Source organism: Methylobacterium gnaphalii, from assembly GCF_007992215.1.
In the GTDB taxonomy this organism is placed as follows: domain Bacteria; phylum Pseudomonadota; class Alphaproteobacteria; order Rhizobiales; family Beijerinckiaceae; genus Methylobacterium; species Methylobacterium gnaphalii.
Map to the genome: position 1 here is coordinate 54570 of NZ_BJZV01000015.1, position 54311 is coordinate 108880.

Here is a 54311-nt window from a genome sequence, read left to right on the forward strand (position 1 = left end):
GGTGCTGATCGCCGCGCCGGGCCATCCGCTGGCCGGCAAGACGGGCCTGACCCGCGACGACATCGCCGACCAGTCGTTCCTCGTCCGCGAGGAGGGCTCGGGCACGCGCGCCGTCTTCGAGGAGTTCATGAACGGCGTGATGATCCGCCGGGCACGGCTCGGGATCGATGCCGGGTCGAACGAGACCCTGAAACAGGCAGTGATGGCCGGGCTCGGCATCGCGCTGCTCTCCTCGCATACGGTTGCCGCCGAACTCGCCAGCGGGCGGCTGGCGCTTCTCGACGTGCAGGGGCTGCCGATCCGGCGCGACTGGTACGTCGTGCGCCGCGCCGACAAGGTCCTCGGGCCGGCCTCCGACTCGTTCTGGCAGTATCTGGTCCAGCAGGGTGCCGGATTCCTGCCCGGGCTCGACGTGACCGCCGCGCGCACCTTGCCTGAGCAGGTCGAGTCATGAGTGCGGCGGGCGTCGTCATCGTCGGCGCCGGCCAGGCCGGCCTGCAGACCGCCGTGAGCCTGCGCGAGGCGGGCTTTGCCGATCCGGTCACGGTGCTCGGCGACGAGGAGGCGCTGCCCTATCAGCGCCCTCCCCTCTCGAAGGCCTATCTCGCCGGCAAGACCGACGCGGAGGGCCTGCTGCTGCGGCCGGCCTCGTATTTTGCCGAGCACCGCATCGTGCATCAGCGGGCGCGAGCCACGCACATCGACCGGGCTGCCAGGACGCTCGGTCTCGATGACGGCACAGCCCTGCCCTACGATCACCTCGTAATCGCGACGGGATCGCGCAACCGTGCCCTGCCGGTGCCCGGTGCCGAGCTCCCCGGCGTGTACCAGCTACGCTCGCTCGCCGACGCCGACCGGCTGCGGGAGGCAATCGAAGCCGCCACCAGGGTCGTGGTGGTGGGCGCGGGCTTTATCGGGCTTGAATTCGCCGCGGTCTGCGCCGGACGCGGTCTCGCCGTCACGGTGATCGAAGCGGCCGAGCGCGTGATGGCTCGCGCGGTCTCGATCGAGACCTCCGACGCGTTCCGGGTCGCACACGAGGCGATGGGCGTGACGTTCCGTCTCCAGGCCGGTGTGGTTGCGATCGAGAGCCATGACGGCCAGGCCGCTGCGGTCGTTCTGGCCGATGGCGAGAGCATCCCGGCCGACCTCGTCCTCGTCGGTGTGGGCGTCGTGCCCAACCAGGAACTCGCCGAGCGGGCCGGGCTGGCGGTTCGGGACGGCATCGAGACCGACGCCTTCCTCGCAACCGGTGATCCGGCCATCTCGGCTATCGGGGACTGCGCCCGCTTCCCGACCCGGTTCGGGGCCGGGATGACGCGCGGCGACCGGGTGCGGATCGAATCCGTGCAGAACGCGATCGATCAGGGTCGCTGCCTCGCCGCTCGGCTGGCCGGACGGCCGAATGCCTACGACGCGGTGCCGTGGTTCTGGAGCGACCAGGGCCGGCACAAGCTGCAGATCGCTGGCCTTGCAGAGACGGGCGACGGCAGCGTCGTGCGCGGCAGCGGCGATGCCTTCTCGGTCTTCCGCTACCGGGATGGACGGCTCTGCGCCGTCGAGGCGATCAACCGGCCGGCCGAGCACATGGCGGCGCGCCGTATCCTCGCGCTGGGCCGTGAGCTCACACCCGAGCAGGCGGCCGAGCCGGCCTTCGACCTCAAGGCTCTGGCGACTGCCGGCTGAATCGCGTCAGCGGTCGTTCTCGGTGGTCAGGCTGTCGAGCCGCGTGCCCTCGTCGGCGCCACTCTGACCGAGCCGCACGCCGGCCGATCCGTCATTGGTGAAGATCACGCCGGCCCGCACGAGCGCGCTGCGCAGCGCCTCGATCTGCCCGGAGGGCGTATCGCCCATCCCCTTCTCGAAACTGCGCACCAGTGCCTCGTCGAGCCCAACCTTGGCCGCGAGATCGCCCGTCGACCAGTTGATCATCGCGCGGGCGGCACGGCATTGCGCCGGCGTCATCGTGCTGGGCAAGCGGCCACTTGCCTCCCCCTCATCCGATCCGGACACACGCGCCCTCCCTGTCGATCCCTGCATTGTCCCCACGCCGGCAACCGGCCCGAGAGCCTCGACAACACGACGAGGCCCAAGATCGTTGCAAAGGCGCGGCCGCCCACGGGAAACCGGTGCCCTCGACCATATTTGCGCTCGATTCCTATTGGATGCGCGATCCGCTACGTGCCTCGGAAAGGTACGAGATCAACTTTCCATCGACGCCGCAGCGCTGCGAACCAAGGGGGCTTTACCATGAAGAAGATTCTAGCCGTCGCGCTGACGGGCGCAATCCTGGCTGCCGCGCCAGCCTACGCGCAGATGGGCGGTGGCGGCGTGCGCAATCTCGGCCAGGGCCAGCAGCCGGAGAAGAAGCCGCAATACGTCCCCGGCGCCAAACCGCAGGAGAAGATGTTCCCGCTCGGCACGACCTGGACCGCCGTGAGCCTGAACGGCAAGGCGTTCGGCGGGAACGACCGGCCGAGCTTTATCATCGACACCCAGTACCGCGCCCGTGGCTATGGCGGCTGCAACACCTTCGCAGCGACGGCCTTTCCGCTGAAGGATCAGCACTTGGCTGTCGGGCCACTCGCGATCACCAAGAAGTCCTGTGACAAGGCACTGGCCGCCAGCGAGACCGCCTTTCTCACGGCTCTGCGCACCTCGGGTGCCTGGGACATCGTGGGCTCCCAACTCGTGATCAAGAGCCAGAACGGCGAACTGCGGTTCGACCGCTCGCTCTGACGGGCGGCTACGAACGCGGCGTTCATCCTTTCTTGACGACGATCCGCGGCAGTCGCCGCGGATTCACCCCTTGCTCAACCTGATCCGGGCATCCTGCCCCTCGATACCTCGCTCAGCGTTCGAGGGTCGCAGGGAGTTCAGGACGGATGAAGCTCGTGCTGGCCGATCGGCAATTCCGGCCTCGCTCCAAGGCGCGTACGATCACCACTCGCTACACAGCGATGGCGAGCTACGACCACAACGCCACTCTGCTGGCCTTCGGCACGCTCGTCTGTGCCGGTCTCCTGCTCTCGTTCTGCGCGGTCGGTCTGTGCGGGTGATGCATCCGGGCGTGCCTCCACCTATTCGGACGCCCTAGGTACCTGTGAAATCTACGCAGCCGTAGAATAAATTTCCCGCCCGACACTAAAAATCAGCGAGATTCCTCTCCGCTACTGCGGATCCTGAGACGATCAAGAAAAGAATTGCTGCATCAAGGCTTAGGTCGATTGCTCCGGCCGACGCGACGCGATATCCGATCGCTCCGAGAAGCCCGGTCGACCAGCTGTCGACTCATCGTCATCCGGCCGGCGCTTCCATCGCAATTGCCTTGGATGACCAGGAGACCCCGTGATGGCCGACGACACCACCGCATCCGCGCGTAAGGCGGGCCACGGCCGCATCTACGGCTCGATCACCGAGACCATCGGCAACACGCCGCTCGTCCGCCTCAACCGGCTGCCGAAGGAGCACGGCATCGACGCCGAGATCCTGCTGAAGCTCGAATTCTTCAACCCGATCGCCAGCGTGAAAGATCGTATCGGCGTCAATATGATCGACGCTCTCGAGGCGTCCGGCCGGCTGAAGCCCGGCGGCACGCTGATCGAGCCGACCTCCGGCAATACCGGCATCGCGCTGGCCTTCGTAGCAGCCGCTCGCGGCTATCGGCTGATCCTGGTCATGCCCGAGACCATGTCGATCGAGCGCCGCAAGATGCTTGCCTTCCTTGGCGCCCAACTCGAGTTGACCCCTGGAGCGCAGGGCATGAAGGGCGCCATCGCCCGGGCCGAGGAACTCCTGAAGGAGATCGACGGCGCGGTGATCCCGCAGCAATTCTCGAACCCGGCCAATCCCGAGATTCACCGCAAGACCACGGCGGAAGAGATCTGGAACGACACAAACGGCCAGCTCGATGCCTTCGTCGCGGGCGTCGGCACCGGCGGCACCGTCACGGGCGTCGGCCAGGTGCTGAAGCCGCGCCTGCCGAACCTCAAGGTGTTCGCGGTCGAGCCGACCGACTCGCCTGTGATCGGCGGCGGCCAGCCCGGCCCGCACAAGATCCAGGGCATCGGCGCCGGCTTCATTCCGGACAACCTCGACCGCTCGATCCTCGACGGCGTGCTCACGGTCACGAACCAGCAGGCGATCGACACCGCCCGCCAGCTCGCGAAGCTGGAAGGCATTCCCGGCGGCATCTCGACGGGCGGTAACGTCGCGGCGGCACTGGAGGTGGCATCGCGCTCCGAGTTCAAGGGCAAGCGGATCGTCACCGTCGCCTGCTCCTTCTCCGAGCGCTACATCTCGTCGGTCCTGTTCGAAGGCATCGGCTAGCCTCCGCGAGACAGGCCAGTCCGACGCAAAGCATGCGCCGGACTGGCGCGCCGCTTGACCGACGCGTCAGGCAACATCTGCCATCGCCGTCTGTTGTCCTACCGACAGCAGTGAGGACGATGATGAGCGAACACGACCGCAGCCGGCCGTCGATCAAGACGTTCGATGGCCAGGCCGACCGGAACGGCCAGAACCTCGGGGCTGAGTCTCCCCTCGACGTCGGCATCCCCTCGCGGACCCAGGCAGACCTGAAGAGCGAGCCGAATGGCGAGGCGGAAGCTGCCCGCATCGCGTCTGGACAGCCGCGTCAGGATGCCAGTGATCAGACGGCGGCCGAGACCCCTTCCGAGAATCTGCGCCGCATCAGCGATCCCTCGACGGCCTCGGCCGCCGGCGAAGGGTCGGGCCTGAAGTCCAGGGAGGGGCAGGAAGCGATCAACCGCGCCACCGCTGCCCTCGGCGAGGAGGGACAGTGATGGCCGAGCGCACCACGCCCACCGAAACAGTTACCCGCAAGCCCGACGATGATGTCGGCAAGCCGGGATCGAATGCCGCCAATGGTGGTCGCCAGACGCCGCAGCAGGCCGCGATCACAGGCATCGGCGGAGAAGGCCGCTCCGATGCGAGTCGCAGCCAGGACATGGGTCGCGGGGGCTCCGAGGCTCCCGCACCGGTCGGCGGATCGTCCGGTGGTCACTCGGATCAAAGGTCGGCCGACGGCTCCGGGAAAGTCGCGGCCGGGCACTACAAGGTCGAGAAGGAGCGCGAATGACGGGCTCACCGCGAAAAGACGGCAATGGCGATCAGTCTCGCGAGCCCAAGCCGGACGACCGCAAGAACGTGAGCCCCGACGCGGTCAAGGATCCGAACGAGAAGACCGAGGGGCATCCGGGTCTGCCGGCAGGCTCCAAGGGTGGCGATGACGCCGATCCGGGCGCGGGTTAGGCGGCTTCCGCCACCACGCGGTTCCGGCCATCGGCCTTGGCACGGTAGAGGGCGTCGTCCGAGCGCTTGAGCATGTCCGACGCGCTGGTGTCGCCCGCGTGCCGGATTGCGACGCCCACCGACACGGTGACGGCGATCGCCCTCGCCCCGCGCTGGATCGGGAACGGAGCCGCTTCCACGCGCTGGCGGATGCGCTCGCCCGCGGCCTGCGCATCGGCGAGCGTCGCGCCCGGCATGACGATCACGACTTCCTCGCCGCCGAAGCGGGCGACGATGTCGATGCCGCGCGTATGCTGGCGGACGCGGTCGGCAAAGGCCTTCAGGACTTCGTCGCCGGCCTCGTGGCCATAGGTGTCGTTGATCGACTTGAAGCGGTCGATGTCGAGGATGAGGCAGGCGAGGCCGTGCTCTTCATCCGTCGCCGCTCCGAAGAGCGGACCGAGTTGCCGGTCGAGGTAGCGCCGGTTGTGAAGACCGGTCAGCTCGTCGGTCACCGCCAGCTCGATCGAGGCCTGCACGGCGCCGCGCAGGGTGTGCGAGAAGCGACCGCGGCGGACCTGTGTCCGCACCCGCGCGATCAGCTCGTTCCGGTCGACAGGCCGGAGCAGGTAGTCGTGCACCCCGAAATCGAGCCCGCGGGTGAGCCGCGCCATGCCATGCGTCTCGCCGATCATGATCAGCGCCATGTCACGCGTGCGATCGAGGGAGCGCAGCTGACTGCACAGGCGCAGACCGTCGACGCCGTCGAGATCGATGCTGATCAGCGCCACGTCGAAGCCACCCTCGGTAGCGGTCATCAGCGCGCGTTGCGGATCGCTCTCGATGGTCACGGTGTGGTGTTGCGAAAGAGCGGTGGCCATGCGGTCGGCCGCGCTCGGGCGGTCCTCGACGAGCAGGATGCGGGCCCCCTGACCGGTGTCAGCGGCCGCGAGCGTAAAGGGATCGCCGATGCCGAGGGCGCACGAGGCCATCGCGCGGCTGCGGAGCTCGTCCTGCACCGCCTTGAGCCGCAGCAGGCTGCGCACTCGCGTGAACAGGGCAGTGTCATCGATGGGTTTGGTGAGGAAGTCGTCGGCTCCGGCATCGAGGCCGCGCAGGCGATCGGACGGCTCGTCGAGTGCCGTGACGATCACGACGGGAAGGTGCGCCGTCGCCGGGTTGGTCTTGAGCCGCCGGCAGACCTCGAACCCGTCCATGCCCGGCATCATCACGTCGAGCAGCACGATGTCGCACAAGCCCTTCTCGCAGATCGCGAGGGCTTGGGGTCCGTTCATCGCCGCGACCACGTCGAAATACTCCATCGAGAGCTTCGTCTCGAGGAGCTTCAGGTTTGGCAGCAGGTCATCGACGATCAGGACACGGGCGGACATTCGGTCTCCTACAGCCTCCTTTCCGACAGGCCCCGACAGGGTCAGTCGCCCTCGCCGAGATATTTGCGTACGGTGGCAATGAACTTCGCCACCGAGATCGGCTTCGACAGGTAGGCCTCGCAGCCGCCCTCCCGGATGCGCTCCTCGTCACCCTTCATGGCGAAGGCCGTGATGGCGATCACGGGGATGTGGCGAAGTTCCTCGTCGTCCTTCAGCCATTTGGTCACTTCAAGCCCCGAGACTTCAGGGAGCTGAATGTCCATCAGGATCAGGTCAGGCACGTGTTTGCGGGCGAGTTCGATCGCCTCGATGCCGTTCGAGGTTTTCAGGGTTGCGTAACCATGAGCTTCCAGAAGATCGTTGAAGAGCTTCATGTTCAGCTCGTTGTCTTCAACGATGAGAACCGTTTTCGTCATGGCCCCTAAATCTCCGGGCTCCCGCGAGCTCGCCATCGTCGCCTTATGTTCTTTTTCCTCTTAAGTGATACTCCTTGATGAAACGCAAACTTGATCATGTAGATCAGGGGTCCGAGGCGCTTGCGCTCGACGTCCTGGTCTGGCTCGCTGGCGACGAGGAGCGCCTGTTCCCGTTTCTGCAGGCGAGTGGGCTGAACCCGGGAACGGTGCGCGAGAGCGCGGGCGATCCGGCCTTTCTCGGTGCCGTGCTCGATCACGTCATGGGCGACGAGGCCAGCCTGATCGCTTGTGCCGACGCGATCGGTGTGAAGCCCGAGAAGATCGCGACGGCCTGGCGGCGGATGCAGCCGCCGGATTTCGATCACGACCTCTGAGCCATCGGCCTTATTTGGCGAGTTCGCGCAGTCCGAGGCGGATCAAGACCTTCGCCTCGGCGCCCTCGGGAGCGCCCTTCAACACGGTGGCGATGGCCGCCGAGGCCTGGACCTGCGGATAGCCGAGATTGACCAGTGCCGAGATCGCGTCCGCGACGGGCGGAGGCGCGGTCCGATCCTCGACCGCGCCGGTCAGCGCGATCAGGGCGGGATCGGCTGGGGAGAAGGCCGGCGCCTTGTCCTTCAGTTCGGCCGCGAGCCGGGCCGCGAGCCGCGGTCCGACGCCGGGTGCGCGGGCGATGGCGCCCTTGTCGCCGGTCGCAAGTGCCGTGGCGAGGGCACCCGGCTCCAGCACCGACAGGACCGCGAGGGCGACCTTCGAGCCGACGCCCTGCACCGTCTGCAGCAGGCGGAACCACTCGCGCTCGGCATCCGAGCGGAAGCCGTAGAGGCGGATCATGTCCTCGCGCACATGCGTGTCGATGGCGAGCTCGGCTGCTTCGCCGGGCTTCGGCAGGCGCTGCAGCGTGCGCGCCGAACAATGCACGACGTAGCCGACGCCCTGCACGTCGAGGATGACGAAATCCTCACCGTAGGAATCCACGATGCCCTTGAGCTTGCCGATCATCACGATTCCCTACGGTGGGCGAGCCGGGCCTTGGTTCCAGCGCCCGCCTGCCATATCCGATAGCTCGACCGCCCCCACAAGGTGAGCGCAGAAGACCACCGATGAAGCCGTTAGCCGCCCTCGCTCTCTTGGCGCTGATCGTCGCCCTGCCCTTAGACGCGTGGGCGCAGGCCGAGGCCGCGGGACCGAGCACCGATCCGACGCAGGTCAGGCCCGGCCGGTACCGGCTCGACCCCGCGCATGGCAAGATCACGTGGTCGCTCAACCATCTTGGCTACTCGACCTATTACGGCCAGATCACCGACGTCGCGGCCGAGGCCACCCTCGACCCGCGCGAGCCCGCCAAGAGCCGGCTGTCGGTCACCATCAACACGGCAAGCGTCAACGGCCTCAACGAGCGGCTCAACGAGCACCTGAGGTCGCCGGACTTCTTCGACGTCGAGAAATTTCCCCAGGCCAGCTACGTCAGCACCTCCATCGAGCGCACGAGTCCCACCACGGCCCGCGTCAACGGTGAGCTGACGATCAAGGGCATCACGCGAGTGGTGTCGTTCGATGCAACCTTCAACCAGGCCGGCATCAATCCGGTGGACAAGGCCTACACCGTCGGCTTCGACGGCCGCGCCGTGATCCGCCGCTCCGATTTCGGCATCAGCGCCTTCCTCCCGGTCCTCGGAGACGAGGTGCAGCTGCGGCTCGAGGGCGAGTTCAAGGCAGCTCCGTAACGCTGCGTTTGCCGAGGGCAGGCGTTCACGGTATGTGCCAAGGGGCAGGCGGCCAAGCACCGGCCGCGCCGGAGGCATCATGACGTCGGACGTGAGGATCCTCGGCATCGACCCGGGCCTGCGCCGCACGGGTTGGGGACTGATCGTCGCGAGAGGTACCCGGCTCACCTATCTCGCCTGCGGCGTCGTCACCTCTGACGGCGACCTGCCGCTGGCGCTGCGTCTGCGCGAGCTTCACGAGGGCATCACCCGCGTCGTCGGCGAGCACGCACCCGACGAGGTCGCGGTGGAAGAGACCTTCGTCAACAAGGATGCGCAGGCGACGCTCAAGCTCGGCCATGCCCGCGCCATTGCCCTGCTGGTTCCGGCCCTGGCGGGGCTGCCCGTCTCCGAATACGCGGCCAACCTCGTGAAGAAGACGGTCTGCGGATCGGGCCATGCCGAGAAGGTCCAGATTCAGGCCATGGTGCGCTTCCTGCTGCCGAAGGCAGAGTTCAAGGTAGCCGACGCCGCCGACGCACTCGCCATCGCCATTACCCATGCAAACCACCGCGGCGCCCACTCGCTCAGGCGCCTGCACACCCTCGACCAGCTGCAGAGCCTGGGCGCGGCCCGGATCGCTGCGGCGCTCGCACGCCAGAGTTAGCGCCGCGGCAGGCAAGGATCGGAGCGCCGTCCGAGGATATTGGCCGGAGGCGAATCGGTATCCGCAAGATGCATCGTCAATGGTCGGAATAAATTTTGGGACCAATCCGGATCTCGGTCGTTGTCTGACCAGAAAGCCGCCTGCGCTCTGCTGCGCGGCGGCGTGATCAACAGATCCGGAGCCAATTGAATGAAGCGTATTCTTCTCATCGCCGCCCTCGCCGCTGCCCCGCTCGCCATGGCCGGCTCGGCCAGCGCCCAGGGCACAATCCGCGGCGCTGAGCGCGGCGTCGAAGACGGCAGCCGTGCCGCAGGGCCGGTCGGCGGGGTCGTGGGCGGCGCGGTTGGTGCCGCAACGGGTACGGTCGGCGGCGTCCTCGGCGTGGACCCCGATGCCCGCGAGTCGCGCATGGAGCGCCGCGACCGCCGCATGATGCGCGGTGAGCGCCCGGTGCGCCGTGAGCGCGACCTGGACGATTGATACAGCCATGTGACCCGCGCCAGCTCGGCAGCGTGTCGCGTCATCGGCCCCGTCACCCCCTGGTGGCGGGGCTTTTTGCTGGACCGTTAGCGGTCGCCGATCCGTAGCAGGACCTTGCCGCGCGCCGCGCGTTTCTGAAGGATGCCGAGAGCCTCCGCGTAATCCGTGAGCGGCAGGACGCCATGGACCTTGGCCGTCAGGCGTCCCTCCGCCGCCCAGGCCAGCAATTGCTCCTGATTGGCGCGGTGCGCCGCCGGCTCGCGCTCGACGAACGCGCCCCAATGCACGCCCTGCACGTCGACGCCCTTCAGCATGACGATGTTGAGCGGAAATCTCGGGATCTCGCCGGCCGCGAAGCCGATCACGAGGTAGCGACCCCGCCAGCCGAGCGAACGCAACGCCGGTTCGGCGTGCTCGCCCCCAACCGCATCGTAGATCACGTCGACGCCGCACTCCCCGGTCAGTCGGCGCAGGGCCTCGCGGATGTTGTCGGCGGTATAGTCGACGAGATCGTCCGCGCCGTGCTCGCGCGCCGTCTCCAACTTCTCCGCCGAGGAGGCGCAGGCGATGACGCGTGCGCCCAGAATCCTGCCGATCTCGACCGCCGCGAGTCCAACCCCGCCGGATGCGCCGAGCACTGCGAGCGTCTCGCCCGGCTGAATCCGGGCCCGGTCGCGCAGCGCATGCAGCGTGGTGCCGTAGGTGATCGTCAGCCCGGCCGCGATCTCGTCGGAGAGATCCTCTGGCACCCGCGTCAGGTGCCGTGTCCCGATCGCGATCCTCTCGCGGCACATGCCGTGGGTGGCGTGGACGATGACGCGGTCGCCGATGGAGAACCCTTCTGTGTCCTCGCCCAGCGCCTCCACGATCCCGCAGGCCTCGCCGCCGGGCGAGAATGGCAGGTCGGGTTTCACTTGGTAGCGGCCGGCGATGATCAGCGTGTCCGCGAAGTTGAGCGCCGCGACCGTTATCCGCACCACGGCCTCGCCAGGCCCCGCCACCGGGTCGGGCAGATCCGCAATCGACAGATCCTCCGGCCCGCCGAGCCGGGTGCACAACAGAGCCTTCATGCGGCGTCCTCCCTCGCGGATCGGCATAAGCCGAAGCGCGAGGGGAAAGCGAGGGCTCGCGTCAGCCGCGCTCGTAGGTCCCAGTGAGCAGGCCCTTGGCGAGCACATGGCCCTTCATGGCGTCGATGATGTCGCCGCGCCCTGGCGAGGGCGGCAGATGCAGCGCCGCGTCGAGCGCATAGACCTCGAACAGGTAGCGGTGCGGCCCGTGCCCACGTGGCGGGTCGGGCGGCAGCCACGCATTGCGTTGGAACGAGTTGCGGCCAAGGTCGTGCCGTCCGCCCTCCGAGCCGCTGCCGGCGAAATCCCCCTCCGGCAGCGCCGCGTCTCCCGCTCCTTCATTCCAGGTAATGAGGTGAACAAGCGGCCGCGGCACCGGCGCGTCCGGGTCTTCGACGACGAGCACGACACTGCCGGTGCCCGCCGGCAAATTGCTCCACGACAGGGGCGGCGAAAGGCCTCCGCCGTCATCGGTGTAGCGCGCAGGAATGGCCCCGCCATCCGAGAAGGCCTCGCTCGCGACGGCGATGGTGGCCGGCACATCTGCGAAGACCGAGTGGTAGAGCGACTTCTCGAGCCCCGCCCTGACGCTCGACAGGGCCTCGCCCAGCGCGTGGGGCATCTTCTCCAGCATGGCGTCTCCTCGGCGCCGTAGGCGGACTGCGCCTACGCTCCAAGGAAGAAACGGGCCAAACGTCCGGCGGGTCCCGGTCAGTCCTTCCGCGCGGCCACCATGTAGTTCACCGCCGTGTCGCGGCTCTTGCGCCAGGTGTTGTTGAGCGGATCGAACACCACACCGGCCGTATCGAAGACCGACAGGCCGCCAGCCTCCAGATCCGCGGTCAGCTCGTCGGGCTTCACGAACTTTTCCCAGTCATGCGTGCCCTTGGGTAGCCAGTTCAGCACGTATTCCGCGCCGACGATGGCCAACGCGAAGGAGCGCATCGTCCGGTTGAGCGTCGCGGCAAAGAGCAATCCGCCGGGCTTCACCGCAGCACAGCAGGTTGCGAGGAAAGCCGAGCGGTCGACGACGTGCTCGACCACCTCCATGGCGAGCACGATGTCGAAGCGCTCGCCCCGCTCGACCACGCTCTCGATGGTCTCGGCCCGGTAATCGGCCGTCACGCCCTCGGCCTCGGCATGGGCGCGCGCCACGGCAATGTTCTTCTCGGCCGGATCGAGACCGGTGACGCCGGCGCCGAGCCGGGCCAGCGGCTCGGACAGCACCCCGCCGCCGCAACCGACGTCGACGAGGCTCAGGCCCTCCAGCGCGAAGGGCCGGTTCGGATCGCGGCCGAAATGGCGGCAAGCCTCATCGCGAATATAAGCGAGGCGCACCGGGTTGAAGCGATGCAGAACGCGCATCGGCCCATTCGCATCCCACCACGTCGCGGCCTGCGCATCGAAGCGCGCGACCTCTTCCCGATCGACCGACGCCGCCATCACTCGAACACTCCGCAAACCCTCAGCCGACGAACAGCCATTGCGGCCATCGCATTGACACCTTCGAGAGGCCCTTGTACCCGCCGAGCGCCTCCCCGGTACAGCGGCCGTGATCCTTTCGCGGCATCGCGAACGGCTTCGGGCTCCCCGAATACGATGGCACGGCAGAGAAGGGACGGCGCGGACGCGATATGCCCCGATTGGTGATGAAGTTCGGCGGCACATCGGTCGCCAATGTCGACCGGATCCGCAACGTGGCCGCCCACGTGGCCCGCGAGGTCGCGGCCGGCTACGAGGTCGCGGTGGTGGTCTCGGCAATGTCCGGCAAGACCAACGAGCTGGTCGCGTGGGTCAAGGATGCCAACGACCTCTACGACGAGACCGAGTACGACGCCGTCGTCGCCTCGGGCGAGCTCGTCACGGCTGGCTTGCTGGCCATTGCCCTGCAAAAGAACGGCATCAAGGCTCGCTCCTGGCAGGGCTGGCAGATCCCGATCGAGACCTCGGACGCGCATGGCTCCGCCCGCATCGAGGCGATCGACCCCAAGAATCTCAATGCCGGCTTCGCGCGCGGCGAGGTCGCGGTGATCGCAGGCTTCCAGGGCGTTCATACCAAAACCGGCCGCGTCGCGACGCTCGGCCGCGGCGGCTCCGATACCAGCGCGGTGGCGGTTGCCGCCGCGATCGGCGCCGAGCGCTGTGACATTTATACGGACGTGGACGGCGTCTACACCACCGATCCCCGCGTCGTGCCGAAGGCCCAGCGCATGGAGCGCGTGACCTTCGAGGAAATGCTCGAGATGGCCTCGCTCGGCGCCAAGGTGCTGCAGGTGCGCTCTGTCGAGCTCGCCATGGTGCACCGCGTGCCAACGACGGTGCGCTCATCCTTCGATCCCCCCGACGCGGCGCGTCCGGGCACCCTCATCTGCGACGAGGACGCTATCGTGGAACAGCAGATCATCACCGGGATCGCCTTCTCGAAAGACGAGGCCCAGGTCACGCTTCGCTCGGTCAAGGACAGCCCCGGTGTCGCCGCGGCGATCTTCGGCCCGCTGGCGGATGCCAACATCAACGTCGACATGATCATCCAGACCGTCTCGGGCGATCAGTCCACGACGGACATGACCTTCACCGTACCGGCAGCGGATTACCAGCGTTCGCGGGCGATCCTGGACGCGCAGCGCGAGCGCATCCAGTTCGGCCAGATCGAGGGCGCCACCGACGTCGTGAAGGTGTCGGCCATCGGCGTGGGCATGCGCTCGCACGCAGGCGTTGCAGCCAAGGCGTTCCGGGCCCTCGCGGAGAAGGGAATCAACATCCGCGCGATCACCACCTCGGAAATCAAGTTCTCCGTGTTGATCGATGCCGCCTACACGGAGCTTGCCGTTCGCACGCTCCACTCGCTATACGGCCTCGATCAGGCCTGACCGTACTCGCCGCATCGTGATGTGCCACTGCCGCGGCAGCCGGCACGTTTGGTGGTTGCATCGGCTGAACACGGATTGACGACTCGATGCCCGCTGCGCCCGGAGGCCCGCGCCTGCTGCTGCGCAGGCTCCGCGAAGCAATGGCGGAGCCGGTCAGCGCACAAGCACGCCTCGACCGCATCGTTGTCCTCATCGCTGCCAACGTCATCGCCGAGGTTTGTTCGGTCTATGTCTTGCGCGACGACAACACGCTCGAGCTGTTCGCGACCGAGGGCCTGAACCGCGATGCCGTGCACATCACGCGGCTGCGCGCCGATGAAGGCCTCGTCGGCCTGATCGCGCGGCAAGCCGAGCCGCTCTCGCTCTCGGACGCGCAATCGCACCCGAACTTCTCCTATCGGCCCGAGACCGGGGAAGAGATCTACCACGCCTTCCTCGGCGTGCCGCTTCTCCGCGCTGGCAACACGCTCGGCGTGCTCGTCGTCCAGAACAAGACCTACCGCGTCTATTCCGACGAGGAGATCGAGGCGCTCCAGACCACCGCCATGGTGCTCGCGGAGATGATCGCTTCCGGCGAGTTGCAGGCGCTCACCCCCGGCGCCGGCAGCGCCGCTCGTCGTCCGGTCAGCCAGCGCGGCGTGGCGCTCGCCGATGGCATCGGCCTCGGCCACGTCGTGCTGCATGAGCCGCGCATCGTGGTGAAGCGCCTGATCGCCGAGAGCGTCGAGCTCGAGGTCGAGCGCCTCGAGGCGGCGATCGAGGATGTTCGCTCGGCCATCGATGAGCTCGTTGAGCGGGGAGACGGCATCGGCTCGGGCGAATCCCGCGAGGTGCTGGAGACCGTGCGCATGTTCGCGCACGACAAGGGCTGGCTGCGTCGCATGCGCGAAGCCGTCCAATCAGGCCTCACGGCCGAAGCCGCCGTCGAGCGCGTCCAGTCCGACAACCGCGCGCGGATGTTGCGCCAGTCCGACCCCTATCTGCGCGACCGCCTGCACGATCTCGACGACCTCGCCAACCGGCTGCTGCGCCGCCTCGTCGGCCAGGAGACGGGAAGCGTCGCCGCGATGCCCGAAAACGCGATCCTCGTCGCGCGCTCCATGGGCCCGGCGGCGCTCCTCGATTACGAGCGGGCCAACCTGCGCGGCGTCGTGCTGGAGGAAGGCGGTCCGACCAGCCACATCGCCATCGTCGCGCGCGCGCTCGGCATCCCCGCGGTCGGCGAGATCGCCAACGCCACGGCGCTCTGCGACTCGGGCGATGCGATCATCGTCGACGGCGCCTCCGGCGAGATCCAGGTGCGGCCCACACCCGAGATCGAGGCGGCTTATGCCGAGCAGGCCCGCCTGCGCGCCCGTCGCCAGGCTCAGTACCGGGCTCTCCGCGACGTCCCGGCCTTGACCCGCGACAAGGTCCGCATCGGGCTTCACCTCAACGCCGGCCTGCTGATCGACCTCACCCATCTCGCCGAGACCGGCGCCGAGGGCATTGGGCTGTTCCGCACCGAACTGCAATTCATGGTGGCGCAGCGCATGCCGTCGGCCGCCGAGCAGCAGACGCTCTACGAGTCGGTCTTTGCCGCCACTGGCGACCTGCCGGTCACGATCCGCACCCTCGACATCGGCGGCGACAAGATCCTGCCCTACATGCCGGCCCTCGAAGAGGAGAACCCGGCGCTCGGCTGGCGCGCGATACGCATCGGCCTCGATCGCCCTGCCCTGTTGCGCGTGCAGCTCCGCGCGCTCCTGAAGGCGGCGGCCGGGCGGCCCCTCAGGATCATGTTCCCGATGGTCGCGACGGTGGAGGAATTCACCCGTGCCCGGGGCATCGTCGATCGCGAGAAGGCGCATCTGCGCCGGCACGGCTACGTGCTGCCGAGCGATTGCAAGCTCGGCGTCATGGTCGAGGTGCCCTCGCTGCTGTTCCAGATCGACGAGATCGCCCGCGAGGCGGACTTCCTCTCGGTCGGCTCCAACGACCTGATGCAGTTTCTGTTCGCGGTCGACCGCGACAATCGCCGGGTTGCGGACCGCTTCGATCCGCTCTGCGGCGCCGCCATGCGCGCTTTCCGGGTGATTGCGGATCGCGCCACGGCTGTCGGTTGCCCTGTGACCGTCTGCGGCGAGATCGGCGGCCGCCCCCTGGAGACCATGGCGCTGATCGGCCTCGGCTTCCGCAACTTTTCGATGTCGCCGGCCGCGATCGGTCCGGTGAAGGCCATGGTCCTGTCGATCGAGGCGGAGGAAGTCCGCGCCTTCATCGAGACGGAACTGGCCAAGGCGACGGACGGAGCCTCGCTCCGATCCGCCCTCACCTCCTTCGCGAAGGCGAAGGGCGTGCCTATCTAGCTGCCTTCGGTCCGACTGACGCAGCCCGCCCCTCGCTCCGAGGCCCTTTCTCGATTCCAGTCCCGCAGGACGATGACACCCATTCCCCCCGAGCGCCTCGACGCGATCCTGGCGCGCCACGACATCGTCACCGCCATGCTGAGTTCCGGCTCGGCCGAGGCAGACAGCTTCGTCGCGCTTTCCCGCGAATTGTCGGAGCTGGACGGCGTCGTCGCCGCGATTCATGCCTATCGCGCCGCCATGGACAACCTCTCCGGCATCGAGAGCCTGATCGACGGAGGCGATGCCGAGATGCGCGCGCTCGCCGCTGACGAGAAGCCCGAGGCCGAGGCGGCCCTGGAGGCGGCGCACCGCAACCTGCAGCTCATCCTGCTGCCGAAGGACGCCGCCGACGAGAAGAGCGCCATCCTCGAAATCCGCGCCGGCACGGGCGGAGACGAGGCTGCCCTGTTCGCGGGCGACCTGTTCCGGATGTACGCGAAATACGCGGAGACCAAGGGCTGGCGCGTCGATGTGATCTCGCAGAGCGAGGGCACGATGGGCGGCTATCGCGAAATCTTCGCCGAGGTGAACGGAAAAGGTGTATTCTCACGCCTCAAGTTCGAGAGCGGCGCCCACCGTGTGCAGCGCGTACCCGAGACGGAGACTCAAGGTCGCATCCACACCTCGGCGGCCACCGTCGCCGTGCTGCCGGAGGCCGAGGAGGTCGATATCGTCGTCAACGATGCCGATCTGAAGATCGATACGATGCGGGCGCAGGGCGCCGGTGGCCAGCACGTCAACAAGACGGAATCAGCCATCCGCGTGACGCATATCCCGTCGGGGATCGTCGTGTTCGTCCAGGAGGAGCGCTCGCAGCATAAGAACCGCGCCAGGGCGATGTCGTTGCTGCGTGCGAAACTGTTCGACGCCGAGCGGACCGCGAAAGACTCGGCGCGCGCCGCGGACCGCAAGGCCCAGGTCGGCTCGGGCGATCGTTCGGAGCGCATCCGCACCTACAACTTCCCACAGGCGCGGGTGACCGATCACCGCATCAACCTGACACTCTACAAGCTTGAAGAAGTCATGGCGGGCACCGCCCTCGACGAGGTCATCGACGCCCTCATCACCGAGCACCAGGCCGAGTTGCTGGCGGCCGAGGGCATGGCGTGAGCGGTGCAAACTACCGACATTGCGTGCGAAGCGAAGCGGTCGAGAGCCGCACCCGCAAGGCCGGCACTTTGGCGCTGCATGGCTTCGCGTTGTTCGCAGTGACGGTCTAGGCAGCTCAGATGACCATCGCCTTCGAGCCCGGTCTCTCCCGAGCGACCGCCCGGATTCGGATGGCTGAAGAATTGGAACGGACCGGCATAGCCGAGGGCCGCGGCGATGCGCGCTTTCTCCTGCTTCATCTCCTCGGCCTGACACAGACGGATCTGTCCCTGCGCGGCAACGAGCCCATCGGCCCGGTCGGGGCCGAAACCCTCACCGACGCGCTCCAGCGGCGTCTCGCGGGAGAGCCCGTGGCCCGTATCCTCGGCGAATGGGAGTTTCGGGGCCTGACCTTCGCCCTGTCGCCCGAGACCTTGGTGCCGCGGCCGGACACCGAAACCCTCGTCGACACAGCCCTCCGGCTGGTCGCGCACCCGTCACCGACCGTTCTCGATCTCGGCACCGGCTCGGGCTGCATCCTGGTCGCGCTCCTGAGCGCGTGGCCGGGCGCGCGCGGCATCGGCATCGACCGCTCGCAGGATGCCGTCGCCACCGCGCGGCGGAACGCAGCTGCCAACGGCGTTGCCGATCGCAGCCTCTTCCTGCGCGGCGATTGGTGCGAGGCCGTTCGCGGCCCTTTCGACCTGATCGTCTCGAACCCGCCCTATATCGCCAGCTCCGTGATCCCGACGCTCGCCGAGGAGGTGCGCGAGCACGATCCGATGGCCGGCCTCGATGGCGGAGCGGACGGCCTCGACGCCTACAGGTCGATCATCGGCGCCCTCGGCACGCGGCCGGAGCTGCTTGCGCCGGGCGGACGGCTGATGCTGGAGATCGGCTACGATCAGGCAGAGACCGTCGGTGCGCTGGCGCCGGGCGCCGGACTGGTCGTGGAGGGTATTGCGCGTGATCTCGCCGGCCACTCCCGAGTCGTCACGCTTCGGCCATCGTCGGATGTCACGTCTGCGTGCAACACAGGTGCATGATGATTGCAACGGCACGAAAAAATGCTTGTTGCGGGGGCCGGCAACCATTACGTTACGGGTGTAGATCGTGAATGACCCAATAGGACGGGTCGCGGCAGGATCGGTTTCGATCGGCACCGCCTCCGGTTCGGGCGATCTCCCCACCATCGAGCGGAGGCACACCCGGCATCGCTGCCGAGGTCGCCGCCAAGCACGATGGCATCGAACCTGACAGTCGAAGGTCATCCCGCGGCAACGCCTGGAGGCGGGCACGGGCAGCGACTGGACGAGACGACGGCACGCACGACGTGAAGGATCGCGGATCGATCGGCGAGGCACCCACTCGGGAGCATGGTGCTCGGCGGTGGACGACCCGCACAGGCCGCCGGTCCGCCCCTGTCAGAGATTGTTTCTGCTACGAGCGAAGGGTCAATCGAGGCCGATGAGACCAAACCAGAACAGACGGATGCGCGGCCGCAACCGGCCCAAGGGTCCGAACCCGCTGACCCGGTCGTATGAATCCAACGGCCCCGACGTCAAGATCCGCGGCACCGCCCAGCACATCGCCGACAAATACGCTCAGCTCGCGCGCGACGCGCTGGCGAGCGGTGATCCCGTCGCTGCGGAGAATTACTTCCAGCACGGCGAGCACTATTTCCGGATCATCACCGGCGCCCAGGAGCCAAACCGCCCGCAGGCCTCGCAGGGCTACGCTCGCAACGGCTTCGAGGACGAGGACGAGGGCGACGAGGACATTCAGGGCCAGAATGGCGCCGAGCAGGGCCGCCAGGGTTACGGCGCCGACGAGTACGGCGATCCCGGCCAGCAGCCCCAGCCCTACGAGCGCCAGGACTTCGAACCCCGCCAGCAGCACCGCGGCAACGATCGCCAAGATCGTCACCACGGCCAGGATCGCGGCGATCGTCCGCAACGGTTCCAGAACCGCAACGATCGCGGCGACCGCCCGCAGCGCTTCGACAATCGCCAGGACTACAATCGCGGCGATTACCGCCAGGATCAGCCCCGGCACGAACAGCCGCGCCAGGAGTACGGGCGGCAGGACCAGGGTCGCTCCGAGCCAGGCCGCCAGGATTACGGCCGGCCGGATTATTCCCGCCAGGATGCGCCTCGCCAGGAAGTGTCGCGGAACGATCAGTTCAACCAGGATCAGCCGCGCTACGAGAACGGCCGCGGCAACTACAACCGTCAGGATGGCGGCCGGCCGGAGCGTAACCGTCAGGATGCGGGGCGCCAGGAAGGACGTCAGGACGCGCAGCGTCAGGAACCGAGCCGCGAAGACGCGCCTCCGCCGCGGAATGAGCAGCCGCGCCGCGAGCGCCGCCGCGACGAGGGCCATCGCGCGGCTGCTGACGAGACGTCGGCGCTGCCCGCTTTCCTGATGACGGCGACGCGCAATCCTGCGCCTGCCCCGGAATCACCCCCCGAACCGGCCCGCGCCGCGCCGGAGCCCGTCGCGGCTCCCCAGCACGAGGTAGCCTCGGACGAGGCGGCGCCCGCACCGAAGCCCCGCCGTCGCCGGACACGCTACAAGGCCGGTGAAGAAGGCGCGGCTCCGGAGAAGCCCGAGGTGGCCGACGCCGGCGAGTGATCGCCGAGTTCCCGTTCCAAAACACGAGAGCCGCCCTTACCGGGCGGCTCTTTTCGTTTCGGGCAATGCGCTGCCGAGCGACCCGGACGCCTACGAGATGTAGTTCACCAGCGTGAGCTTCGAGAGCATCGAGGTGACCTGGTAGCTGGCCTGAAGCTGCGTCTGTAGAGTCATGAGCTTGGCCGCCACTTCTTCCGTCGAGATCTGCTCGACGCCCTGGACCGAGTCGAGCAGCGTGTTCTTGGTCGACTGCGCCTGCGTCTTGGCGTCGGCCATGGTGCTCGACGCGATTCCGAACTCGCCCACCATATCGGCGACGCTGGTCTGATTGTCGGCCGGCTGCACCAGCCCCTGCACCCGGCTGGCGGTAGCTTGGTAGCGCGCCGCGTCCTGCGTCCCGGTCGCATCTGTGAAGCTATCGGCGGCGAGCACTGCGAAGGCAGCGAGCGTGTCGCGCAGAGGCTGCTCGTTGGCTCGCGCGCCGATGGCTACGGAGCGGTCGGCGCCGATCTGAACGCTGGCCGTGGCACGCGGATCGGTCGCCGCGTCGTCGCCCGTGTACCAGATCACCGTGCTCTTGCTGGCGGTGTCCGCATAGCCGTTGCCGTCGGCGGAGACGCGGCGCGGGGCAAGGCCGGCCGAGGATGAGCCGTCGAAGAAATTATCGGCGGCACGCACGGCGGAGCTCGCCGACAGCGCCGTCTTGCCGGTCTGCTGAAGCGCATTCGAGAGCGCGGCGGAGACGTTGGCGGCAGTCTGGGCGGGCGTCGCACCGATGGCGAAGCTGCTCGTCGAGGCCGGATCCGCCGTCGCGGCCGCGGTCAGGGTGATGCTCTGGGTCGTGCCGTCGCGCATTCCGACCGTGAGCGTAATGGTGTCGCCGGCAGCCGGCGTGCCCACCGAGAGCTGCATCGAGGCCGGGGTGCCGCCCGTAAAGGTGGCCGAGACGCCGGGCTGGCTGGCGCTCTGCACGCTCGCGATCGATGCGCTGCCGAGAAGCGTCTTCAGGTTCGCGGCCGTGTCGGCTGGCGTCGCGCCGATGGCGAAGCTGTCCGTCGAGCCGCTCGCGACGTTCGTTCTTGCCGTCAGGTCGAGGATCTTCTGGCTTCCGTCTGGCTGCAGCACCGCCACGCGCACACGGTCGCCATCGCTCGGCTGGCTGGCGAAGGACAGGTCGACCGTCGCCGCCGTGCCGGCGGTCAGGTTCGCCGCGATGCCGCTGGTGTTCGAACTGGTGGCAGAGAGCAGTGAGAAACCGAAATTCGCCCGCGCCTCGGCGTTGGGATCCTCGGTGAGGCTCACCGTCGTGCCGCTTTGCGCATGTGTCAGCCGGCCGTTGTTGCCGGGGCCGAGATCCGCTTTCCGCTGCTCGGCGATGAGGTCCTTCAGGCCCGCGAGCCCGGCAATGGGGTCGCCGTTCAGCATGAGGTCCGACGACACCACGGGCGCCGTGTCGGTCGTGCGTCCGCCGAAGATGTATTTGCCGGCCGCGCTCTGGTTCAGGGCGTCGATCGCGCCGTCGAGGCCCGACTTGGCGAGCGCCACGCTGGTGGTGATGCCGGTGCTGGTGCTCGATTGCAGGTTGGCGCTCAGGCTGGTGCCGAGCGTGTCGGCGAGCTTCTTGATCTGCGTCAGGCTGGTGGCGGCGAGGCTCACCCGCGTCGTCGCGCCGGTGATCGCGGCGACGTAGCCGTCGAGCGAGCTGATCGTGGCATGCGCACTGAGTGCGGTGGTGCGAGCCGAGCCGAGACCGCCATACGTGTCGGCGGTGCGGCCGGTGGAGAGCTGGCTCGTCAGTCCATCGAGGCGGCTCTTGAGCGTGAGCAGGCTCGCGGTGTTACGATCGGCGGCGTAGCTGCCTGCGGCGAAGGAGTTGATCGTCGTCATGATGCGCCCCGTCAGATGCGCAGAAGCGTGTCGAGCATGTCGCGCGCGGCAGTGAGCACGCGCGCGTTGGCGGTGTAGGCGGTCTGCAGCTCGATGAGCTTCGACATCTCTTCGTCGATATTGACGCCGGACTGACTCGCGAACCGGCTCTGCGCCGTGGCGAGCGCGATGCCCTGGCCCTCGTCGAGGTCCTCTGCCGACGATGCCGCGGCGCCCTGCGAGGCAATGATCGACTGAGCAAACCCGGTCACGCTGGACGATGTCGGTGCGTTGACGCCGCCGACTCCGCTGGCGGCCGAGAAAGTCCGCTGCGTGTTGTTGAGGGCGTTGTAGAGTGCCTGCGGCCGCGACGAATCGCTGACCCCAGCGGCGGTCTGCGTCACCAGCATCGCGGTGTTCGTCGCCACCGCCGGGTTGATGGCGATGCGCTGCGCGAAGCCGGTGAGTTGCGATCCGCCATCGAACGAGCCGGTATAGAGCCCGTTCTTGTTGCCGGAATCCACGAACAGCGCGAGCTGCGTGCCGGTGCCCTTGTCGGTGGGCGAGGCTGGCTGCGTGACGCTGGCATTGGCGGCAAGCAGGGTCGGACCGCCATTCGACAGGATGCGGACCGTGCCCGATGCCCCGCTGGCGCTAACATCGTAGCTCGACCCGAGCTTGGCGGAGATCGCGGATGCGATGTCGGCGGCGCTGGGCGTGGCGGGCGGTGCCGGGATGGTGAACGGGACGACCGTAGCGTTGGGATCGTCCGTCAGCGACGCATCGGGATTGGCTGGCGGCGTCAGGTAGGACGGCATCAGGATCAGGTTGCGCGTTCCCGAAGCGTCCTTGACGGTCAGGGTGATCGCATTGCCGGCCTTGAGACCCGACAGGTCTATGTCGAAGCCGGATTTTCCACCCGCAGTGACGGCGGTGCCGGTCGCCTGGTTGTCCGACATCGCCCGCGACAGGCCGGCGGCGAGATCGTCCATCTGGCGCTGCGCCTGCGGCAGGATCGTGTCGCGCATCTCCAGCGCACCCGCGATCGAGCCGGACCGGATGGCGCCGGAGGCAACGAGGTCGATCGTGGCGCCTCCGGGCGTCTTCGCCGTGATGGTGCCGACGCCGCGCTTCGAGGGATCGGTCGAGTAGGCGGCATCCGGCGAGAGCGTGCCGCGCGTGTCGAAGGACAGCACCGTCGGATTGCCGCGGTCGACCAGGGTAACGCCCGTCGTCGTGATCAGGTTGATCGTGCCGTCGGATTGCTGGACCGTCTGCACGTCCATCAGGGCGGAGAGCGAGTTTACAGCCTGATCGCGCTGGTCGAGCAGATCGGCCTTGTTGGCGTCGCTGCTGGCCTGCGAGACCCGCGTGTTGAGGTCGGCAATCGACTTCAGAAGCTGGTTGGCCTGCGTGGTGTCCTGCGAGAGCTGTGACTCCATCGCAGTGCGCAGGTCCTGCACGCTGCCCGCGATGCCGCCGATCTGGGAGGCGAGGCTCTGCGCGCTCGTCACCACGGCCGAGCGGGCCGCCGCCGAGCTCGGATCCGAGGCCAGCGTCTGCAGGGCCGAGGAGAAGCCGTTGACCAAACCGTCGAGCGAGGTCGAGCTGCCCGGCGTGCCGTAGAGCTTGTCGATCTGCGCGTAGACGCTCGACAAGACCGTCGTATAGGCGGCGCCCGAGGTCTCGAGCCTGAGCTGCTTCAGCGCGGCCGCGTCGAGGCTTCGGTTGATCGTTCCGGTCGCCACGCCCGCATTGCCCGGGCCCGTCGTGACGGGATCGAGCGTGCGGCGGACGTAGCCGACGGTGCCGGCATTCGCGATGTTCTGGGAGACGATGCCAAGCTGGGCCTGCGTCAGCTTGAGACCGGCCGTCGACGTATTCAGGGCGTTGAGGGACACCTGATGCCTCCACTCGAACGGGCTTCGATGCACTCTGCCGAAGAGGTCTCCGGAGGGCGCATCATCGGATCGGCAGCAACCTCAGCCACGCTCAGCGGATGATGTTGATCAGGTCGGACATCATCGTCTGCGCCGTCGAGATGACGCGCGTGTTCGCAGAATACGCCTGCTGGGTTACGATCATCTTAGAGAACTCGCCGGCAATGTCGGTATTCGACTGCTCGATGTTGCCGCCGACGATGGTCGTGCCCTTGAGCCCCGAGATCGGCACGCCCGAGGCATCCGTCTGCTGATAGTTGCCGAGCGAATCTGGCTTCAGTCCGTCGTCGTTGGTGAAGTGCACGACGTTGATGTTGGCTAGCGTCAGGGTGGCGCCGTTCGAGTAGGTGCCCGTGATCTTGCCGTCCTCGGAGACGTCCACCGAGTTCAGCGTGCCGGAGGCATAGCCGTTCTGCTGCAGGGTGTTGGTCGTGGCACCGCCGTTGCTCGATGCGTACTCGGTCAGGCCGCCCGCGCCGTAGTTCAGGCTGACATTGCCGACGGTCGCACCGTCCACGGTGAGATTGGGGATCGTGATCGACGTCGCCGAGGGCGAGGTGAGCTGGCCGCTGGCGTTGAAGCTGAAGGCCTGCCCGACATTGGTCCAGCTCGTGGTCGTGCCCGTCACCGAGGTGCTGTTGGCATAGAACAAGTTCCAGGTGTCACTGGTCGGGGGGGTCGCCGCCGCATCCGCATTCGAGACCTTGGCCCAGCGCGTCGTGACCGCGACGGGTGATCCGGCGGCGGTATAGGCCGTCAGCTGCGGCCCCTGGATGCTGCTATCGAGAAAGGCCTGGCTGTTGGCGGCCGACACGGTGGCCGTTCCGGCCCCGCTCAGGATGCGGGGATCCGAGCCATCCGGGAAGGCCGTGAGGAGTTCCGAGCCGGCAGTGGTCGTGGTCTTGGCGGTGGCCGGTGTCTTCGGCAGGTTCGCCGAATAGGTGATCGTGGTCGTCGCCTTGGCCGGCAGCACCGTGTTCGAGATCTTGATCGGTCCGTTGGCCGTGGCTTGTCCCGTCACCGGATCGAGCATGGTGCCCGTGAGGTAGGAGCCCGCCCCGTTGACCAGGTAGCCGTCCTTGTCAGGCGCGAAGTCGCCGCGGCGCGTGTAGAGATTGCTGGCCGAGAAGGTGGTGTTGCCGCTCGCATCCGAGGTCTTCTTCTGAACGACGAAGAACCCCTCGCCGTTCAGTGCCATATTCGTGCTGACGCCCGTCGAGGACAGGTTGCCCTGGATGGTGTTGGTGAGCTGCGAATAGGCTGCAACGCTGCCGGCGACTTCGTGGCGCGCGTTCTGCTCGGCAATCAGGTCGACGAAGCTCGTATCGATGCGCTTGTAGCCCGTCGTCTGCGAATTCGCGATGTTCCCGGAGATGTTGTCCAGGGCGTAGGACTGCGCCTTCAGTCCCGAGACCGCCGTCTGCATCGCGGTGAAAACGTCCATGGCCGGTACTCCTTCTGCCGTACGCGCGGCTCAGCCCTCGAACAGGCCCGCGCAACGCCCGTGCCAGACCTAAGGCCTTGATATTCCTCGCTGCGCGGAGTTGGCACGCGGCAGATTTCGGCCCGACAAGCGGCAGGACCGGCAAGTGTTGCCGAGTGCGTTCGTCGTTTACGTACCGTTATCGGCAGGCCCGCTAGGGTCGCGTCTCCTGCGCTCCAAATGCGGGAACGGAACGATTCGATGCGGCCTGCCAAACGGACGAGTCTCGTCAACCTGATCTACTTCTCGCGGCTGAACCTCGCAGCCGACGCGCCCTCACGCGCGCGTCAGATCAGCGAGATCACCAAACATGCGCAGAAGAAGAACGAGTTCTCGGTGATCACGAGCTTCCTGATCGTGGAAGGCAGCTTCGCCGTTCAGATCATCGAGGGCGAGCGGATGTCCGTGAACGAGACCTTCCAGCGGATCTCGGCCGATACCCGCCACCGCGATCTGAAGATCGTGGAATGGCGCGAGATCAACAAACGGGCCTTCGTCACGTCCTTCACCACCGGTGTGCGCAGCAGCGCCACCGAAATCCACTTCAACAAGGCGGGCTTGCTGCCGATGCTCCAACGCGGAACGCCGAAGAGCAGCACGATCCACAATCTCGCCACTACGCTTCAGCAAGACACGATGTCGAAGCAGGGCATCGATCATCTCTTCGTCTGATACGTCATGCCGGAAGCTTTCGAGAGCGCCATGAGCGACGTCCCCGCCATTCTGATTGTCGATGATCAGCCGAAGCTGCTTCGGCTTGTCATCGAACTTCTGACGCGACTCGGCTTCCCCGAGGTCGAGGGCGTCTCCGATGCCTTCGAGGCGCTCGAGCGGATGCGCGCCCGGAAATACGCCCTGGTGATCTGTGACCTGAACCTCGAGCCGATGGACGGCCTGACGCTGCTGCGCGAGGTTCGCGCCGACAACGCCCTGATGAACACGCCCTTCATCCTGACCGAGGCGACCTTCGACTTCGAGGACGTGAACGTCGCCCATCTTGCCGGCGCCGACGCGTTCCTGCTGAAGCCCTTCGACATCGCACTCCTGAAAACCAAGCTGAAGCAGGTCCTCAACCGCAAGCCGCGCCGCCGCGAGGCGCCGCTGCCGATGGAATCGACGCTCAGCCAGGAATTCCCGCTGCTCGGCAAGATCTGAGGATAGGCACCGCCGGCGCTGCGGTTGCCCACCGCACTTCCCAAAAAACGAACCGCCATCCCTTCGACAGCGCGGACCGCTTCCCCTAACTGCTGATCGAAAGGATCACCGGGAGGGATTGGCCGCGTGTCTCATCGCTCGACGCTTCTCGCGCTCGTTCTGGCGCTCACCTGCGGGGTGTCCGCTGCGCGGGCCGAAGACTGGCCCGCCTTCGGCGGCGATCACAGCAATCGCCACGCCTCGTCCCTCGATGCGATCAACCGGGACAATGTGAGCAGGCTGCGCCCGGCCTGGATCTTCCAGACCGGCCAGACCGGCTACTTCCAGGCCGAGCCGGTGGTGATCGACGGCAGGATGTATGTCTCGACGACCCACAATCACGTCGCCGCGCTCGATGCGAAGACGGGCGCGGTGATCTGGACCTACACTCACAAGGCGCGAACGGAAAAAATCTTCGGGCCTCCCTCGAACCGCGGCGTCGCCGTCTCCGGCGGCCTCGTCTACGAGGCGACGATGGACGGGCGCGTCATCGCCCTCGATGCCAAGACCGGCAGGCTCGTCTGGGACATCGAGGCGGTGCGCCCCGAGGAAGGCGAGACCGAGACGGCCATCGCGCTCGCGGCCGGCCTCGGCGACAAGCCGGTCCAGGGATCGAGCCGGCTGGGCTTCAAGATGCCGCCGCTCGTCGCCGACGGCCTCGTCATCGTCGGCGTGACGGGGGCCGGCTACGGGCTGCACGTCGAGGATGCCAAGGGCGGCCTCGACGGCGGCTCGGTGGTGGGCATCGAGGGTGGCTATGGCCGCCGCGGCTGGCTCGCGGCCTACGATGCGCGGACCGGCGAGGAGCGCTGGCGCTGGTACGTTACCAAGCAGGATGGCTGGGAGGGCGACTTTGTCGAGAAGACCGACGACGGCCTGCCGCTCCACCGCGACATCGCCGCGGAAAAGGCCGCGGCCGAGAAGAACCGCGACGCCTGGAAGGTCGGCGGCGGCTCGCTCTGGATGACGCCGGCCTACGACCCGGATCTCGGCCTGATCTATCTCGGCACCGGTAATCCGGCCCCACAGAACTTCGGGCTGACCCGGCCCGGCGACAATCTCTACACGATGAGCCTCGTCGCCCTCGACGTGAAGACGGGCGCCTTGCGCTGGCACTTCCAGCAGGTGCCGCACGAGACCTGGGGCTACGACGTCGCCAGCCCGCCCTTCCTCCTCGACTGGCCCGGCGACAAGGGGCCGGTGAAGGCCGTCGCCGAGGCGAGCAAGCTCGGCTGGATCTATGTTCACGACCGCAAGGACGGGCGCCTGCTCGGTAAATCCGCGCCGCTGATCACCCAAAAGAACCTGTTTCAGCCGCCGAGCCCGGAGGGAACGGTGGTGAGCCCGGGTCCCCTCGGTGCGGTCTCCTGGCATCCGGTCTCCTTCGACGCGAGGACGGGTCTCGCCTTCGCGCAAGTCCGGCACGGGGCGGCGACCTACACGGTGAAGACGGTCTCGGGCGGCCAGGGCAAGCCCGACATCCGCTATACCGAGACAAGCGAGGCGCGGGGCGAGCCGGCCCATAGCACGCTGACCGCCGTCGACCTGTCGAAGGGCGGCACCATCGCCTGGAGCATCAAGGCCGGCAGCCGGCTCTCCGGCGGAACCTTGGCGACCGCAGGCGGCATCGTCTTCTCCGGCGAGGAAGACGGCCATCTCGATGCCCACGACACGCGAGACGGCAAGCTGCTCTGGCGCTTCCAGTGCGGCGCCGGCATCGGCGGCCCGCCGGTGACCTACGCCATCGACGGCCGGCAATATGTGGCGGTGGCGGCCGGCGGCTCGTCCTTCACCAAGGCCTCGGGCTTCGGCACAGGGGACGCACTGGTCGTCTTCGCTCTAGCGGATCAATAGAATCTGTTCGGCTGATGGGGATTGGGCGAACCCAGCCAGCGCCGGCGGTGACCTCACACCCGCTCTTCATCCTGAGACACGGTGATCGGCAGACGTATTGCCGTCGAAACGGCGACCATATCCGCCACTTCGTCCATTTCGCCGTGATTGCGAGCGCAGCAAGCAATGATGGGGGGCGTCTGAGAGCCGTCTCGCAAGACGACACAACAAAAAAGGCGGATCCTTTCGGACCCGCCCTTTTTGTTTCGACCAAATTGTCGGCTTAGCGCTTCGAGAACTGGAAGCTGCGGCGAGCCTTCTTGCGGCCGTACTTCTTACGCTCGACGACGCGCGGATCGCGCGTCAGGAAGCCTTCGCGCTTGAGCGGCGAGCGCAGCTCGGGCTCGTAGTAGGTCAGGGCCTTCGACAGGCCGTGGCGCACGGCGCCGGCCTGGCCGGAGAGACCGCCGCCCTTCACCGTGACGGTGATGTCGTACTGGTCGACGCGGCTGACGATCTCGAGCGGCTGGCGCAGGATCATGCGCAGCACCGGACGAGCGAAGTAGGCCTCGATGGTGCGGCCGTTGACGACCACGGTGCCCTTGCCCGGCTTGATCCAGACGCGGGCGATGGCGTCCTTGCGCTTGCCGGTGGCGTAGGCGCGGCCCTGCTTGTCCAGCTTCTGGACGTGGACCGGAGCCTCCTGCTCGGGATTGCCCGTGGCGGTGTTCGACCGGTTGAGGTCGGAGAGGGACTGAAGCGTCGCCATGATCAAGCGCTCACGTTCTTGCGGTTGAGGGCGCCGACGTCGAGCGCCTGCGGCTGCTGTGCTTCGTGGGGGTGCTCGGCGCCCTTGTAGACGCGCAGATTGCCCATGATCTGGCGGAACAGCGGGCCGCGCGGCAGCATGCGCTCGACGGCCTTCTCGACCACACGCTCGGGGAAGCGTCCCTCAAGGATGTACTTGGCCGAGCGCTCCTTGATGCCACCCGGATAGCCGGTGTGGTGATAGTAGTTCTTCTGAACGTACTTGCGGCCGGTGAACTTCACCTTCTCCGCGTTGATGACGATGACATTATCGCCGCAATCGACATGGGGCGTGTAGGCAGCTTTGTGCTTGCCACGCAGCCGCATCGCCACGATCGAGGCGAGACGGCCGACAACGAGGCCCTCCGCGTCGATCACGAGCCACTTCTTGTCGACGTCGGCGGGCTTCAGCGAGGTGGTCTTCATGGCTGATCCGTGCCGTTTCTATGAAACTAAGGCGCCGCCGCGTCTGGGAGACGCAGCGGCGTTCGGGCGGTCCTTACGGGCTGGGCAGCGGCCCGTCAAGTTCCCTTCGGCAATTTTCCGACTCTCTAAGCTTTTTCAATAGTTTAACGTATGCGGTATCAGAGTACCGCATATGATGAGCGTTATTCGGGCGGCCGACCCGTCGTCCGAGTCAGGCACGGCCAAGGCTCACCGACAGTCTTGGCGACCATCGATCGATCGCGCCAAGCTGGGTCCAAAAGAGGGCATCCGGCGAGCTGTGACATATTCTCTTATCGATGGGTTCTGCAGGTGCTCGCGAGGCGGTTCGTGAGCGCGCCACAGCGGCCCCATGCTGCCCCGTCGCCCCTCGAATCCGCAATGGTTAACAAAAGGTTAGCGTGGATGGTTGAATTTTTGAGACCAGTTGGCGAAGCACCCTGCCCCGAAATGGGGCGATGCAAAGGCACTGTGCTTTTTCTGCACTATTGCTAGCTTAGCCATACCGTAAGTTGGGGTGGTTCATTCGGAACTGAGTCGGAGACCACGATGATCACCTCCACCACCAAGCGCGTCGTTCTGCTCGCTTTCGCTGCCGCTGTCGCTCTCAACGCCTCCGCTTGCATCGGCAAGGGCAAGGCTCCCCCGCCGGCCCCGGCTCCGGTCATCTCCAAGTACTGATTTCTGAAGACCAGTATTTTATCGACCGGTCTCCGAAATAGACGGCCCTGGGGCTCGCGACGAGCGAGCCCCTTCTCATTTCAGCCGCCGCCTCGTGACCCCCATACGATAACGCTGTTGGAGCTCTGGCCCATGGCCGACATTCGCGATTTGGCTGGACATGTCCGGACGACGCGGACCTGGAGCCGCCTCCCGCTTCTCGCCCTGACCGCGGGCCTTCTCGCCCTCGGCATGACCGGCCAGCCGGCCGACGCCGCCCGCGGAGGTTCTGAAACCGCGCAAGCGGCCACACGCGGCAAGCAACTCTACGCCATCGAATTCCGCTCGCGCTACGCGCTGAGCTACGGCCATACTTTCATCATGTACGGCCGCCTCAATGCGAAGGGTCAGCTCGTTGACCGCGTGGTGGCCGGTCTGCATCCGGCGGGCGACAGCCCGCAGCCCTGGATGCTCGGGCACATCGTTCCCGTGAAGTCTGAGACCGGTCCGAGCGACGGTGACCTCGAAGACAAGTACGTCTCCGCGCGCTACCGGGTCACCGTTGAGGAGCCCGAGTTCCGACGGATCGTCGCCTACATCAAGAACAAGCAGGCCAATTCCGGCACCTGGCACGCGATCTTCAACAATTGCAGCGGCTGGGTCGCCGATGTCGGCCGCTATATGGGGCTGAGCGCACCCAACTCGCTCGCGATGCCGGAAGACTTCATCAACGGCATGAAGCGGATGAACGAAGGCAACGATCGCCGGACGGCCCAGTCACTCGCCGCAGCGCAGTGATGCGATCGTCCGTATGACAGTCCCGTCAGGACAGGTCGTACGCAGCAGGCTCGTCCTTCACATCCATGGTTACCAGCTGACGGCGCCCGAGCGGTTCCACCGGCGCTTCGGGCGCGACCTCGCCACCTTCGGCCAGACCTGGTCGGCCAAGACCGAGACCGGTCCGCCCGAGGTGCTGCCGCGGCAGGCGCGCTGGTCCGCCGAGGCCGCCGGGCCGGACTGGCACACGCGGACCGATTACCGGATCGTCCGGGTCGATGACCTGATTAAGCAGGGACATTGCCGCCCGGCATGGCGCCGAATCGTGTTCGGCATCCGCGGATTGTTCGACTTCCTGCTTGATCCGGCGATCATCGGCTATTTCCGCTACGGCTGGCGCTACGCGCTCTTCACGCTCGCACCGCTGGCGATGATGGTGGCTGCGGTGCTGGCCGGCTTCGCTGCGGGCCGGTGGCTCTCCGGCCCGCTCGGATCATTGCCGGCCACCCTCGCTGGGCTCGCGGTCTTCGCCGGCGCAATCGCGTTTTTTTCCAAGAAGTTCTTCCTGTTCATCCTCCTCGAGGACTGGGCCTTCGCCAGCGTCCTGGCGCGTCGCCTGGAGCCGGAACTCGCCGCACGCCTCGACGAGGCCAGCCGCGAGGTGCGCGCGGCGGTCGAGAGTGAGGCCTACGACGAGGTCCTGCTCATCGGTCACAGCCTCGGCGCCGTGATGATCCTGCATCTGGCCGAGATGCTGCTCGCCGGCCTGCCGACGGATCCCAGCCGGAGCCGTACGAGGATCGCGATCCTCACCATCGGATCGTCCGTTCTCAAGATTGGCCTGCACAGCGCCGCCGCGCCGCTGCGGCGGGCCACCGCCGCGGTCACCTCGTCGTCACGGCTGGTCTGGGCCGATTACTGGTCACAGCACGACGTGATGAACTTCCCCTATGTCGACCCGGCAGTCGCCATGGGCCTCACGCCACGGCATCCCACGATCAGCCGCAAGGCCACCTTCCGGCACATGATCTCGCCGGAGGCCCTGCGCGCCCTGCGCTTCGACTTCTTCCGCAAGCACAATCAGTTCTTCCACGCGGCAACGCGGCGGAGTGAGTACGATTACTTCCTGTTCGCCTGCGGCCCGTTCTACTGCGAAGACCTCGCCCGTTCGCAGGACGGCGCCGTCACCTGGCTCGACGAGGCCGGCGCGCTCACAGACAGGGCGCCCGGAAGCCGCCATCCACGCGACGCCTGATTGCGCACCGGCCGGATCGCCCCTATCGCCGCGCCATGACGACGCCGCTCCTCTGCAAGATCGCCTTCCTCGCCCTGGTGGTGGGCTGGTACGCGATCCGCATCCCGCACAAGCGGCGGGCACGGCGCACGCCGGTGGCGCGCTCGCACTGGGACCTGCGCGAGAACATCCTGCTCTCGATCTCCGGGCTCGGCCTGGGCGCGATCCCGGTGACCTACTGCCTGTTCGGCTTCGCGAGGGTGGGCGACCGTGCGACGAACCCGGCCCTCCTCGTGCTCGGCCTCCTGGTTGCCGCCCTCTCGCTCTGGATGTTCGACAAGAGCCACCGCGGCCTCGGGCGCGAATGGTCCTTCAGCCTCGAACTGCGCGACGGCCACCGGCTCAAGACCGACGGCGTCTACGCCTGGGTCCGACATCCGATGTACAGCGCCTTCTGGCTCTGGGCGCTGGCGCAGGCGATCCTGCTGCCGAACTGGATCGCCGGCCTCTCCGGCTTTCTCGGATTCGGCTGCCTCTACCTCTTCCGCGTGCCGCGCGAAGAGCAGATGATGCTGGAGCGGTTCGGCGACGAGTGGCGCGCCTACGCCGCCGCGACGCCCCGCGTCGTGCCGTGGAAGGCGCCGACGGCGAAACGCTGATCAGCGCGGCGGGATCGAATACGTCCCCGTCGCGTGGCAGACGAGGTCGTCGCTGCCCCTCGTGGTGATCCGCACCTCGCCCACCGCCAGCCGGCGCCCGAGCTTCAGCAGCGTGCACTCCGCGACCAGCCCCTCGGTGCCGGGCTTGCGCAGGAAGTTGAAGCTGAGCGAGGTCGTCACGGCGAGTGCCACGGGACCGATATTGGCAAGGATCGCCGCGTAGAGCGCGAAATCGGCCAGCGCCATCATGGCCGGCCCCGAGACGGTCCCGCCAGGGCGCAGGAAGCGCTCGTGATGGTCGAGCCGCATCCGCGCCGTGAGCGGACCGACCGCCTCCAGATGATAGGAGCGACCCCCGTCGTTCATCTGCGGGAACTCGCGATCAAGGAAGTCGCGGGTCTCGTCCAGGCTCATCATGGTCATGGCGTCTTGCAGCACGGCATGCGCTGACCCACAAGGCGGAATGGACGCTATCCTCACCCACCACGATCAGTACCCGGATGCCCGGATCCGCTCGCTGCTGAAGCAGACCCGCACGGTCGCGCTCGTCGGCGCCTCGGCGAACCCGGCCCGGCCGAGCTACATCGTGCTCAAATACCTGTCCGAGCGCGGCTACACGGTGACGCCGGTCAATCCCGGCCTCGCCGGGCAGACCATCCTCGACATGCCGGTGATCGCGCGCCTCGCGGACCTGCCCGGCCCGGTCGACATGGTCGAGATCTTCCGCAACTCGATCGCCGCGGACGGTCTCGTGGACGAGGCCCTCGCGCTGCCGGAGCTCCCGAAGATCATCTGGATGCAGCTCGGCGTGCGCAACGACGCGGCGGCGGCCAGGGCCGAGGCCCGGGGCGTCACCGTCATCATGAACCGCTGCCCGAAGATCGAGTACGGCCGCCTCTCCGGCGAGATCGGCTGGACCGGCGTGAACTCGCGGATCATCAGCGCCAAGAAGCCGGTGCTCGACAAGCGCGGCGTGCAGCGGCTGACCATCGACAAGCGCTAGCTCGCCGTCGCGGTCGGCTGTTCACTCCCTGCGCGGACGCGTCTCCGCCATCAGCAGCACGGCAACGAAACTGATCACGGCCGCCCCGGCAAGGTACAGGCCGACCGAGCCGATCCCGCCCCAGCCGGCGAGCCATTGCGCGGCAAAGGGCGCCATCGAGGCCCCGATGATGCCGGCGAGGTTGTATGTGACCGAGGCGCCCGTGTAGCGCACGCGCACCGGGAACAGCTCAGGCAAGGCCGCGCCCATCGGCCCGAAGATCCAGCCCATGGCGAAGAGCCCCAGGCAGAGGAAGGCGAGCACCAGAGCCCCCTCCCCGCTACCAAGCATCGGCCCGAACAGCGCGCCGAAGCCGGCCGTCACCAGCAATCCGGAGAGCAGGACCGGCCGGCGCCCGAAACGGTCCGCCGCCGCGCCGGCAAGCGGGATCGACAGCGCCAGGAACAGGATCGCCGCACATTCGAACAACAGGAACGTCGTCTTGGGATAGCCGAGCCGGCCGGTGCCCCAGCTCAGCGCGAAGACCGTGCAGAGGTAGAACAGAGCGTAGGGCGCCACCATTGCCAGCGTGCCGAGCAGCGTCGCCCGCCAATGGCCCGTGACGATGGTGGCGAGCGGCACGCGCTCCGGCTCGGCCTTGGCCAGGGCCTCCGCGAAGGCCGGCGTCTCGGTGAGCTTCAGCCGCACATACAGTCCGAGCCCGACGAGCGCGGCCGAGGCGAGGAAGGGCAGCCGCCAGCCCCAGGAGGCGAAAGCTTCGGGCGTCAGGCTGAAATTCAGGCCCAGGAACAGGAGATTGGCCGCGAGGAATCCGACGGGCGCGCCGAGCTGCGGTGCGATGCCGTAGAGCGCGCGCCGGCCCGGAGGCGCGTTCTCGACCGCCAGCAGGGCCGCGCCACCCCACTCGCCGCCGAACCCGATGCCCTGTCCGACCCGGAACAGGCAGAGCAGGGCCGGCGCCGGCCAGCCGATGCTCGCATAGGAGGGCAGGCAGCCGATCGCGACGGTGGAGAATCCCATGATCATCAGCGAGGCGACCAGCGTCGCCTTGCGTCCGACCCGGTCGCCAAAATGCCCGAACAGGGCCGCGCCCACCGGTCGCGCCAGGAAGGCGATGGCGAAGGTGGCGAAGGCCTGTAGCGTCTGCGCCGCCGGATCGCTCGGCGGAAAGAAGATCGGCCCGATCACCAGTGCCGCCGCGGTCGCGTAGATATAGAAGTCGTAGAACTCGATCGCGGTGCCGACGAAACTGGCGAGCAGGATGCGGGTGGAGGAGATCTGCATGGCGGCGGCTATACAGCCGCGTTTTCTCCGCGCAATGCATCGTCTTGCTTCGGCCGGAACCGCAGGCCTACACGACAGCGCGAGGAGTATCCCCAATGACCGACCGCGAGCCCGGCTTCAACACTCTGGCGATTCATGCCGGAGCGACCCCCGACCCGGCGACCGGCGCCCGGGCGACGCCGATCTACCAGACCACCAGCTTCGTCTTCGACGACGTGGATCACGCCGCCTCGCTGTTCGGGCTGCAGGCCTTCGGCAACATCTACTCGCGCATCACCAACCCGACCAACGCCGTGCTGGAGGAGCGCATCGCCGCGCTCGAAGGCGGAACGGCGGCGCTCGCCGTCGCCTCGGGCCACGCGGCCCAGTTCCTCACCATGCACGCATTGATGCAGCCGGGCGACGAGTTCATCGCGTCGAACCGGCTCTACGGCGGCTCGATCAATCAGTTCAATCACAGCTACAAGAACTTCGGCTGGAACGTCGTCTGGGCCGACACCAACGATCCGGCCACGTTCGAGGCGGCGATCACGGCGCGCACCAAGGCGATCTTCTGTGAATCCATCGCCAATCCGGGCGGCGTCATCACCGACATCGCGGCCTTGAGCGCCATCGCGCGGCGGCACAACATCCCGCTCATCGTCGACAACACCATGGCGACGCCGTACCTCATCAAGCCGTTCGAACACGGCGCGGACATCGTGGTCCACTCCGCCACCAAGTTCCTGGGCGGACACGGCAATTCCATCGGCGGCCTGATCGTCGACGGCGGATCCTTCCGGTGGGAAGGTGACGAGCGCTACCCGATGCTCTCCAAGCCCCGGCCGGAATATGCCGGCATGGTGCTCTCCGAGACCTTCGGCAATTTCGGCTTCGCCATCGCCGTCCGCGTTCTGTCCTTGCGCGATCTCGGCCCGGCCCTTTCGCCCTTCAACGCCTTCATGATCCTCAACGGCATCGAGACCCTGCCGCTGCGGATGCAGCGCCACTCCGACAACGCGCTGCAGGTGGCCAAATTCCTGCAGGGTCACCCGGCCGTAGAGTGGGTCAGCTATGCCGGCCTGGAGAGCGACCGCTACCATGCGCTCGCCAAGCGCTACACGCCGAAAGGGGCCGGTGCGGTCTTCACCTTCGGCCTCAAGGGGGGCTACGAGGCCGGCGTGAAGCTCGTCTCGAGTCTCGAGCTGTTCAGCCACCTGGCCAATATCGGCGATACCCGCTCGCTGATCATCCACCCGGCCTCCACCACGCACCGCCAGCTCACCGACGAGCAGAAGCGCGCCGCCGGCGCTGGTCCCGAGGTCGTGCGCCTGTCGATCGGTATCGAGGATCCACTCGATCTCATCCACGACCTCGATACGGCACTGAGCGCCTGATACCGACCCCGGTCGGCCCGATCGGCCTGTTGGGGCCCCTCCCCCCGTCGGGGGAGGTGGCCGCGGGCCGGACTGAGGCGGCAGCACTGTCACTGCCGCGTGAAGGCCAATCTGTCCCACCCCCTTGCTGCCCGAAGGGCGGCGCATAACTACGCCACCCGCTTCAGTCGAATGGTAGCGCAGCGAGCCTCCGTGTGAGCCGCCGCGCGTTCCCCGCCGGCCACTCCATCTGGCGCTCATCGTAGCGGGCGTGCGTGAAGGCCGGCCCCGTCCCTCCATCCATGCAAGGGGACGCAGGTTGAACTCGGTGTGCTCCCCTCAAGAAATCGTCAGTATCGTTCTAATCGAGATCAAGACGATTATCGTTTCCCCGACACGCACTCTCCGGCCACTCTCACGGTTCGCATCGTCGCTTTAATCCTGTCGTGCCAGACAAGGCCGGCGTTGAGTCGAAACGAGCCTCGCGAATCGGCTCTTAGCGTCAGAACAGACGGCAACCTGACGCGGTCTCGCGAATGCTTCGATCACGCCAGAACTCGTTCTCCTTTTCCGCATAACAGGCTCCGACAGGGGCAGCCGCCGCCTGACCATGATCATGAACAGATTTTTATACGTGAAAACGTGCCGAAGCTGCGCGATCACTGAAAAAAGCGCTTGAATCTTTTCGCGATCCGCATAGGTCACGAATGGCGTCTGCCAAACACAGGAAGCTACAAATGTCGGACAGTACTGAAGCCCTGCAGCTCGACCGTGTCGAACTCGCCGCCGATCTGGTTTCGGCTTATGTCTCCAACAATTCCCTGCCTGCCGCTGATCTTCCGGGGCTGATCTCGCAGGTTCACGCCGCGCTGGCCAACCTGTCCGCTCCAGCAGCCACGCCGGATGAATCCGTCGAAAAGGCTTCTTCGAGCCAGATCAAGAAGTCGATTACGCCAGATGCGCTGATCTCTTTCATCGACGGCAAGCCTTACAAGACGCTGAAGCGCCACCTCTCGACGCACGGGCTCGATTTCGAGACCTACCGTGCCCGCTATGGCCTGCCGGCCGATTACCCGACCGTCTCCGCCAACTACTCGGCCGCCCGTTCGGCGCTCGCCAAGGACCTCGGCCTCGGCCAGCAGCGCCGCAAGCCGGCCACCAAGGCCGCCGAAACGACCGAAGCCGTCAGCGAGCCCCCGAAGAAGACCCGCGGCCGCAAGAAGGCCGTCGAGGCGGCCTGAATTTGACAGGGCCTCGATACCTGTCCGGCCCCGGCGACGAGACTGTCCCGGGGCCGCGCTCGCCGAGGGCCCGCAATCTGCGGAGGTGTCGAGAGCGTGACCGGACCGGCGTTGGTTCGCCGCCAAACGACCGTTCACATTTTTTTGCGATGGGCTGGCTGACCGAAGCCGCGTGGTGAATCAAGACCATGGGGAGCGTGCGTACATTGCGCCGCACAACGAAGCACTCGCCAATCCTTGACCTCGCCGCGCCCCGTCTATACGGCGCGAGAAACCGCCTTGTGGAAGCGTAACCATCGCTGATGACAGACGACCTTGCCGAGAAGCCTGTCGTCCTACTCGTCGAAGACGATGGGCTTCTCCTGATGGAAGCCTCAGATACTCTGGCGGAGGCAGGCTTCACCGTTGTCGAAGCACCCCATGCAGATAAAGCGTTGACCGTGCTCGAAGGCCGCAACGACGTCGGGGTCCTGATGACCGACGTCGACATGCCACAGGGCTCGATGGACGGCTTCGCGCTGGCCCGCCTCGTCTCCCGGCGCTGGCCGGAGATTCCGGTGCTCGTCGTCTCCGGCATGGGCTTCCCCGGCCCCCACGACCTCCCGGACGGCGCACGATTCATCTCCAAGCCCTACCAACCCTCTGCCCTAGTGCGGACCCTTCGTGCGGTGGTTGAGGCGGCCTGAAACAGGCGCCCGCGCCGGGTTCGAGGCGCGCGTTTCCGCTCGTATGTCAGCGGAGATAGGCTCGTCTGCGACTGGCATCTGCTTGTCGGCTACCGGGTTTCCTGAATGAATTCCGCGAGGATCATCAGCTTTACTGTCGGGATCGCAGTGATTGCGCTTGCCGCGATCTATGTCGTCGATCGTTGGCAGCTCCTGCGCACCGAGCCGCCGCTTGTCGCGGAGTCGGAACGCGCCAACCTCGTTCTCGTCGAGAAGGCCGCCCGCCGTCTGACGCTGTTGCGCGACGGTCGGGTGCTCGCGACCTATCCCATGTCCCTTGGACCCGCGCCGACCGGTCCCAAGCAGCGCGAGGGAGATGGACGCACGCCAGAGGGTCACTATCGGGTCGAGTACAAAAACCCGGGCAGCGTCGCGCATCTCTCGCTCAAGGTTTCGTATCCCGATGCAGCGCAGCAGGCTGCGGCAGCCGCGGCCGGCCATGCGCCCGGCGGCGACATCATGATTCACGGCATATTGAACGGCTTCGGTTGGCTCGGCCCGCTCCATCGGCTCATGGACTGGACCAATGGGTGCGTCGGCGTCACGAACGCCGAGATCGAGGCGATCTACGCGCGCGTTGACGTCGATACGCCGATCGAGATCCGGCCCTGACCGGGGGGATGGGACCATACGCGGCTGTTCCGCGTTTGGGCGGAAATCGGTTTGCCATCTCAGGTCGGCGCTTCATAACCAGGGGCACGACCGCGTCACCGGAAAGACACCCTCCATGCGCTCCTACGAAATCTCATGCGCCGAAGGCCTTGAGTCCTGGAAGCTCGCGGAACGGGCGCAGCCCGAGCCCGGGCGCGGACAGGTTCTGGTGCGCATGCGCGCCGCCTCGCTGAATTATCGCGACCTGCTGATTGCCAACGGGCTCTATCCCTTCGCTGTGAACCTCGACAGGCTGATCCCCGTCTCTGACGGTGCCGGTGAGATCGTGGCCGTCGGCCCGGGGGTACGGCGGTTCAGGGGCGGCGAGCGTGTCGCCGGTATTTTCTCGCAGAGCTGGCTCGGCGGCGCGCAGGTCTCCGACATGTGGCAGACCGCTCTGGGCGGGGCCATCGACGGCGTGCTCGCCGAATTCCGGGTCTTCGACGAGGACGGGCTCGTCGTGCTTCCGGACCATCTCTCCTTCGAGGAGGGTGCCACCCTTCCCTGCGCCGCCGTCACCGCCTGGAACGCCCTCTACGGCGTCATGCCGCTCAAGGCTGGCGACACCGTGCTGACCCTCGGCACGGGGGGCGTCTCGGTCTTCGCAATCCAACTCGCCCACGCGGCTGGCGCCCGGGTGATCGCGACCTCGTCGAGCGACGCGAAGCTCGAGAAGGCGCGCGGCCTCGGCGCGAGCGAGACGATCAACTACCGCACCCATCCCGACTGGCAGCACGAGGTGCGGCGGCTGACGAACGGCACCGGCGTCGACCATGTCGTCGAAGTCGGCGGCACCGGCACCCTGCCCCGCTCCATCGCCTCGACCCGACCCGGCGGCCATATCGGCCTCGTCGGCCTGCTCGCCCAGGGCGAGCCGATCGACCCGCTCGCCATTCTCGGCGCGAGCTGCCTCGTCCGCGGCGTCGCGGTGGGCTCACGGGAGATGTTCGAGAACATGAACCGCGCGATCGCACTGCACGGCCTAAAGCCCGCCATCGACAAGACATTCGACTACGAGGACGCCAAACAAGCCCTCACCCACCTCAGCAAGGCCGGGCATTTCGGCAAGGTCGTAATCCGGATTGCCTAGTGGTCTTCACCGTCGGATCGGGCGGCTGGCGGGCTGGACACTTCGACGTTGTCCGAGCGCAGCTGTCGCGGTCCACGGGTCAGCGCCCGCAATGCTCCGCGAAAAGTTCTGACGTCCTGTTCGGTGAGCGCCATGCGATGCAGCCGGTCGCGCATGTTGCGGATGATGCCAAGCCGCTTGTGCGGCGGGTAGAACCCGGCCGCGCCGAGTGCAGTCTCCAGGCTCTCGAACAGCCCGAGCACGGCCTCACGGCTGGCGGGCTGGGCGGTCATCGCGCCTTCGAAGCGTTGGCGGGCGAGGCCCGCAGCCCGGCGCCATTCATAGGAGACCAGCAGCACTGCCTGGGCGAGATTGAGTGAGGGAAATTCTTCCGTGACCGGGAAGGTGACGATCGCATCGGCCAGTGACACCTCGTCATTGGACAACCCGACGCGTTCGCGTCCGAACAGGATACCAACCCGCTGGCCACCGTCGCTGCGCGCGGCGACTTCGTCCATGGCGGCATCGGGGGCGTAGACCCGCTTCATCTGCCCGCGCTCGCGCGCGGTCGTGGCGAGCACGAACTGCAGGTCGGCGATGGCCTCACTGACGGTAGCGTAGAGCTGGGCACCATCGAGGACATGGACGGCCCCAGAGGCCGCCTCACGCACGCCCTTCTTCGGCCAGCCGTTCTTCGGCGCGACCAGGCGAAGTTCGGACAGACCGAAATTCGCCATGGCGCGAGCGGTCATGCCGATATTCTCGGCGAGTTGCGGCTCGACCAGGATGACGACGGGGGCGAAGGTGCTCATACCGGCCCTCTCGCATGGACGAAGGCCTGCGAAAAGTCGCCACTCCCTCCAGTGTCATCCTCATCCCGAGGTGCCTCCCTCAGGATGAGATTGTTCGCGAGAAAGCTGGGCGCTTGCTCAGATCTTACCGTCGAGTCCCATCTGGTAGTATTTGTGGGTAATCTTGTCCTGGTTCTCGAGGAGCCAGTCGATCGAGGGCTCGTTGGTCATGGCCTTGCGGATCGCCTCGGTCATGCCCTTGCGCTGGATCTCGAACAAAGCCTTGTGGTCGACCGTCTCGGCCTCGATCACGCCGGGGCTCAGCCAGACCGAGCAGATGATGCCGAGGTCGTTGGCCTTCTCCTTGGGGATGTAGCCGGCGCGCACCGCGTCGAGCACACCGTTGGCGATGGCGAACTGCACGGTGCCCATAAGGATCGAAGTGTACTTGCTCTCGGTGACGCTGACCTTGGAGACACAGAGCGTCACCGGGCGCACCATGATGTCGGTGTTCAGGAGCGCGAAGACGCGGCTGTGGCCAACGACCTGATCGCCGGTGAGCGTGGCGAGCGCGGTGCCGACCGGCCCGTCGAGTTCGCCGATGATCACCTCGGGCTCGGAGGCCGTATTCGGCGGTCCACCTGCGACGAGGGCCTCGCCGGCGCGCAGGACGATGCGGTTGCTCATGCTGTTTCCTTCCGATTGCGGGATGGCCCCGAAACTGTCGCGCTCATGCCTGATATCCAGGGTTAGCGCTATGCTGGTGGTGCGCGGAGGGCCCGTCCGCTAAAGCCTGACACAGATGATGGAACAGGTGAGATCCGGCCGCGACGGCCTGCGCTATACGGTAGCGCTGATCGAGATCTGGGGCGGCTTGAACGGCCTCTGGGGCCTGGCTCGCGACCTTGGAACGACGGCCTCGAAGATCCCGGTCGCGCTCATGCCGGGCATCTTGATCATCGGCCTTGTGCTGACCGCGAGCGTCGTTGCGGGCGTGGCGCTCTGGCACGATCGGCGCTGGGGTTACACACTCTCGGTGCCGGTGCAGATTTTCCAATTGGTCTGGTTCGTCAGCGCGGCTCTGACCTTCCGCATTGCTGCCAGCGGCTGGATGCTCGCCGACGTGCTCCTGCGCTATGCCGGCAAGAACCTCGTCCTCGCCTGGCAGCTCGATCTGATTCATAAGGGCGCCTACGCGCTGTCCCTGGCGCCTCGCGAGGAGTTCACCGTCGCAGTCAACCTGATCGCTCTCGCAATCCTGGTCTGGCTGGGATTACGCCTGCGCCGGCGTTAAGCGTGGCCGATGACGGAATCTGCTGATCGTAACGCTGGCCCTTTGTCACGTTGTTGCAGCGCGTTATAGCGAGCCTCGATCCGGCCCAGGAAACGCGCCGTGGGCCACCAGCGGGGACAGGACATGGCGAAGATCAAGGTAGCGAATCCGGTCGTCGAGCTCGACGGCGACGAGATGACCCGGATCATCTGGGCCGAGATCAAGAACAAGCTCATCCATCCCTACCTCGACATCGACCTCGAATATTACGATCTCGGAGTCGAGTACCGCGACCAGACCAACGACCAAGTCACCGTCGATGCGGCCGAGGCGATCAAGCGCCACGGCGTCGGGGTGAAATGCGCCACCATCACCCCTGATGAGCAGCGTGTCGAAGAGTTCAAGCTCAAGGAAATGTGGAAGTCGCCGAACGGCACGATCCGCAACATCCTTGGCGGCGTGATCTTTCGCGAGCCGATCATCTGCAAGAACGTGCCCCGCCTCGTCCCCGGCTGGACCCAGCCGATCGTGATCGGCCGTCACGCCTATGGCGACCAGTACCGCTGCACGAACTTCAAGGTGCCGGGCAAGGGCCGCCTAACCATCAAGTTCGAGGGCGACGACGGCACGGTGATCGAGCAGGAGGTGTTCAAGTTCCCGGACGCCGGCGTGGCGATGGCGATGTACAATCTCGACGAGTCCATCCGCGATTTCGCCCGCGCCTCGATGAATTACGGCCTCGCTCGCAAGTACCCGGTCTATCTCTCGACCAAGAACACCATTCTCAAAGCCTATGACGGGCGCTTCAAGGACATCTTCCAGCAGGTCTACGAGGAAGAGTTCAAGTCGCGCTTCCAGGCGCTCGGCATCTCCTACGAACACCGTCTGATCGACGACATGGTCGCCGCGGCGCTGAAATGGTCGGGGGGCTACGTCTGGGCCTGCAAGAACTACGACGGCGACGTGCAGTCCGACACGGTCGCGCAGGGATTCGGCTCGCTCGGCCTCATGACCTCAGTGCTGCTGACCCCCGACGGCCGGACTGTCGAGGCCGAGGCCGCGCATGGCACCGTGACCCGCCACTACCGAGAGCACCAGAAGGGCAAGGAAACCTCGACGAACTCGATCGCCTCGATCTTCGCCTGGACCCGCGGCCTGTCCCACCGCGCCAAGCTCGACGGCAATAGCGATCTCGCGAACTTCGCCACGACCCTCGAGAAGGTTTGCGTCGACACCGTCGAGGCCGGCTTCATGACGAAGGACCTCGCCCTCCTCGTCGGCCCCGAGCAGAAGTGGCTCTCCACCACGGGATTCCTGGACAAGGTCGACAACAACCTCAAGGCCGCAATGGGCGCGTAAAGTTCTTCGCGGGCGTCGCCATTTATTCTTTTAATGACGACGCCCGTGAGGATGCCAGCTTTGCATCCGAAGGCGCCCACTCGACGACCTGACCGGATCATATCTGCTACGCTTTCGACTTTGCGTGACCGACAAAATTCTTGATCGTGTTTCGAGCAATTCGCTTGTCGACGATGGCTCTGGTGAACCACAATCTCTAACCTATGTCGGTTAGGTGGCGCTCTGCGCCTGTACAGCCTGGGTTTGCGAGAATGGCGCGCGGGATGAGTCGCTTCGATATCGAGGCGATGACCGACAAGATTCACGAGGCGTCGGTCGTCCCCGAATCATGGATGCCGGTCCTCGATTCGATGACGGAGATCGCCGGCGGCGTAGGCACGATCCTGCTCGCGGCTGACACAACCGACTTCCGCTTCATCAGCACCAAGGGCCTCGCCGGGTTCGTCGAGAGCTTCGTGGAGGAAGGCTGGCCGGAGAAGAACACGCGCACGCCAGCCGTACTCAGGGCGCGCCATGCCGGCTTCATCGTCGAGTCCGACGTCTACACGCCCGAGGAGATCGAGCGCGATCCGCTCATCAATCAGTTTCTCCGACCACAGGGCCTCGGCTGGGCGACCGCTACCGCCTTCCCAATGAGCACCGGCGATACGCTGGTGTTCAGTATCGAACGCGCCTTTCGCGATGGGCCGGTCCCACCGGAGGCAGTCGCAATCCTCGACAGCGTGCGCCCGCATCTCGGGCGCGCGGCGCTGATCTCCGGTCGGTTGCGTCTTGAGCGCGCCCGCGCAGCGGTCGAGACTCTCGCGCTCCTCGGACTGCCGGCTGGTATCATCAGTCGGTCTTCACGACTTCAGGCGGCGAATGGCCTTCTCGATGCACTGATTCCGGTGACCGTCCGAGATGGCGGCACGCGTGTGGCCTTCGCCGATGGCGATGCCGACGACCTCCTGGCCGCCGCCCTCAACGCCGCGAACCGGCAGGTGCCGCGTTCGATCCCGCTTCCGGCGCGCAACAACAACCCCGCCATGGTCGCTCATCTCGTGCCGGTACGAGGTGTTGCCCGCGACCTGTTCACGGGCAGCGCCTTCATCCTGGTTCTGACGCCCGTGGAGGCGAACAGCCAGGGTCCAGACGCCGACCTGCTCCAAGGGCTGTTCGATCTGACCGCCGCCGAAGCGCGCGTGGCGCGCGCGATCGTCGCCGGAGAAACGGTCGAGACAGTGGCGTTGCGTCAGGGCGTTAGCGAAAGCACCGTTCGAACCCAGCTCAAATCGGTCTTTGCCAAGACTGGGATGAAGGGTCAGCTTGATCTCGTCCGGCTCGGCTCGGGCCTTAACCTGGTGCGGTCGGACGACGTCTGAACGTCACTCAGGCTCAGGATGCTTTCGCGGCCGCATTGCGCTTGCGGGTCGCGGCCGCCTTTTTCGCGGAAGCTGACCGCTGCTCGGCAGTGCGCGACGCCGAGGCTGCACCGCCGCTGCGGCCACCCTTGTGCGCGGCGGGATGACTAGAAGATTTACCGCGCCCCGAGCCCCCCGGATGTTTGCCGCCGCCATCGTCCTTGTTGACAGTGGCCCAGGCTCGAGACTCCGCCTCTTTCTCCGGAACGCCGCGCTTCTCGTAGGACTCGGCAATCGCCTCCGCCTTACGGACCTGCTTATCGGTGTATTTCGATTTGTCACCTCGGGGCATGACTGTCTCCAACCTTGCACCGCGACGGGTGGTCAGCCGCCGCTCGGTGCGTCAAGCGCGCTCCTGACCCGCCGCACGAGATCGGCGCGACGGTAGGGCTTGTTCAAGATATCGAACTCCGAGCCACCCACATCGGTTCGCTCCAGGCTCTGCTCGGCGTAGCCTGTGGTGAGCAGCACCTTGAGCTCGGGGCGGCGGCGGCGGGCCTCGCGTGCCAGCATCAGGCCGTTCATGCCGCCGGGCATGATCAGATCCGAGAACAGCAGCGCGATGTCCGAGCGCGCCTCCAGGATCTGCAGCGCCTCCCGCCCATTGGCGGTAGTCAGAGTGATGTAGCCGTAATCGCGCAGGATGGTTCGGGCGAGATCGGCCACGTCCTCTCGGTCGTCGACGATGAGCACTGTCTCGGTGCCCATGCCATCGGCCTCCGGCGGAACGCGCAGTCCTTCCGGCCTGTCGCCGCCGTTAGTGGCGGGAAAGGACAGACGCACGGTCGTGCCCTCGCCGACCACGGAAGAAACCTGCGCCGTCCCGCCCGATTGCTTGGCGAAGCCGTAGACCATGGAGAGGCCGAGCCCAGTGCCTCTGCCCTCCTCCTTCGTGGTGAAGAACGGGTCCATGACCCGCGCCAGCATCTCCGGTGGGATCCCGCAGCCCGTATCGGTGATCGACACGCTGACGAAACGGCCGCCGCTCGCGCCGAAGCCGTTTTCGACCAGCTGGTTCTCGGTGGTGATCGTCAGGCGGCCGCCCTCCGGCATGGCGTCGCGCGCATTGATCAGGATGTTGAGTAGAGCAACCTCGGCTTGAGTCGGGTCAATGCGGCAGGTCCACAGACCCGGGCCGAGCCGAGTCTCGATCTCGACCTGCTCGCCTAGCGTGCGCACGGCCAGCTCGCCCATGCTCTCGACGAGGTGGTTGAGATTGACCGAGCGGCCTTCCAGCCGTTGCTTCCGGGCGAAGGACAGGAGTTGCCCCGTCAGCGTCGCAGCGCGCTCGGCGGCGGTGCGGATGTTGTCTGTGGAGCGACTGAGGCGAGCGCGGTCGGCATCCGGCTTGTCGAGCCCGGCCGCGAGGATGTCGACATAGCCCAGGATCACTTGAAGCAGGTTGTTGAAATCGTGCGCAATGCCGCCGGTGAGCTGGCCGAGCGCCTCCATCTTCTGGGCTTGGCCCAGGGCGTCCTCAGCGTCCCGACGCCGCGAGACGTCAAGCTGCGAAGCGAAGAAATAGATGGCCTCTCCCGCTGCATCGAAGACGGGCGAAATGAAGAGCGCATTCCAGAAGGTCGAGCCGTCCTTGCGGTAGTTCAGGATCTCGACGGCCACTTCACGCCGCTCGGCCAGTGCGCGGTGGATCTCGGCAACTGCCTCCCGGTCCGTGGCTGGGCCCTGTAGGAAGCGGCAGTTGCGGCCGACGACCTCTTCCTTCGTGTAGCCGGTCATCTCAAGGAAGGCGGCGTTGACGAAGACGATCGGCATATCGGACAGCCGAGGGTCGGCAATGACCATCGGCATGCGCGACATCTCAACAGCCGCGAAGAAGACATTGCCTTCGGGATGCCCGATCACCGATCCCGCGGCCTCGACGATAGCGCCGCGCGCAGGGTCCGTCGGCTTGGCGGAAGACGCGTCCATGGGTACCCACTCGCCACCACGTGGGGCGAGGCGTGCCTCGGCCCCGCAGGCCAACCTCAAGATCGTAATCGGAACCCTGGTGACTGTCGATCAGCGGCCCGCCGGGATGAGCAGATCGAGCTTCGTTCGTGCTCCCGGCGGCTCGGCGCGGATCCTGCTCACTCCTCGTCCTCGAGACCGAAGCGCACGCGCTCGCCATGGGCCCGCTCGAAAGCCTGCAGCACGTGCCGGTACGAGCGCTCCATGTCTGAGACCGCTTGACCCGCACGGGCTTCGGGCTTGAGCACGAACATCAGCATTGAGCGGCCGGTCACCGTGTAGTTCTCGCCGACGTCGAAATCCGTCAACTCCTGGTTGTCGGGAAGATTTGTGTCGAGGAGTCGCGTCCAAGCAATGCCGCCGGGGGTCTCCGGCAGGGTAAAGCCGACACCCTCGTGATAGGAGTTGTAGAATAGGAGCAGGGTGGCGTCCCCTCCGCGGCGGTGGATGCCGGAAGCCTGTGCCCGGCCGTCGAGCAGGACAGCGAGCGAGCGGGAATTGCCATCGTTCCAGTTCTCCGGCGTCATCTCGGTGCCGGCCGGCGTCAGCCAGGTCACGTCCTTGACGCCGAATTCCTCGTCGACGCCACCCGTCACGAAGCGCCCGCGCGACAACATCGGCAGTGCGTTGCGCAACTGGATCAGGCGCCGCGCGAATTCGGCAAGGTCGCGTTCCTCCGGCCCGATCGCCTCCCAATTCATCCAGGAGACTTCGTTGTCCTGGCAATAGGCGTTGTTGTTGCCCTGCTGGGTGCGGGCGAACTCATCGCCAGCGAGCAGCATCGGCGTGCCCTTGGACAGGAACAAGGTCGCCAGCATATTGCGCATCTGGCGCAGGCGTACGGCGCGGATCTCCGGATCATCGGTCGGACCCTCGACACCGAAATTGAACGAAAGGTTGTGGCCGTGCCCGTCGCGGTTGCCCTCTCCGTTCGCTTCGTTGTGCTTCTCGTTGTACGATACCGTGTCGGCGAGGGTGAAGCCGTCATGGGCCGAGATGAAATTCACCGAGGCCCAAGGCCGCCGGCCGCGCTTGTTGAACTTGTCCGCCGAGCCGGTGATGCGTGAGGCGAGTGAGGGCAGCAGGCCTTCGTCGCCTTTCCAGTAGGCGCGCACATCATCGCGAAAACGGTCGTTCCACTCGGCCCAGCCGGGCGGGAAGCCACCGACCTGGTAGCCGCCGGGACCGCAATCCCAAGGCTCGGCGATGAGTTTCACGGAATTCAGCACCGGATCCTGACGGCAGGTATCGAGGAAGCCGCCGCCTTCATCGAAGCCGTAGGGCTCACGGCCCAGGATCGTCGCGAGATCAAAGCGGAAGCCGTCGACCCGCATCTCTGTCGCCCAGTAGCGCAAGCTGTCGGTGACGAGCTGCAACACGCGCGGATGCGAGAGGTTGAAGGTGTTCCCCGTGCCGGTATCGTTGATGTAGTAGCGCGGCGTGTCGGGCAGCAGCCGGTAGTAGGAGGCATTGTCGATGCCTTTGAAGGAAAGCGTCGGCCCTTTCTCGTTGCCCTCCGCCGTGTGATTGTAGACAACATCGAGGATCACCTCGAGCCCGGCGCCGTGCATGCGCGCTACCATCTCCTTGAACTCGGAAAAGGCGAAGTCGGGCACCGCCGCGTAACGCCGCGCAGGGGTGAAGAACGAGATCGTGTTGTAGCCCCAGTAATTGGTGAGGCCCTTCTCCTGCAGGTAGTCGTCCTGCACGAAGGCATGGACCGGCAGCAGCTCTACCGAGGTGACCCCAAGACTTTTGATGTAGTCGAGGACGGCAGGCGTACCGAGGCCGGCATAGGTGCCACGCAGTTTCTCCGGCACGGCCGGGTGCAGCTTGGTGAAACCCTTGACGTGGGTCTCATAGAAGATCGTCTTCTCCCACGGCACATTGGGCTTCGCATCGCGGCCCCAGGTGAAGGCCGGGTCGATGACCTGGCAGCGCCGGGTGTAGGGGCCACTGTCGCGATCGTCGAAGGTCAGGTCGTCACCCGTCTCCATCTTGTAGCCGAACAGGGCCGGGTTCCAGGTGATGGAGCCGAGCAGCCCCTTGGCGTAGGGGTCGATCAGCAGCTTGTTCGGGTTGAAGCGGTGGCCAGCCGTAGGCTCGTAGGGCCCATGCACGCGGTAGCCATAGATTGTGCCGGGCCGGGCGTCGGGCAGGTAGCCGTGCCAGACCTCGTCCGTGTATTCGGGCAGCTCGATCCGCTCGATCTCCCGCTCGCCGGCATCGTCGAAGAGGCAAAGCTCGACCTTCGTGGCGTGGGCCGAGAAGAGCGCGAAGTTCACCCCAAGCCCGTCCCAGGTCGCGCCGCGCGGGTGCGGCGAACCCTCGCGGATGCGCGAGCGCGAGACGCGCGGCCTCGCGATCCCCTCGGTCGAAGCCTTTTTCGCAACGTCGGTCTTGGCGTCGGCCATGATGTCCCCACTGGATCGGCGCCGTGCGGGACGCCGGAAACCTGGGTGGAACGCCCGCGCCGCGGCGAAGCTCCGCCGTTCCGCGAAAATATGCTGCCGTCCGCAGGCTTGACCAGCAGACCTGCGCTGCAGCGCGGGAAGTCTTCGCTTGAGAACGCCTTTTGCGGTGTGCGGCGATCACGGCCAGCCTAAGCGTTGATTCACTTTGAGTGGCTATCGTCCCCCCGAGTTGCGTTCGGTTGGCCGGAGTGCGTGGTGGTGGCGTTGGTTGCGTTGGGTCACGCACAGGGGCGTCTCTGCGGGGAGCTGGCAGCGGCCATCGCTCGGTTTCTGACGCGGGGCGATCAGGAAGCCGGGCCGGGCATGCAGGGCGCGAGCTACTATCATGAGTCCGAGCCGACCCTCGAAGAGGCCACGCGGATTCTGAAGGACCTCGGTCTCGTGCGGCCAGTCCCGCGCGCCGACAAGCCCGATGAGACCTGGTATTGCCGCCACGCGCTGACAGTGGATGCGCAGGCAATGCCGGATGCGCTGGCATTGGCGATTTCCGCAACCGACGAGCGCCTGCTGACCTCATTCCTGGCCCTCGCCTGCGGCTACGATGGGCTGTCATCCGAACGTACGCCGTTTACACCAGCGACCGAGTATAAGGCTGCGATGCGAGCACTGGCACGTGCTGGCTACGCGCAGAGTGTCGGCAGCGCATTCCGGTGGACTGACCAAGTCGCCACCGCGATGCGCCAGGTCGACGCGTGGGACGAACAAGGCCGCTGCATCGCCAGCCTGCGTGAGCAGGAGAGGCTGGCTCAGGCCGACGCGGCTTGGCGCTCGATGCCGGAAACGATACGGCGGACCCACTTCGCCAAGCGTCCCATGCGGCTGGTTCCCGTGGTTGAGGCGCTCACCATGAGCTGGCGCGATGGTGCATGGCATCCAATCGATCGCGAGCCGCCGCCTGCCCCCGCCGGGCAGATCGCACTGGCGCGGCGGTTGATCGATTTGGCGCAGGGCCGCGCCTGACGTCGGGGAGCCGTCGCGCCCTATCTCGGGGCTCAGCATGAACGCCCAGCGAGACCTCATCGACATTTCCCGGATCTTTCACGAGCCGGCGGTCGTGGACTATCCGCGCGGCCGCGAAATCCTGGCGCGATTTCCGGAGGCCGAGCGCATCGTGGTGCCGTCGCACTGGAACATCCCTTCGCTGCACGGCAATGCCGGCTCCGTCGAGGATTGGGTCCGCATCAAGCGCTCGACGCTGGTGCTTGGCGTAAAGAAGGGGCTCGCCATGCGCCCCAATGGGCGCAGCGCCCACTTCATTGCGCCCTCCACCTCGAATGGGTGTGCCATGGCCTGCGTCTATTGCTATGTGCCGCGCCGCAAGGGATTCGCGAACCCGATCTCGCTCTTCGTGAACACCGAAGCGATCGGCGAGGCAATCCGACGGCACGCCGTCAAGCAAGGCCCCCTACCCCAGCCGGATCAGGTCGACCCATCACTCTGGGTCTACGATCTCGGCGAGAACGGCGATCTTTCGGTCGACGCAATGCTCTGCGACACGGTCCGCGACCTTGTCGCGCTGTTTCGCGACATCCCCAACGCCAAGGGCTCCTTTGCCACCAAGGCCGTGAACCGCGACCTGCTCGACTACGACCCGCAGGGCAAGACCCGCATCCGCTTCTCGCTGATGCCGACGCGGATCGCACGGGTCGTCGACGTGCGCACAGCTCCGATCCCCGAGCGCATTGCCGCGATCGACGACTTTCTGCGCGCTGGCTACGAGGTCCACGTCAACTTCTCACCGGTGATCCTCTACGAGGGCTGGGAGAAAGACTGGCAGGCGCTGTTCGACGAGATCGACGGCACAATCTCGGATGCCGCCAAGGCTCAGCTGAAAGCCGAGATCATCATGCTGACCCACAATGCGGGTCTGCACGAGGTCAACCTTGGCTGGCACCCGAAGGCCGAAGAGCTGCTGTGGCGTCCCGATATCCAGGAGGGGAAGCGCTCCGAGGGCGGCGGCGACAATCTGCGCTACCGCAGCGGTTGGAAAGGACGCTGGCTTGCCCGGTTCAAGGCGCTCCTGGCCGAGCGCATGCCCTATTGTCAGGTGCGTTACGCGTTCTGAGAACACTTCAGCGGAGTTTGCTTTTGGCGGCGAGCAAACGCCTTAAGCCGAGCGGGCCGACCACGAGAACCGCTGAGGCAGGTCAGTGTGTCCAGGGCGCCGTGCGGTTAAACCTGAAATTGTCGGAGTAGGACAAACCCTTGCGCACCGTCTGCGGGCGCGGCTTCTCGACTCTGTAGGCAATGCCCTCGCGCTTGGCATAGGCCACAGCCTCTTCCTCTGTGTCAAATTCGAGCCGTACCTGCTGCAGCATGTCCGAGGAGCTGGTCCAGCCCATCAGCGGATCAGCCTCGCGACGGCTCGTCCGGTCGAATTCCAATACCCATTGCTTGGTGCGGGCGAGGCCAGATTGCGAGGCATCCTTCGAGGGGCGGAAGATGCGGGCGCTCGACATTGACGGAATGGTCTCCGGGAAAAATTTGGTCGGGGCGATAGGATTCGAACCTACGACCCTCTGGTCCCAAACCAGATGCGCTACCAGACTGCGCTACACCCCGACACGCTGACGCGCAGAGGGGAGATACGTTTTCGGGCCTGTTTGAGCAAGCGGCTCGGGAGCACTTAAGGGAACGAAACAGCGTCGAACGGCGCGCTTCGGGACTAGGAGTCCCGGAAAATCCCCGAAATCTGTTCGCCGGGCGTTCCGGGTCGGCTCCGACCGTCGCCGCCCTCTACGTCGCCCCAGACGGCTGCTACGCGAACCTCCCGCACGTCGACCCGTGGGACCAGGCACGCGACGCCCGGCTCTATGCCGGCCCGCATCCGGTCGTGGCTCATCCACCGTGCCAGCGCTGGGGTCGGTTTTGGCACGGCAGCACCCGCAAGCCGCATCAGTTCAGGAAGGGCGAGGACGAAGGTTGCTTCGCCGCGGCGCTCGCTGCCGTCCGTCGATGGGGCGGCGCGCTGGAGCACCCGGCCGACAGCCATGCATGGGCTGCGTTTGATCTCGCCCGGCCACCGCGGTCTGGCGGATGGGTGCGGGCCGACTTCCTCGGCGGCTGGACCTGTCACGTCGAACAGGGCTGGTACGGACACTTCTCCCGCAAGCCGACATGGCTCTACGCGAACGGTGTCGACCTGCCGGCGCTGATCTGGGGACCGGGCGAGCAACGCCTGCATCCGGTCGCCCTGGAGCGCCACGGCTACGCGAAGGCTCGCCGGATCGGCATGGCCGCCATGATCGGCGGCAAGCGCAAGACGGAAATCCGCGAGGCGACGCCACCGGCCTTCCGTGACCTGCTGCTGTCGATCGCCGCATCGGCCGTCCCCGCTCCTCTCGCGGGAGGGAAGTGACCATGGTCGTTCGGCTCACGCAGATCGATGGGAAGCTGCCGAACCTAGCGCTGATGAAGCTGGCGCGCTTCCATCGCGACCGTGGCGACGAGATCGTGTTCTCGAAGCACGTCGTGCGCGGGCTCATGGAGCCGAGATACGAGCGCGTTTATGGCTCGGCCATCTTCTCGTTCAGCGCCGACCGCGTCGCCACGTTCCGCGAGCAATTCCCCGGCGCCATTGTCGGCGGCACGTTCGACCTATCCAACCGGAGTACGGTCGAGGAAATCACGGGCACCGATGAGGGCGCCGGCTACGACTATTCGATCTATCCGAACTTCGACGGTTCAATCGGCTTCACGCAGCGCGGCTGCCGGCTGAAGTGCGGCTTCTGCGTCGTGCCGAACAAGGAGGGCAAGGCGCACTCCGTCAATACGATCGCTGAGATATGGCGCGGCGAGGGACACCCAAAACACATCCACCTGCTCGATAACGACTTCTTCGGTCAGCCCCGCGAGCAATGGGAAGCGCGCCTCGACGAGATCCGCACGGGCGGGTTCAAGGTCTGCCTCAACCAGGGCATCAACATCCGCATGATCGATGACGTGTCGGCTGAGGCCCTCGCGTCGATCCCCTACTACGACGACGGGTTCAAGACGCGCCGCCTCTACACGGCATGGGACAACATCGGGGACGAGGGCCGCTTCACGCGGGGCGTCGACACCCTGGAGCGGCACGGCATCCCGCCTCATCACCTGATGGCCTACATGCTCGTCGGCTACGATCCGCGCGAGACGTGGGAGCGGGTTCTGTACCGCTTCAATCGAATGGTGGCGCGCAAGATCCGCCCTTACCCGATGATCTACGGCGACCGGAACCGGACGCTTCCGCTCGGCGGCTGCAACGAGCGGATCGGGCACCGCACGCTGGCTGAGTTCCAGCGCTGGGCCATCCGCAAAGCCTACACCTTCACGCCTTTCGCCGCCTACGACGTGAACGCCAAGGGGCGGATGGGCGAGGCGCACCCTGACCTGTTCGGAGAAGCCGCATGACCGCCCTCCCCACCTCCTCGCCTCTCCCCTCTACGGTTGAAGGGGGAAGTTGATGAGTAGCCTTCGACGCATCCTGAGCCGCTGGCTTTACCCAGCCACGCACCGCGACGCCGAACGATACTGGCGCCTCTGGAACGGCCTCGACGAAGCCCGGTGGTGGCCTGGCGTCCAGCATCCCGAGGCCGCTTCACTGGCCCATCGTCTGATTGACGAGGATCACGAATACTGGACCAGCGCGAAGCCGACGCGCGACCCGGCTTGACCGTGGTAAGCGCCTGAACATGTCCACGGCATCGCAGCGTATCGGGCTTGCCTCGACACGAAGCCGTTCACCCCACCAACACCCTCGACGGGAACGGAGACGGGAGGCGGGCGACGAGCGGTCCTGATGACACAGTGCAGGCCGCAGAGCTTCAACTCGACCTCGCCAAGATCGACCTGATTGTAGCAACGGCTCGGCGCGACC

At 66.4% G+C, this 54311-nt stretch carries 58 protein-coding genes and 1 tRNA gene (1 of these 59 only partly in view); 38 read left to right on the forward strand and 21 right to left on the reverse strand.

Annotated elements, in window-relative coordinates; all coding sequences use genetic code 11:
• Both MGN01_RS14235 and MGN01_RS14240 read left to right on the forward strand, forming a co-directional pair.
• Positions 1-454, forward strand: partial view of a LysR family transcriptional regulator gene (locus MGN01_RS14235; RefSeq protein ID WP_147047393.1) — the 3' end only. 500 nt of this gene lie to the left of the window's left edge; 454 of the gene's 954 nt are visible here — the last part of the coding sequence; the start codon falls outside the window, past its left edge; the stop codon is at positions 452-454.
• A complete protein-coding gene (locus MGN01_RS14240) occupies positions 451-1686 on the forward strand; it encodes an NAD(P)/FAD-dependent oxidoreductase (protein ID WP_147047395.1) in 1236 nt (411 codons plus the stop codon). Before MGN01_RS14235 ends, MGN01_RS14240 begins: the two co-directional genes overlap by 4 nt.
• A gap of 6 nt (positions 1687-1692) precedes the next feature.
• Here the strand turns inward: MGN01_RS14240 and MGN01_RS14245 are convergent, their stop codons facing one another.
• Positions 1693-1977: a helix-turn-helix domain-containing protein gene (locus MGN01_RS14245; protein WP_238258091.1), complete on the reverse strand. Its 285-nt coding sequence runs from the start codon at positions 1975-1977 to the stop codon at positions 1693-1695.
• Between the two features lie 273 nt (positions 1978-2250).
• Between MGN01_RS14245 and MGN01_RS14250 the strand changes: the two genes are divergently transcribed.
• The 6 genes from MGN01_RS14250 (at position 2251) to MGN01_RS23585 (ending at position 5274) form a co-directional block, all read left to right on the forward strand.
• The gene (locus tag MGN01_RS14250) at positions 2251-2739 is read left to right on the forward strand and encodes an META domain-containing protein (protein ID WP_147047397.1); all 489 of its coding nucleotides are present in this window, start codon (positions 2251-2253) and stop codon (positions 2737-2739) included.
• 146 nt (positions 2740-2885) lie between these two features.
• Positions 2886-3059 (forward strand): hypothetical protein, encoded by a 174-nt coding sequence (locus tag MGN01_RS23580; RefSeq protein ID WP_170245977.1) that lies wholly within the window; start codon positions 2886-2888, stop codon positions 3057-3059.
• A 292-nt stretch (positions 3060-3351) separates the two neighbouring features.
• Positions 3352-4329 carry a cysteine synthase A gene (gene cysK, locus MGN01_RS14255; protein WP_147047399.1) on the forward strand — a complete coding sequence of 326 codons (978 nt, stop codon included), beginning with the start codon at positions 3352-3354 and terminating at the stop codon, positions 4327-4329.
• Positions 4330-4451: 122 nt separating this feature from the next.
• Entirely contained in the window at positions 4452-4805 is a 354-nt protein-coding gene (locus tag MGN01_RS14260; RefSeq protein WP_147047576.1) for a hypothetical protein, read from the forward strand.
• The gene (locus MGN01_RS14265; RefSeq protein WP_147047401.1) at positions 4805-5101 is read left to right on the forward strand and encodes a hypothetical protein; all 297 of its coding nucleotides are present in this window, start codon (positions 4805-4807) and stop codon (positions 5099-5101) included. Before MGN01_RS14260 ends, MGN01_RS14265 begins: the two co-directional genes overlap by 1 nt.
• On the forward strand, positions 5098-5274 hold the full coding sequence (locus tag MGN01_RS23585; RefSeq protein ID WP_170245979.1) for a hypothetical protein: 177 nt from the start codon (positions 5098-5100) through the stop codon (positions 5272-5274). The genes MGN01_RS14265 and MGN01_RS23585 overlap by 4 nt, the downstream gene beginning before the upstream one ends.
• Here the strand turns inward: MGN01_RS23585 and MGN01_RS14270 are convergent.
• Together MGN01_RS14270 and MGN01_RS14275 are read right to left on the reverse strand one after the other, a co-directional pair.
• A complete protein-coding gene (locus MGN01_RS14270) occupies positions 5271-6644 on the reverse strand; it encodes a PleD family two-component system response regulator (protein ID WP_147047403.1) in 1374 nt (457 codons plus the stop codon). The genes MGN01_RS23585 and MGN01_RS14270 overlap by 4 nt on opposite strands.
• A gap of 41 nt (positions 6645-6685) precedes the next feature.
• Entirely contained in the window at positions 6686-7060 is a 375-nt protein-coding gene (locus MGN01_RS14275) for a response regulator (RefSeq protein ID WP_147047405.1), read from the reverse strand.
• Positions 7061-7137: 77 nt separating this feature from the next.
• On the opposite strand from MGN01_RS14275, the gene MGN01_RS14280 reads away from it, so the two are divergent.
• Positions 7138-7434: a DUF3572 domain-containing protein gene (locus MGN01_RS14280; RefSeq protein ID WP_147047407.1), complete on the forward strand. Its 297-nt coding sequence runs from the start codon at positions 7138-7140 to the stop codon at positions 7432-7434.
• Between the two features lie 10 nt (positions 7435-7444).
• Here the strand turns inward: MGN01_RS14280 and ruvA are convergent, their stop codons facing one another.
• Positions 7445-8062, reverse strand: coding sequence for a Holliday junction branch migration protein RuvA (gene ruvA, locus MGN01_RS14285; protein ID WP_147047409.1), 618 nt, complete (start codon positions 8060-8062; stop codon positions 7445-7447).
• Between the two features lie 101 nt (positions 8063-8163).
• On the opposite strand from ruvA, the gene MGN01_RS14290 reads away from it, so the two are divergent.
• From MGN01_RS14290 to MGN01_RS14300, 3 genes are all read left to right on the forward strand, one after another.
• Complete coding sequence (locus MGN01_RS14290; protein WP_147047411.1) at positions 8164-8787, forward strand: YceI family protein; 624 nt, start codon at positions 8164-8166, stop codon at positions 8785-8787.
• Between the two features lie 79 nt (positions 8788-8866).
• Positions 8867-9433 (forward strand): crossover junction endodeoxyribonuclease RuvC, encoded by a 567-nt coding sequence (gene ruvC / locus MGN01_RS14295; protein WP_147047413.1) that lies wholly within the window; start codon positions 8867-8869, stop codon positions 9431-9433.
• Positions 9434-9622: 189 nt separating this feature from the next.
• Positions 9623-9913 (forward strand): hypothetical protein, encoded by a 291-nt coding sequence (locus MGN01_RS14300; protein ID WP_147047415.1) that lies wholly within the window; start codon positions 9623-9625, stop codon positions 9911-9913.
• Positions 9914-9999: 86 nt separating this feature from the next.
• On the opposite strand, the gene MGN01_RS14305 is transcribed toward MGN01_RS14300, so the two are convergent.
• The 3 genes from MGN01_RS14305 to ubiG all read right to left on the reverse strand — a co-directional run bounded on the left by MGN01_RS14305 (position 10000) and on the right by ubiG (position 12426).
• Positions 10000-10983, reverse strand: coding sequence for an NADPH:quinone oxidoreductase family protein (locus tag MGN01_RS14305; protein ID WP_147047418.1), 984 nt, complete (start codon positions 10981-10983; stop codon positions 10000-10002).
• A gap of 61 nt (positions 10984-11044) precedes the next feature.
• Entirely contained in the window at positions 11045-11617 is a 573-nt protein-coding gene (locus tag MGN01_RS14310; protein ID WP_147047420.1) for a YbhB/YbcL family Raf kinase inhibitor-like protein, read from the reverse strand.
• Between the two features lie 77 nt (positions 11618-11694).
• Positions 11695-12426, reverse strand: coding sequence for a bifunctional 2-polyprenyl-6-hydroxyphenol methylase/3-demethylubiquinol 3-O-methyltransferase UbiG (gene ubiG, locus MGN01_RS14315; RefSeq protein WP_147047422.1), 732 nt, complete (start codon positions 12424-12426; stop codon positions 11695-11697).
• 191 nt (positions 12427-12617) lie between these two features.
• On the opposite strand from ubiG, the gene MGN01_RS14320 reads away from it, so the two are divergent.
• The 5 genes from MGN01_RS14320 to MGN01_RS14340 all read left to right on the forward strand — a co-directional run bounded on the left by MGN01_RS14320 (position 12618) and on the right by MGN01_RS14340 (position 19966).
• Positions 12618-13853, forward strand: coding sequence for an aspartate kinase (locus tag MGN01_RS14320; protein WP_147047424.1), 1236 nt, complete (start codon positions 12618-12620; stop codon positions 13851-13853).
• Positions 13854-13939: 86 nt separating this feature from the next.
• The gene (gene ptsP, locus MGN01_RS14325) at positions 13940-16201 is read left to right on the forward strand and encodes a phosphoenolpyruvate--protein phosphotransferase (protein WP_147047426.1); all 2262 of its coding nucleotides are present in this window, start codon (positions 13940-13942) and stop codon (positions 16199-16201) included.
• 72 nt (positions 16202-16273) lie between these two features.
• Positions 16274-17353, forward strand: a complete 1080-nt coding sequence (gene prfA, locus MGN01_RS14330; RefSeq protein WP_147047427.1) for a peptide chain release factor 1 — start codon at positions 16274-16276, stop codon at positions 17351-17353.
• 119 nt (positions 17354-17472) lie between these two features.
• A complete protein-coding gene (gene prmC / locus MGN01_RS14335) occupies positions 17473-18378 on the forward strand; it encodes a peptide chain release factor N(5)-glutamine methyltransferase (protein ID WP_147047429.1) in 906 nt (301 codons plus the stop codon).
• Between the two features lie 445 nt (positions 18379-18823).
• Positions 18824-19966, forward strand: a complete 1143-nt coding sequence (locus MGN01_RS14340) for a DUF4167 domain-containing protein (protein WP_147047431.1) — start codon at positions 18824-18826, stop codon at positions 19964-19966.
• A 90-nt stretch (positions 19967-20056) separates the two neighbouring features.
• Here MGN01_RS14340 and MGN01_RS14345 read toward each other — a convergent pair whose 3' ends face one another.
• The 3 genes from MGN01_RS14345 to MGN01_RS14355 all read right to left on the reverse strand — a co-directional run bounded on the left by MGN01_RS14345 (position 20057) and on the right by MGN01_RS14355 (position 25216).
• A complete protein-coding gene (locus tag MGN01_RS14345) occupies positions 20057-21853 on the reverse strand; it encodes a hypothetical protein (protein WP_147047432.1) in 1797 nt (598 codons plus the stop codon).
• An 11-nt stretch (positions 21854-21864) separates the two neighbouring features.
• Positions 21865-23733 carry a flagellar hook-associated protein FlgK gene (gene flgK / locus MGN01_RS14350; protein WP_147047434.1) on the reverse strand — a complete coding sequence of 623 codons (1869 nt, stop codon included), beginning with the start codon at positions 23731-23733 and terminating at the stop codon, positions 21865-21867.
• Positions 23734-23824: 91 nt separating this feature from the next.
• Positions 23825-25216, reverse strand: a complete 1392-nt coding sequence (locus MGN01_RS14355; RefSeq protein WP_147047436.1) for a flagellar hook protein FlgE — start codon at positions 25214-25216, stop codon at positions 23825-23827.
• A gap of 240 nt (positions 25217-25456) precedes the next feature.
• Here MGN01_RS14355 and MGN01_RS14360 point away from each other — a divergent pair, with 240 nt between their 5' ends.
• The 3 genes from MGN01_RS14360 (at position 25457) to MGN01_RS14370 (ending at position 28303) form a co-directional block, all read left to right on the forward strand.
• Positions 25457-25927, forward strand: coding sequence for a BLUF domain-containing protein (locus MGN01_RS14360; protein WP_147047438.1), 471 nt, complete (start codon positions 25457-25459; stop codon positions 25925-25927).
• A 30-nt stretch (positions 25928-25957) separates the two neighbouring features.
• On the forward strand, positions 25958-26410 hold the full coding sequence (locus tag MGN01_RS14365) for a response regulator (protein WP_147047440.1): 453 nt from the start codon (positions 25958-25960) through the stop codon (positions 26408-26410).
• Positions 26411-26569: 159 nt separating this feature from the next.
• Positions 26570-28303 carry a pyrroloquinoline quinone-dependent dehydrogenase gene (locus tag MGN01_RS14370; protein ID WP_238257516.1) on the forward strand — a complete coding sequence of 578 codons (1734 nt, stop codon included), beginning with the start codon at positions 26570-26572 and terminating at the stop codon, positions 28301-28303.
• A gap of 262 nt (positions 28304-28565) precedes the next feature.
• Here MGN01_RS14370 and rpsI read toward each other — a convergent pair whose 3' ends face one another.
• Complete coding sequence (gene rpsI / locus MGN01_RS14375) at positions 28566-29051, reverse strand: 30S ribosomal protein S9 (protein ID WP_147047443.1); 486 nt, start codon at positions 29049-29051, stop codon at positions 28566-28568.
• A gap of 2 nt (positions 29052-29053) precedes the next feature.
• Positions 29054-29515: a 50S ribosomal protein L13 gene (rplM, locus tag MGN01_RS14380; RefSeq protein ID WP_147047445.1), complete on the reverse strand. Its 462-nt coding sequence runs from the start codon at positions 29513-29515 to the stop codon at positions 29054-29056.
• Positions 29516-30082: 567 nt separating this feature from the next.
• Between rplM and MGN01_RS24400 the strand changes: the two genes are divergently transcribed.
• The 4 genes from MGN01_RS24400 (at position 30083) to MGN01_RS14395 (ending at position 32863) form a co-directional block, all read left to right on the forward strand.
• Positions 30083-30214 (forward strand): hypothetical protein, encoded by a 132-nt coding sequence (locus tag MGN01_RS24400; protein ID WP_267922459.1) that lies wholly within the window; start codon positions 30083-30085, stop codon positions 30212-30214.
• A 132-nt stretch (positions 30215-30346) separates the two neighbouring features.
• Positions 30347-30991 (forward strand): hypothetical protein, encoded by a 645-nt coding sequence (locus MGN01_RS14385; RefSeq protein WP_147047447.1) that lies wholly within the window; start codon positions 30347-30349, stop codon positions 30989-30991.
• Positions 30992-31004: 13 nt separating this feature from the next.
• Positions 31005-32225: an RBBP9/YdeN family alpha/beta hydrolase gene (locus tag MGN01_RS14390; RefSeq protein ID WP_147047449.1), complete on the forward strand. Its 1221-nt coding sequence runs from the start codon at positions 31005-31007 to the stop codon at positions 32223-32225.
• 35 nt (positions 32226-32260) lie between these two features.
• Positions 32261-32863, forward strand: a complete 603-nt coding sequence (locus tag MGN01_RS14395) for a protein-S-isoprenylcysteine O-methyltransferase (protein ID WP_147047451.1) — start codon at positions 32261-32263, stop codon at positions 32861-32863.
• Here MGN01_RS14395 and MGN01_RS14400 read toward each other — a convergent pair whose 3' ends face one another.
• The gene (locus MGN01_RS14400; protein WP_147047453.1) at positions 32864-33286 is read right to left on the reverse strand and encodes a PaaI family thioesterase; all 423 of its coding nucleotides are present in this window, start codon (positions 33284-33286) and stop codon (positions 32864-32866) included.
• 40 nt (positions 33287-33326) lie between these two features.
• Between MGN01_RS14400 and MGN01_RS14405 the strand changes: the two genes are divergently transcribed.
• Positions 33327-33866, forward strand: a complete 540-nt coding sequence (locus tag MGN01_RS14405; protein WP_147047455.1) for a CoA-binding protein — start codon at positions 33327-33329, stop codon at positions 33864-33866.
• Between the two features lie 21 nt (positions 33867-33887).
• Here MGN01_RS14405 and MGN01_RS14410 read toward each other — a convergent pair whose 3' ends face one another.
• On the reverse strand, positions 33888-35150 hold the full coding sequence (locus MGN01_RS14410) for an MFS transporter (RefSeq protein WP_147047457.1): 1263 nt from the start codon (positions 35148-35150) through the stop codon (positions 33888-33890).
• 95 nt (positions 35151-35245) lie between these two features.
• Here MGN01_RS14410 and MGN01_RS14415 point away from each other — a divergent pair, with 95 nt between their 5' ends.
• From MGN01_RS14415 to MGN01_RS14435, 5 genes are all read left to right on the forward strand, one after another.
• Positions 35246-36526, forward strand: coding sequence for an O-acetylhomoserine aminocarboxypropyltransferase (locus MGN01_RS14415; protein ID WP_147047458.1), 1281 nt, complete (start codon positions 35246-35248; stop codon positions 36524-36526).
• Positions 36527-37242: 716 nt separating this feature from the next.
• On the forward strand, positions 37243-37746 hold the full coding sequence (locus MGN01_RS14420) for a Ros/MucR family transcriptional regulator (protein WP_147047460.1): 504 nt from the start codon (positions 37243-37245) through the stop codon (positions 37744-37746).
• Positions 37747-38048: 302 nt separating this feature from the next.
• The gene (locus tag MGN01_RS14425) at positions 38049-38432 is read left to right on the forward strand and encodes a response regulator (RefSeq protein ID WP_147047462.1); all 384 of its coding nucleotides are present in this window, start codon (positions 38049-38051) and stop codon (positions 38430-38432) included.
• A 105-nt stretch (positions 38433-38537) separates the two neighbouring features.
• Entirely contained in the window at positions 38538-39083 is a 546-nt protein-coding gene (locus MGN01_RS14430) for a L,D-transpeptidase family protein (protein ID WP_147047464.1), read from the forward strand.
• Positions 39084-39198: 115 nt separating this feature from the next.
• Positions 39199-40212: a zinc-dependent alcohol dehydrogenase family protein gene (locus MGN01_RS14435; RefSeq protein WP_147047466.1), complete on the forward strand. Its 1014-nt coding sequence runs from the start codon at positions 39199-39201 to the stop codon at positions 40210-40212.
• Here MGN01_RS14435 and MGN01_RS14440 read toward each other — a convergent pair.
• A complete protein-coding gene (locus tag MGN01_RS14440) occupies positions 40209-41003 on the reverse strand; it encodes an RNA methyltransferase (RefSeq protein ID WP_147047468.1) in 795 nt (264 codons plus the stop codon). The two genes, MGN01_RS14435 and MGN01_RS14440, sit on opposite strands and share 4 nt — an antisense overlap.
• 117 nt (positions 41004-41120) lie before the next feature.
• Positions 41121-41669, reverse strand: a complete 549-nt coding sequence (locus MGN01_RS14445) for a formaldehyde-activating enzyme (protein ID WP_147047470.1) — start codon at positions 41667-41669, stop codon at positions 41121-41123.
• A 118-nt stretch (positions 41670-41787) separates the two neighbouring features.
• Between MGN01_RS14445 and MGN01_RS14450 the strand changes: the two genes are divergently transcribed.
• From MGN01_RS14450 to MGN01_RS14460, 3 genes are all read left to right on the forward strand, one after another.
• Positions 41788-42276: a hypothetical protein gene (locus MGN01_RS14450; RefSeq protein WP_147047577.1), complete on the forward strand. Its 489-nt coding sequence runs from the start codon at positions 41788-41790 to the stop codon at positions 42274-42276.
• Between the two features lie 123 nt (positions 42277-42399).
• A complete protein-coding gene (locus MGN01_RS14455) occupies positions 42400-43614 on the forward strand; it encodes an NADP-dependent isocitrate dehydrogenase (RefSeq protein WP_147047472.1) in 1215 nt (404 codons plus the stop codon).
• Between the two features lie 263 nt (positions 43615-43877).
• On the forward strand, positions 43878-44975 hold the full coding sequence (locus MGN01_RS14460) for a helix-turn-helix transcriptional regulator (protein ID WP_170245981.1): 1098 nt from the start codon (positions 43878-43880) through the stop codon (positions 44973-44975).
• Between the two features lie 13 nt (positions 44976-44988).
• Here the strand turns inward: MGN01_RS14460 and MGN01_RS14465 are convergent, their stop codons facing one another.
• The 3 genes from MGN01_RS14465 to glgX form a co-directional block, all read right to left on the reverse strand.
• Positions 44989-45306 (reverse strand): plasmid stabilization protein, encoded by a 318-nt coding sequence (locus MGN01_RS14465; RefSeq protein ID WP_147047475.1) that lies wholly within the window; start codon positions 45304-45306, stop codon positions 44989-44991.
• A 32-nt stretch (positions 45307-45338) separates the two neighbouring features.
• Positions 45339-46943: a histidine kinase famiy protein gene (locus MGN01_RS14470; RefSeq protein ID WP_147047477.1), complete on the reverse strand. Its 1605-nt coding sequence runs from the start codon at positions 46941-46943 to the stop codon at positions 45339-45341.
• 158 nt (positions 46944-47101) lie between these two features.
• On the reverse strand, positions 47102-49396 hold the full coding sequence (glgX, locus tag MGN01_RS14475) for a glycogen debranching protein GlgX (protein WP_147047479.1): 2295 nt from the start codon (positions 49394-49396) through the stop codon (positions 47102-47104).
• Positions 49397-49651: 255 nt separating this feature from the next.
• Here glgX and MGN01_RS14480 point away from each other — a divergent pair, with 255 nt between their 5' ends.
• Entirely contained in the window at positions 49652-50416 is a 765-nt protein-coding gene (locus MGN01_RS14480; protein ID WP_147047481.1) for a hypothetical protein, read from the forward strand.
• Positions 50417-50453: 37 nt separating this feature from the next.
• On the forward strand, positions 50454-51521 hold the full coding sequence (locus MGN01_RS14485; RefSeq protein WP_147047483.1) for a spore photoproduct lyase family protein: 1068 nt from the start codon (positions 50454-50456) through the stop codon (positions 51519-51521).
• 82 nt (positions 51522-51603) lie between these two features.
• Here the strand turns inward: MGN01_RS14485 and MGN01_RS14490 are convergent, their stop codons facing one another.
• Together MGN01_RS14490 and MGN01_RS14495 are read right to left on the reverse strand one after the other, a co-directional pair.
• Complete coding sequence (locus MGN01_RS14490) at positions 51604-51915, reverse strand: ETC complex I subunit (RefSeq protein ID WP_147047485.1); 312 nt, start codon at positions 51913-51915, stop codon at positions 51604-51606.
• Between the two features lie 26 nt (positions 51916-51941).
• A tRNA-Pro gene (locus MGN01_RS14495) sits at positions 51942-52018 on the reverse strand.
• A 271-nt stretch (positions 52019-52289) separates the two neighbouring features.
• On the opposite strand from MGN01_RS14495, the gene MGN01_RS14500 reads away from it, so the two are divergent.
• Genes MGN01_RS14500 through MGN01_RS14510 form a run of 3 tightly spaced genes read left to right on the forward strand, consistent with a single transcriptional unit; the run spans position 52290 to position 54107 of the window.
• Positions 52290-52814: a hypothetical protein gene (locus MGN01_RS14500; protein WP_238257509.1), complete on the forward strand. Its 525-nt coding sequence runs from the start codon at positions 52290-52292 to the stop codon at positions 52812-52814.
• Positions 52815-52816: 2 nt separating this feature from the next.
• Positions 52817-53845: a radical SAM protein gene (locus MGN01_RS14505; protein WP_238257507.1), complete on the forward strand. Its 1029-nt coding sequence runs from the start codon at positions 52817-52819 to the stop codon at positions 53843-53845.
• A 52-nt stretch (positions 53846-53897) separates the two neighbouring features.
• Positions 53898-54107, forward strand: a complete 210-nt coding sequence (locus MGN01_RS14510) for a hypothetical protein (RefSeq protein WP_147047491.1) — start codon at positions 53898-53900, stop codon at positions 54105-54107.
• Positions 54108-54311 lie beyond the last annotated feature (204 nt).

Bases quoted from the DNA above. Each gene is read 5' to 3' on its own strand.
- MGN01_RS14270 (WP_147047403.1), bottom strand. From the start codon at position 6,644: ATGTCCGCCCGTGTCCTGATCGTCGATGACCTGCTGCCAAACCTGAAG.
- MGN01_RS14320 (WP_147047424.1), top strand. From the start codon at position 12,618: ATGCCCCGATTGGTGATGAAGTTCGGCGGCACATCGGTCGCCAATGTC.
- MGN01_RS14425 (WP_147047462.1), top strand. From the start codon at position 38,049: ATGACAGACGACCTTGCCGAGAAGCCTGTCGTCCTACTCGTCGAAGAC.
- MGN01_RS14395 (WP_147047451.1), top strand. From the start codon at position 32,261: ATGACGACGCCGCTCCTCTGCAAGATCGCCTTCCTCGCCCTGGTGGTG.
- ruvA (WP_147047409.1), bottom strand. From the start codon at position 8,062: ATGATCGGCAAGCTCAAGGGCATCGTGGATTCCTACGGTGAGGATTTC.
- MGN01_RS14280 (WP_147047407.1), top strand. From the start codon at position 7,138: ATGAAACGCAAACTTGATCATGTAGATCAGGGGTCCGAGGCGCTTGCG.
- MGN01_RS14250 (WP_147047397.1), top strand. From the start codon at position 2,251: ATGAAGAAGATTCTAGCCGTCGCGCTGACGGGCGCAATCCTGGCTGCC.
- MGN01_RS14305 (WP_147047418.1), bottom strand. From the start codon at position 10,983: ATGAAGGCTCTGTTGTGCACCCGGCTCGGCGGGCCGGAGGATCTGTCG.
- MGN01_RS14240 (WP_147047395.1), top strand. From the start codon at position 451: ATGAGTGCGGCGGGCGTCGTCATCGTCGGCGCCGGCCAGGCCGGCCTG.
- MGN01_RS14405 (WP_147047455.1), top strand. From the start codon at position 33,327: ATGGACGCTATCCTCACCCACCACGATCAGTACCCGGATGCCCGGATC.
- ruvC (WP_147047413.1), top strand. From the start codon at position 8,867: ATGACGTCGGACGTGAGGATCCTCGGCATCGACCCGGGCCTGCGCCGC.
- glgX (WP_147047479.1), bottom strand. From the start codon at position 49,396: ATGGCCGACGCCAAGACCGACGTTGCGAAAAAGGCTTCGACCGAGGGG.
- MGN01_RS14430 (WP_147047464.1), top strand. From the start codon at position 38,538: ATGAATTCCGCGAGGATCATCAGCTTTACTGTCGGGATCGCAGTGATT.
- prfA (WP_147047427.1), top strand. From the start codon at position 16,274: ATGACACCCATTCCCCCCGAGCGCCTCGACGCGATCCTGGCGCGCCAC.
- MGN01_RS14465 (WP_147047475.1), bottom strand. From the start codon at position 45,306: ATGCCCCGAGGTGACAAATCGAAATACACCGATAAGCAGGTCCGTAAG.
- MGN01_RS14390 (WP_147047449.1), top strand. From the start codon at position 31,005: ATGACAGTCCCGTCAGGACAGGTCGTACGCAGCAGGCTCGTCCTTCAC.
- MGN01_RS14290 (WP_147047411.1), top strand. From the start codon at position 8,164: ATGAAGCCGTTAGCCGCCCTCGCTCTCTTGGCGCTGATCGTCGCCCTG.
- MGN01_RS24400 (WP_267922459.1), top strand. From the start codon at position 30,083: ATGATCACCTCCACCACCAAGCGCGTCGTTCTGCTCGCTTTCGCTGCC.
- MGN01_RS14505 (WP_238257507.1), top strand. From the start codon at position 52,817: ATGGTCGTTCGGCTCACGCAGATCGATGGGAAGCTGCCGAACCTAGCG.
- MGN01_RS14455 (WP_147047472.1), top strand. From the start codon at position 42,400: ATGGCGAAGATCAAGGTAGCGAATCCGGTCGTCGAGCTCGACGGCGAC.
- MGN01_RS14510 (WP_147047491.1), top strand. From the start codon at position 53,898: ATGAGTAGCCTTCGACGCATCCTGAGCCGCTGGCTTTACCCAGCCACG.
- MGN01_RS14365 (WP_147047440.1), top strand. From the start codon at position 25,958: ATGAGCGACGTCCCCGCCATTCTGATTGTCGATGATCAGCCGAAGCTG.
- MGN01_RS23580 (WP_170245977.1), top strand. From the start codon at position 2,886: ATGAAGCTCGTGCTGGCCGATCGGCAATTCCGGCCTCGCTCCAAGGCG.
- MGN01_RS14360 (WP_147047438.1), top strand. From the start codon at position 25,457: ATGCGGCCTGCCAAACGGACGAGTCTCGTCAACCTGATCTACTTCTCG.
- MGN01_RS14265 (WP_147047401.1), top strand. From the start codon at position 4,805: ATGGCCGAGCGCACCACGCCCACCGAAACAGTTACCCGCAAGCCCGAC.
- MGN01_RS14420 (WP_147047460.1), top strand. From the start codon at position 37,243: ATGTCGGACAGTACTGAAGCCCTGCAGCTCGACCGTGTCGAACTCGCC.
- MGN01_RS14400 (WP_147047453.1), bottom strand. From the start codon at position 33,286: ATGACCATGATGAGCCTGGACGAGACCCGCGACTTCCTTGATCGCGAG.
- rpsI (WP_147047443.1), bottom strand. From the start codon at position 29,051: ATGGCGACGCTTCAGTCCCTCTCCGACCTCAACCGGTCGAACACCGCC.
- MGN01_RS14490 (WP_147047485.1), bottom strand. From the start codon at position 51,915: ATGTCGAGCGCCCGCATCTTCCGCCCCTCGAAGGATGCCTCGCAATCT.
- ptsP (WP_147047426.1), top strand. From the start codon at position 13,940: ATGCCCGCTGCGCCCGGAGGCCCGCGCCTGCTGCTGCGCAGGCTCCGC.
- MGN01_RS14310 (WP_147047420.1), bottom strand. From the start codon at position 11,617: ATGCTGGAGAAGATGCCCCACGCGCTGGGCGAGGCCCTGTCGAGCGTC.
- MGN01_RS14440 (WP_147047468.1), bottom strand. From the start codon at position 41,003: ATGAGCACCTTCGCCCCCGTCGTCATCCTGGTCGAGCCGCAACTCGCC.
- ubiG (WP_147047422.1), bottom strand. From the start codon at position 12,426: ATGGCGGCGTCGGTCGATCGGGAAGAGGTCGCGCGCTTCGATGCGCAG.
- MGN01_RS23585 (WP_170245979.1), top strand. From the start codon at position 5,098: ATGACGGGCTCACCGCGAAAAGACGGCAATGGCGATCAGTCTCGCGAG.
- MGN01_RS14340 (WP_147047431.1), top strand. From the start codon at position 18,824: ATGCGCGGCCGCAACCGGCCCAAGGGTCCGAACCCGCTGACCCGGTCG.
- MGN01_RS14415 (WP_147047458.1), top strand. From the start codon at position 35,246: ATGACCGACCGCGAGCCCGGCTTCAACACTCTGGCGATTCATGCCGGA.
- MGN01_RS14355 (WP_147047436.1), bottom strand. From the start codon at position 25,216: ATGGACGTTTTCACCGCGATGCAGACGGCGGTCTCGGGACTGAAGGCG.
- MGN01_RS14470 (WP_147047477.1), bottom strand. From the start codon at position 46,943: ATGGACGCGTCTTCCGCCAAGCCGACGGACCCTGCGCGCGGCGCTATC.
- MGN01_RS14485 (WP_147047483.1), top strand. From the start codon at position 50,454: ATGAACGCCCAGCGAGACCTCATCGACATTTCCCGGATCTTTCACGAG.
- MGN01_RS14385 (WP_147047447.1), top strand. From the start codon at position 30,347: ATGGCCGACATTCGCGATTTGGCTGGACATGTCCGGACGACGCGGACC.
- MGN01_RS14450 (WP_147047577.1), top strand. From the start codon at position 41,788: ATGGAACAGGTGAGATCCGGCCGCGACGGCCTGCGCTATACGGTAGCG.
- MGN01_RS14300 (WP_147047415.1), top strand. From the start codon at position 9,623: ATGAAGCGTATTCTTCTCATCGCCGCCCTCGCCGCTGCCCCGCTCGCC.
- MGN01_RS14275 (WP_147047405.1), bottom strand. From the start codon at position 7,060: ATGACGAAAACGGTTCTCATCGTTGAAGACAACGAGCTGAACATGAAG.
- MGN01_RS14435 (WP_147047466.1), top strand. From the start codon at position 39,199: ATGCGCTCCTACGAAATCTCATGCGCCGAAGGCCTTGAGTCCTGGAAG.
- MGN01_RS14345 (WP_147047432.1), bottom strand. From the start codon at position 21,853: ATGACGACGATCAACTCCTTCGCCGCAGGCAGCTACGCCGCCGATCGT.
- MGN01_RS14460 (WP_170245981.1), top strand. From the start codon at position 43,878: ATGAGTCGCTTCGATATCGAGGCGATGACCGACAAGATTCACGAGGCG.
- MGN01_RS14260 (WP_147047576.1), top strand. From the start codon at position 4,452: ATGAGCGAACACGACCGCAGCCGGCCGTCGATCAAGACGTTCGATGGC.
- rplM (WP_147047445.1), bottom strand. From the start codon at position 29,515: ATGAAGACCACCTCGCTGAAGCCCGCCGACGTCGACAAGAAGTGGCTC.
- cysK (WP_147047399.1), top strand. From the start codon at position 3,352: ATGGCCGACGACACCACCGCATCCGCGCGTAAGGCGGGCCACGGCCGC.
- MGN01_RS14445 (WP_147047470.1), bottom strand. From the start codon at position 41,669: ATGAGCAACCGCATCGTCCTGCGCGCCGGCGAGGCCCTCGTCGCAGGT.
- MGN01_RS14410 (WP_147047457.1), bottom strand. From the start codon at position 35,150: ATGCAGATCTCCTCCACCCGCATCCTGCTCGCCAGTTTCGTCGGCACC.
- prmC (WP_147047429.1), top strand. From the start codon at position 17,473: ATGACCATCGCCTTCGAGCCCGGTCTCTCCCGAGCGACCGCCCGGATT.